The following is a 57,671-nucleotide window of genomic DNA, read 5'->3' on the forward strand; positions in this document are numbered from 1 at the left end:
CCGCATGAAACCATCGTCATAACGACGCCTGCGATTCCCGGACATGAGAAACCGCACCTCCAATCATCGAATCCGAATTACTTCAGTCCAACAATCAGGGTGCGGTTCAGTCAGAGGGGGCCAAGGATGGACGGACTGCCTACGGCCCCACACCAGAGAGGGCCAAGAGTCCTAAAACAAAGGCCTGCGTGATGGATGTCCATCACGCAGGCCTCCTCGTATGCACGTCGCCCTTTACTTCGGCCAGCCCTTCGGGGTGTGCTCCAAAGACCAGACGCCGAGCTTGTGGGAGAAGCTGTTCTGCCACTTCGCTTCGAGCTGTTCGGCGGTGAGGCGGTTCTCGGCGGACTTGAGGCGGTTCATCGCGTTCGTGTGCGTGTCGTCGAGCAGCCACTTGCGGATGAGGAAGTTCCACACCATCACGACGGCGGTGGCGATCAGCTTGCCGACGTTCGTGCGCAGCAGGTATTCCGCGTGCTGCGTGACGTAGGCGTCGTGGTTCATGCCGTAGGTGGAGATCCAGATGATCGCGTCGTTCATGAACAGGCCGATCACCGCGCCCACGACGAAGATGACGATCTCCATCCAGCGGGCCATGTCGTCACGATGCTTGAACACGAACTTCATGCTCGCCAGATAGTTGAAGATCAGCGAGATGATGAACGAGATGGTGGCAGCGATCACGTTGTGCATGTGGAACACGCCGACCAGGATGTTGAGGATGCCCCAGTCGATGATGAAGGCGATCACGCCGACGATGCCGAATTTCATAAGCTGTGCGATCAGTTTTCTCACAAGGGGCCATTCAACACCATCCATCTGACCGGAAGGCCGCTCCCCCGCCAGTCAGCCAACAATCTCCCCATTCGGGAACCGCCCGCCAACGCGCCTATCATGGCTATGACACCGGCTATGACGCATGGGGTGTCATGCGAAAGCGAACAGCGAAAGGCGGAGGACGGCATGGACCACATCAGGATGTATATCGATGGACGGTGGATCGATTCCCCGTCCGGAAGGACGGCGCAGATCATCAACCCCGCCGACGGCCGCCCGGCGGCGACGATGACGCTCGGTACCGCCGAGGATGCGGACAGGGCCGTCGCCGCCGCCGAACGGGCGTTCAGGCCCGGCTCGTCATGGCGGGAACTCGCCACGGACGAACGCGCGGAACTGATGCTCAAGGCCGCCGACCTGATCGAGGAGCGTGCGGACGAACTGGCCACGGCCGAGACCAACAGCGTGGGACGCGTATACCGGGAGACCAGATACGACGACGTGTATGCGGCCAGCGGCGCGTTCCGCTATTACGCCGGACTCGTCCACGAACTGCAGGGCAGGTCCTCCACCGCGAACGGCGACATGATGACCGTGACCGTCCGCGAGCCGCTGGGCGTGTGCGCAGTGCTGGCGCCATGGAACTATTCGATGGGCACCACGGCCGCCGGGATGGCCCCCGCGCTGGCGGCCGGCAATACGGTGGTGGTCAAACCGTCGTCGCTCTCCCCCGTCGCCACGGCGATGATGGTCCAGGCCATGGCCGATGCCGGATTCCCCGCAGGCAGCGTCAACCTGGTGCTCGGCTCCGGCTCCGAGGTCGGCACCGCCATCGCCCGTAACGAGCACGTGGCCAAGATCACCTTCACCGGCGGCACCGAGACCGGCAGGGACATCATCGCGAAGTCCGCGACCAGCGTCAAACGCTATGCGATGGAGCTGGGAGGCAAATCACCGTTCATCATCTTCGACGACGCGGATCTGGACGTCGCCGTCGACCGGCTCATGTTCGGCGTCTTCCTCAGCCAGGGGCAGGTGTGCGTCGCGGGTTCGAGACTGCTGGTCCAGGACACCGCCTACCGACGGGTGATGGACCTGCTTGAGGAACACGTTCCCGCAATCCGCATCGGCATGCCGATGGATCCGGACACCGAGTTCGGTCCGATGGTCTCCAAGCGGCACATGGAACGGGTGCTGGACTACATCCGCATCGGCCGGGAGGAAGGCGCCAAGGTACTCATCGGCGGCCACCGGATCACCGAGGGCGAGTTCGCGCAGGGATATTTCGTCGAACCGACCGTGTTCGTGGACTGCACTCCGGACATGCGCATCGTGCAGGAGGAGATCTTCGGCCCGGTGCTCACCGTGCAGACCTTCACGGATGAGGCCGAAGCCATCCGACTCGCCAACGACACCCGCTACGGTCTCGCCGGCGGCGTGTTCACCTCGGACATGGGCCGGGCGCTGCGCGTGTGCACCGGCGTGGACACGGGCATCATGTGGGTCAACACGTATATGGACGACACCCAAGGCATGTCGGTCAGCCCCCACGGGCAGAGCGGCACGACCGTGGACGGCGGTCTCGACGGGTTGAAGGAGTACACCGTGCTCAAGCAGATCAATCTGAAGTTCACCCCGTCCAAGGCGGGCTGGTTCAGCGGCGTATCCGGGAACTAGACTGGGGCCGTACATCGTACCATATTCCGTCAAGGAGGAATCATGCCCGTCATCCATACCCATGTGTCCGTGAAGACCACGAAGGAGCAGCGCGAGGCGCTGAAGGCCGCGTACGGCAAGGCGATCACCGCCGTGCCGGGCAAGTCCGAAGGCTGGCTCATGTGCCCGTTCGAGGATGATATGCCGATCTACTTCGGCGGCTCCGACGACCAGCCGGCCGCCTACGTGGAGGTCAACGTGTTCGGCCGCGGCGCCATCCCCGGCTCCGCGTGGGAGAAGCTCACCAAGAGCATCATGGCCGCGCTGAACGGCGAGCTCGGCATCCCCGAGGACCGCACGTACATCCGCTACACCGCCACCTCCGACTGGGGCTGGAACGGCGGCAACTTCTGAGCCGCTAGCGACAGAAGACGGAAAACCCCGCCATTGTGGCGGGGTTTCGTTATTGTCCTGCGACGCTCGCGACGCTATCGCTGCTCGCTGCTACGAACAGTCCACCGGACTGTTCGTCAGACGATCTTCGGCATCGGGGTGGTGAGCGACGTGGTGAGGTTCACGTGGACCAGGCCGGCGCCGGCGTGCACTTCGACCTTCTTCAGGGTCACGGTGCGCTCGTCCTCCGGGGCGCGGTCGTTGTCGGTCATCGTCGCCGGGGACTTGACCGCGACCAGCGCGAGATCGGCGAGGGAGAAGCCGGCGGACTCGCACAGCTTCACGGCCTCGTCGCGGGAGGCGAGGAAGCCGTCCTTGAACTTGACGCGGTCAGCCGGAACGCCGTACGCGTGCTCGGCGACCCACTTCACGTTCTCGATGACGGACATGCCCTTGTGGCTGTGCGGACGGGCCGGCATCGAGCCGTTGGTGAGCACGTCGACGAACGCGTCGAGCTGCGGGGCGAGCGCCTCGCCGCCGTCGCGGTACAGGTTGCCGATGATCGGATCGCGGAACTCGAGCTTGGCGGCGGTCTCCTTGAGGGCCGGGATCTGGTCGTCCTCGCCGTCCCACAGGTTGATGAGCGGGAACGTCGGGATGTCGAGGCCTTCGAGACGGTTCACGTGGAACGGGTAGCGCCAGGAGAGCTCCGGATCGTCGCGCCACGTGGACGCGCGGGTCACGACGATCGCGGCGGACGGCCACTGCGCGTCGAACTCGCGGCAGGCGATGTCGAGCCACTTCTGCGCGCCGGCGTCGGTGCCGTAGCCGGCTTCGACGATGACGACGTCGTGCAGCGCGCACGCCATCTCGACGGAGACGAGCGTCGGGATGCCGATGGACACGTTGGCGAACGGGCCGCCGTGCACGTAGACCGGGGAGCCGTTGACGGTCTCCGTCTTCGCGGGCTTGACCGCGTCGGCGAGGATGCCGGTGATGCGCCACAGGTCGACGAACTCGCCGAACGTGACGGCCTTGCCATCCTTCGTGCCGGCGATCATCTTCGCGACGCGCTGGCCGATCTCGTCCATCGAACGGGACAGCACGACGATCTGCATGAGCTCGCAGGTCGGGGTGAGCACGACCTTCTCCTTGACGTCGCCCTTGCCGTAGTCGACGGCGATGGAACGCAGGGAGCGGGACGGCACTTCGGAGACGCGCGGCACGAGGATCGCGTCGAGCTTGCCCTCGTCGACGGCCTTCTCGGCGAAGGAGACGAGCAGGTTCTGGGCCGCCTCGATGGCGCCCATCTCGCCGCACAGACCCCAGTCGATGAGCTCCGGGTGGGTCAGGGAGGCCTTGCCGCCGCCGGACGCGCCGCCCTTGGAACCGGCGGCGGTGATGCCCATGCTCGGCTGGCGCAGCACGGCGGCCGCGTCGATGCCGCGCTCGTTGAGCGCGTCGATCAGGGCGATGGTCGTCGTGGTCTTGCCTTCGCCGCGCGACGCCTTGAGCGGGGTGTCCGCCGTGACGAGCACGACCTTGCCGTGCTTGCGCGGGGCGTCGGGGTTCTTCTTCAGGTAGTCGAGGTAGCCGAACGCGTCGATCTTCTCGACCAGACCATACTGGCTGGTGAAGTCTTCGATGGTGGTCATTGTTCTCCTATGTCTCCTACTCGCATCCGAAGATGCCGGAATCAACGCGCACAATGATGCCACACCCATTGGCACGTATTGTTTCATAGCCTACAACCCGTGATTCCCGAGACTCGATTCCGCGGGCGAAGCGCCTACCTTACCCGAGACCGTATGTCTCGTGACGCCGCCCACATGGCCAAGCCAGCATCCGAGCGGGATGGTGAGCACGCCGCCGATGATGAAGATGAGCCGCACGTCGATCATGTCGGACAGCGGCCCGAAGACCATCATGCCCAGCGGGGTACCGAAGGTGGAGAACGCGTTCAACAGTCCGAACACGCGGCCCTGCATGTCCTCCGACGATTCCTGTTGGAGCATCGTGAACGCCGGCGATGCGGCCAACGGCGTGGCCAGTCCGGTCAGGAAGTCGATGATCAGGAACACGAGCAGCGTCGGCGCAAGGCCCAATCCGGCCGTGGTGATGCCAATCAGCACGAATCCCACGGCCACCGCGCGCAGGCAGTCATGGATGCGTTTGGCGCCGATGGACGACATCAGCAGCCCGCCGAGAATCATGCCGATGCTCCACGCCAGCTCGTTGGCGGCCAGTTTGTCCGACGTGCTGGAGAGCACGGCGAACCCGAGGTTCAGGTCATCGTGCCGGTATTCGCGGTTGATCAGTAGCAACGTGAGGTTCATCGGCGCCACGTTGATGAAGCAGACCAGCGCGTTGCCGAGGATGACGCTTCTGATGCGCCGGGACCGCCACGCGTACGCGAAGCCCTCCCGCAGGTCTCGGATGACGCGCGCAGTGGTGCCGGGGGTCGCAACGGTTTCTCCAGCCGTCTCGCCGCCGGTCTCCTGCACGTCGGCCGATTCGGGGACGCGTATGCACGCCGTGAATCCGATGCCGATGACAGCCGTGGTCACGTCGACGAACAGGATTGCCCACAACGGCAGGACATTGACCAATACGGCGGCCAGCGCGGGCGCGGCAATCTGATTGGCGGACTGCAGGGTCCCGTTGACGGAGTTGACCCGCATCAGCTTGGATTCCGGTGTGATCTGCGGAATGAACGACTGCACGGCCGGAGTCTGCACGCCACCTCCCGCCGACCGTAGGGCGAGCACCAGCATGATCAGCAGAAGATCCGCCCAGCCGGTCGCGAACGCCGCGGCCAGCAGGACGGTGAGACCCGCGATCACGGCATCGGGCAGGATGATGAGCAGTTTACGGTTCCACCGGTCGGCCCAGACGCCGCCGAACATGGACACCACGGCCTGCGGCAGGCACGTGGCGATCATCGCCGCAGCCATGACCGAACCGGAATCCGACCGCATGACCAGATGCCAGAAGATAGCGTATTGCACGACCGACGACCCCAGCAATGAAAGCGTCTGCCCGGTCAGCAGCAATGTAACCCGCCGTTTCCAGGTCGTGCCGCGCGATGGGGCCGCCGGCTGGCGGTCAGTTGGGCTGAGGGAGCCCGATGATGGCGTATTGGATGACGTATGAAGTGAAGTATTGTCCGAGGTATTGGTTGACATGACGATCCTTGGGTATCCGTCTCCCGCATGCCGATGAACGGGAGGTCCGATGATGACGACGGACGGCGCACGGATACAGCTCGAACATGGTCGCCGAAAACCGCTGAATCGATGGCATGCCGACGGCCACGCGTCGGCGTGGGAAAGGCATACGAAGGGCCATAGGGAAAAGGCCATAGGGCCGCAACAGCGGTGAAACGGGAGACGACGAGCCGCGTTACGCGCGCCCGCCGGTCACGCGCGGGCGGAACTGGATCCTCGCCATCACGCATGACATGATCATCATGCAACATCTCATGCGCGTCACGATACCAATCCGCCGAACCGCTCGCGCACGGCATCCGGAATCCGGACGAACCCCAGGAGTCTCCCCCACCCCCATACACCAGCGGCCGGAAGAGGAGCGTCGCCTCTTCCGGCCGCTGTCCGGCGTATCGGGCATCTCACGCGCAGCACCTGATCACGCAGGCGGCTGCGCCGGGCGTATCCGGACGAACCTAGAAGTCGGACATGTGGAAGCCGTTCTTCATGGCCATGGAGCGCGTGTACAGCACGGAGTCGAGCAGCTTGTCGGTCTCGACGCGCAACTGGTCGGCCATGGTCTGGTTGGCGGCGGCCAGAATCCCGCGCACCTCGCCGTTGCGCACGGCGTCGATGATTGCGTCCGGCTCGAGCGGCTGCACGTCGCCGTCCACGTTGTCCGCCTCGAACTCCTCTTCGGCGGCGGATTCCGCGGCGGCCTCCGCGTCCGTGAGACCCAGCCGCGCGACCTGTTCGTCGGTGGCGGCGACGAGACGATGCCCGGCGGCGAGCGTCTTCTGCTGGTAGCGTTCGACGGCGTTCGCGGTGTCGGCGAACGCGCCGTCGCACAGGGCGGCGATCACGCGGTTCGCCCAGTAGAAGTTCTCGGTGGTGACGCGCGTCGTCGTGTCGGCGAGGTAGGAGGGGGTCGCGTCCACGTTCGGGTAGAACGGGACGAGCGTGTTGAACGGGTTGGAGCCGTACGCCATCCACTGGATCGCGCGGTTCGCCTGCGGACGGTACGGGCGGATCTGCAGCACGGCGAGCTGGCTCTGGCGGTTGATGCCGATCGGACGGTACATGTGGCGCGTGTGCTCGTCGCCGCGCTTGCCGTACGGATCGTACGGGGTGCCCTGGTAGTGACCGGACAGCACGTACTTGACGTCCTCGATCGTGATCTTACGCTCGGGCTGGCGGGCCCACGGGATGTCGTTGTTCTCCGGGCCGTGGTCAGCGTCCGCGCCGTCCCACACCTCGTCGTACGGGTTGAGGAAGCGCTGCATCCACCAGGCGCGCGGCGTGTTGTACACGTGGTCGGAGTCGGAGTGGGAGCCGAACGCGTCGCGCGGGTTGAACGGCGTCGTGTTCTCGACGGCGAGGTCGAGATGGTTCTCCTCGATGAACTCGGCGAGGTCGGCGGAACACATGTGGTCCTCCTGGTCACCGAGAGCGTCGTCGAGGTCGAACTCGTCGATGCCGAGCTGGTTCGGCATCGTCACGTACGCCTCGTCCGGCACGCGCTTGGCGATCCAATGATGGCCGCCGACGGTCTCCATCCACCAGATCTCGTTCGCGTCGGAGAACGCGGTGCCGTTCATCTCGTACGTGCCGTACTCCTCGAGCAGCGCGCCGAGGCGGGCGACGCCCTCGCGCGCGGTCTTCACGTACGGCAGGACGATGGTGAGGAAGTCCTCCTCGCCGATGCCGCCGGGGATCTCCGGCTCGTAGTCGGCGTCGCCGGGCGTGCCGTGCGCCGGGACGCGCTCGACGAACGGGTCGGCGCCGAGCACGCGCTCGTTCGTGGTAAGCGTTTCGGTGGCGCTCATCGCGACGTTCGCCTCGTTGACGCCCGCCTCGCCCCAGATGCCTTCCTTGCGGTCCGCGTTCGGCACGGACGTGTACTGCAGCGGATCGTCCGGCAGGTCGATCTCGACGTGCGAGATGACGGACTTGTAGCGGCGCGGCTGGTCCTCGGGCTTGATGACGAGGAACTGCTTCGGATTGAACTCGCCGTTCGCGGAATCCTCGTTGCGGGCGATGATGGTCGAGCCATCGTAGCTCGCGTCCTTGCCGACCAGAATCGTGGTGCAGGCCATAGGTATGTGTTGTCCTTTCTGTAGTGCGTTTTTCCGTAGACGTTCCGTAGGTGCGGTGTCGCCTCCCTCTGACGAGGGAGGTGTCATGCGAAGCATGACGGAGGGAGAGACGGGAGCGGCCCGCGGGCCGCGGGAAACGGCATCGCGCAACGCGCGATTCATGCCGTTGCGGACCGGCGTCCGTGGTCTCTCCCCCACCCGGCTTCGCCGGGAGCCCCCTCGTCAGAGGGGGCCGAGGAAAGCGCCATGCGCCGTGGGGCGCGTGTCCGAGGCGGCCCGGGCGCGCGATCAGGCCTTGCCGGTGAGGAAGATGCCGGCCTGGTCGGGGGTCTCGCCGGCCTCGCGCAGCTTGTGGAGCAGCTCGTTCATCCAGAAGCCCTGATTAAGTCCGGGCAGCGGGTTTTTGGTGGCGTAGACGTGCAGGTAGTAGTCGTGGTTCTTGTCCGGCGGCTGCGGGCCGTTGTACCGCATGGTGACGGCCGGGTCGTTCTCGCGGCCCACAAACTTGGAGGCGGACGAGTTGCGGCCCTGCACGGCCTCGGGGATCATCGAGGCCATCTGGCGGGAGAAGTCCGGCGGGATGGCGAGCGCGTGCGCATCGTTGAAATCGAACATCAGCGCGTCGATGGGCAGGTTCGCGACGGTCCAGTGGATCCATTCGAATCCGCACACGGGAATCGAGTCGGGGTCGGTGAACGTCCAGTGCAGGTACTGGGCGTCCGGCGAGACCTCGTCGATGTAGAAGGGGAAGGAGATGACGGGCACGCCGCCCGTGCGGTATTCGGGCGCCGCCGCCTTGGCGAAATCGTCCGGAACCACGGTGAAATCAGCTGAGATCTTCATGTCTCCCAGTGTATCGCGCGGGAACGCGGCGAACGCGACGGGAGACGCGCGCGGTCGGCGGGATGACGGAACGACGGAACGACGACGCGCCCGTCCGCTGCGAACGTGCGGACGGGCGGGAACGCCGGATACGGTGGGGAGGACCGCCGTCGGACGGTCCTCCCCACCATGACGTGATATCACAAACAATGTCACGTGATGTCGGTCACGTCACGTCGGTCACGTCACGTCACGTCGCGCGTGACGGTGACGACGTGACGCGCCGCCGTTCACCGCCTCGCGCGATCGACCATGAAGGCGGCGCCGCCGGCGATCAGGCACAGCAGCATGAGCGCGATCGGCACGACGATCGAGGTGCCGGTGTTCGCCGTCGTCCCGGCGGACTTTGCCGCGCCGTCGGCCTTGGCGGCCGGCTTCTTCGCGGAGCCGTCGGACGGCTTCTCCGACGGTCCCGCCGGCTGGTCCGGTTCGGACGGGTTGCCCGGTTCGGACGGTTCCGTCGTCGCCTTCTTCAGCGTGCCGGAGAGCGCCGTGATGGCGTTCTCGATGGACTGGGCGTCGGAGGTCCTGGCGTCGTACTTGAGGTAGGCGGCGTCCGCGAGGTTCGCGGCGAGCGTCTTGGCGTCCGCGATGGCCTTCTCGAACGCCTTGCGGCTGGCTTCGGTGTAGGTCGTCTCGTAGCTGTCGGCCTTGGTCGTCGCCTCGGCGTCAGCAATCTTCCCGTTGAGGTCCGGCAGCTTCGACAGGTCGACGTCGTCGCCCAGCTGACGCACCTTCTCATCGGTGGTGACGCCGATGAACTTGCCGAACTTGGCGGTGTTGTCGTTGCCGTCCGCGTCGGTGTTCGTCAGGCCGGGATCGTTGCCGTAGACGGCGGTGCCGTAGGTGGCACCGGTCGTGCTGTCGGGATCCGGGGTGCCGTTGCCCTGGTAACGCAGGAGGAACTTGCGCGACCAGCTCGTGATGTTCGGACCGCTGCCCACCGGCGCGCCCACACCGTTGATGATGGTGTTGAACGTGCGGACGGCCTTGGCGTTGTCGTCCGCGTTCTTCAGATCGGCGAACGACTGGGTGGCGACGTTCTCGATGATCACGCCCTTGGAGTTCGGCACTTCGACGGCGTTGTCCATCTCCATGGCCGTGGTGCCGGCGCCGGTGTGCTGGTCGGGATCGGTGGGATCGCCGTCATCCTGGGTGCCGGCGTCCTTCGCCTTCTCGGGACCGGTGTAGATGAACACGTTGTAGATGCCGAGGCCCACGGCGTAGTGCTTCTTCACGGTGTTGGCGACCTTGTAGGCGGCGTAGCCCTTCACGGTGCCGTTGTGGCTCATCCAGCCGGCCTGATCGACCGGGTCGTAGCACTTCTCGTTCTGGTAGAAGAACGTCTTGCCGTTCTCGCCGTTCCAGAGCGTATCGTACTCCTCGTGGTGCTCGTTGAACAGGGCGTACGCCGTCACGTCGTCGCCGTTCACGACGAGGCCGTTCTTGGAGTAGTTCCACTGCTTGCCCCAGCCGACGCCGGCGCCGTGGTCGGCGCGCCAGATCCAGAAGTGGTCGGCGATCGTGTTGCCGGTGTTGATCTCGATGCCGGTGTCGGCCGAGGTCGTGCCGTCGGTGGTGCCGCCGATGCGGAAGAAGATGTCCTGCAACTCGATCGGGTTCTTGGCGTCGCCGGCGGTCTTCGTGGTGCCCACCTGCAGCAGGTACTTGGAGTGCTTGCCGGCGTCGAGGATGAGCCCGGCGAGGCGGACGCCCTTCTGGGCCTTGTCGGAGACGCGGATGGCCGTATCCTCGTTGTCCGAGATGATGGTCGCCATGCCGGTGCCGAGGACGACGACGCCGCTGCGGTCGATGTCGATCGGGGTCTCGGCATGGTAGATGCCGGGCGTGAGGTAGATGTTCTTGCCGACAGCGATCTGCTTGTTGATCTCGGCGGCGGTGTCGGTCGGCTTGGCGATGTAGAACTCGGAGAGCGGGATGCTCGTGCCCTTGCCCATGCCGTCGTTCGCCTTGCCCTTGCCCCAGCTGACGCCCTTGGCGTTCTCGCGGTAGCCGGGCACGAACACCTGGTATTCGCCGTTGTCGTCAAGGTAGAGGAACGGCTTCTCGGCGATTTTCTCGGTGGAGTCGATGGCGGTCGTGACCTGCTGGTTGTTCCCGTCGCCGGCGATGCCCCAGTTGCTGGTGCCCTTGGTGCCGACGAGTTCGGTGCCGGTCTTGCCGTCGGAGCCGGGCACATTGCTCGCGGTCACGCCCTGCAGGAAGTTGTTGAGCGTGGTGCCGTACGCCGCGCCCTTGAGCTCGGAGTTGCGGGTGTAGAACTGCTGGCCGGATGCGGTGCCGGCGGTGTTGCCGCCGTCATCGCCCTCGAGCTTGGAGTCGGCGGTGTAGCCGCCGGACGCCCAGCCGTAGTTCCAGTCGTAGGCGACGGCGCGGTCGGTCCACACGCGGCGCATCGGCGCGGCCTGGGCGACGCCCCAGTTCATGTAGTCGGGGCGCCAGGACTGGTTCAGCTCGGCGGGTCGCGAATCGCCCGGCGCGAACGTGGCGTTGCCGGACTTGCCGTTCTCGGTGTGGGTGTTCTTCACGCCGAGGTTCTCGATGGAACGCCAGAAGTTGCAGGTGGCGTTGCCCTGCTGGGCCGAGGCGCCGGCGTTCGCGGCGAGGTAGGAGGACGTGGAGATGTTGTTGAGCATCGTGTCGGTCGGAATCTTGCCGAGGCCATTCAACGAGGTGTAGAAGCCCACGTTGATGTTGGAGATCACGTTGCCGTCCTTGACGTAGCTGCCGGGCTTGAAGTAGACCTGCCAGTGGTCGCTCCTGAACTGGGCGTCGGCGGCGATGTCGTTCTGCTTGGTGAACAGGTCGGCGAGGACCTTGTCGACCTTGACCATGTCATCGGTGGGGGCGAACACGAGCGTGTGGTCGCCGAAGAGCTCACGGTCGAGGGAGGCGGCGGTCTCGGGCAGGTCGGAGGCGTCGCCGTCCTCGTTCACGGTGACGACCTTGTAGTAGTTGGCGTATTTGCCGCCCTCGTTGAGCTTCTCGTCGGTGTAGGTGGTGCCGGTCACGGGCTTGTCGCCGGTGACGCTCACGAAGTCCTCGTCCGCGGCGTAGGCGGACTTGGCGCGCAGCACCTTGTAGCCCTTGGCGCCCTCGACCTTGTCCCAGGTGAGCGTGATGGCCTTGCCGTTCTTGGCTTCCGCGGCCTTCACGTTCGTCGGCGCGGCCAGACGCACGCCCTTGGCGGTCGTCAGCGCGACGGCGTCGGTCGCGGCGGAGGCCGCGGCCGTGCCGTTGAGGCTCTTGACGGTGACGTCGTACGAGGTGCCGGCGGCGAGGTCGCCGAGCGTCGCCTGGGTGGCGGTCGTCTTGAGCGTGACGGCCTGCTTGCCGGCGTCGGTCGGCGTGGCGTCGATCTCGTAGTCCGTGACGAAGGAGTCCCTGGCAGCGGTGAAGCTCACGTCGGCCGTGGCGTTGGTGACGTTGGACACGGTCACGCCGGTCGGCGCGGCGGGCGTCTTGTCCGTGTGGACGATGAAGTGCCCCGCGGCGGCGTCCACGGTGTCGGTGGAGTCGGTCACGACCAGATTCGTGCCGTCGGACTTGAAGAGCTCGTTGGTGTCGGTGTCCTGGAAGGCGACGGTGCCGTCGCCGGCGGGCACGAGTTTGATGGATTCCCAGCCGCCGTAGCCGCCGTCATCCTTCACGCAGACCTTGCCGTTGTTCTCCGCGGCGATGCTGGTCCAATCGGTGTTGTTGCGGACGTGGCCGCCCTTGAGGCGGGCGTTGCTCTTCTTGCCTTTGACCGTGACCGTGCGGGCGCCGTTCTGGTCGCCCCAGCCGACGATGCTCCACAGCGTGGAGTCGTCGGACGCGGCGGTGAACGTGACGGGCGAGTTCACCGTTCCGGGATCGGTGACGTACTCGCCTGAACCGACGTAGGCGTCGCCGTCCTTCTTCGCGAGCTCGATCCTGATGTCGTTGCCGAGACCGGCATCGGCGGTGGCATCGGCGGCCTGGGCCGTGGAGGCGGCCGTCAGACCGCACAGCAGCGTGGCGCACGCGACGAGCGCGCCGACCGCGGCGCGCCATCGGGTCGAAGCCCCTCCTTCATTGGAGTTCCCCATGAGATTCCTTTCTTCCATCCTCACCCGTCCTCCGTGGCCGGGTGCATGAGTACATGAATGCATGCAGTGCATAAGGCGCATAACGCGCATAAGCGCGTGAACGACATCGCGCGTGAACGACATGAAGAAGGCCCGCCGCATGACTCGGCGGGCCTTCAGGAGCCTTCCCGCGGATGTTGCGACCGCGAGAACGCGCGGCGATCGGACTACAGCTTCTCGCCGTTGCTGGCGATCACGTCGCGGTACCAGTAGAACGACTTCTTGCGGCTGCGCTGGTAGCTGCCGTTGCCGTTGTCGTCCGCGTCGACGTAGATCATGCCGTAGCGCTTCTTCATCTCGCCGGTACCGAAGGAGATGACGTCGATGCATCCCCACACGGTGTAGCCGATAACGGGAACGCCGTCGTAGTCGATGGCCTTCCTCACCTGCTCGATGTGCGAGCGCAGGTAGTCGATGCGCGCGTCGTCGGCGATGTAGCCGTCCGAATCGGGCGTCTCGTACATGCCGATGCCGTTCTCCACGATGAAGATCGGCTTGCCGTAGCGTTCGAACAGCGAGCACAGCACGTAGCGCAGGCCCACCGGGTCGATCTGCCAGCCCCAATCGGTGGCCTTGATGTACGGGTTCTTCACCTGGCCGGGCAGGCCATGGCCGTCGAACTCGGGCACCTTCTCGGCGGAGACGGCCGCGCTCATGTAGTAGCTGATCGAGATGAAGTCCACGGTGCCGGCCGCGATGATGTCGGTGTCGCCCGGCTCCATCTCGATGTCGAAGCCCTCGCGGTCCCAGCGGTTGAGCAGGTAGCACGGGTATTCGCCGTTCACGTACACGTCGCCGAACAGGTAGCGGTCGCGCATGAGCACTTCCGCGAGCATGACGTCCTCGGGCTTGCAGGTGGCCGGGTAGATCGGCACCATGGCGAGCATGCAGCCGATCTGGAAGTCCGGGTTGATCTGGTGGCCGCGCTGCACGACGAGCGCCGAGGCGACGAACTCGTTGTGGATGGCCTGCCAGATCTTCTGCTCCACCTCATGCGGGGTGTCGTTCGGATCCGGAATGATGCCCGAATTCGTGTACGGGAAGATCTCGGTGTGCATCTCCATCTGGTTGTTGACCTCGTTGAAGGTCAGCCAGTACTTGACCAGATCCTTGTAGCGCTCCATCACTGTGGAGGCGAACTTGAAGTAGTAGTCGACGACCTCGCGGTTGGCGAAGCCGCCCATCTTCGCCAGATGCAGCGGCATCTCGAAGTGCGAGAGCGTGACGACCGGCTCCATGCCCTTGGCGCGATAGTCCTCGAAGAGCCTCTCGTAGAACTTCAGGCCCTCCTCGTTCGGCTCCTCCTCGTCGCCGTTGGGGAAGATGCGCGACCAGGAGATCGAGGTGCGGAAGCACTTGAAGCCCATCTCCTGGAAGAGCGCGTCGTCCTCGCGGAACGTGTGGTAGTAATCGATGCCGCGCTGGTTCGGATAGTTCTCGCCCGGGACCACGCCGTCGGTGATCCTGCGCGCCACGCCGTGGGCACCGCCGGTGAGCACGTCGCAGATGCTCGGTCCGCGGCCGTCCTCGTTCCAGGCGCCTTCGAGCTGGTGCGCGGCGACCGCGCCGCCCCAGAGGAAGTTGTCGGGGAATCCCATCTTCGGTCCTTCGCTCACTCGGCGGTCTTGCCGTCGAGGCGCTTGTACAGGTCGATAATCTCGACGACCATCGCGCGGAACACCTCGGCGGCCATCATCTGGTCCTCGACGTGGGTGAGCAGCAGGCCCATCTTCACCGGGTTGCCGGCGGCCTCGCGCTGCACGAGGCCCGCATGCACGGCGTGGCCCTCGCGGTAGCTTGCGTCGCCTTCGTCGATGGACGCCTTGGCGCCTTCGAAGTCGCCTTCCTTGGCCTTGCTGAGGGCCTCCATGTAGTCGGACTTGGCGGTGCCGGCCGCGGTGATCAGCTGGAAGCAGGTGGTCTCCAGATCGAATTCTTCGTCTGCCATGTTGGTACGCTTTCTCGTTTTGTCGCTGTTTTGTCGCTGTATGTGTGTGGTTCGGATGGGCGGCGATCACTTGCCGGCGAGCTTGAAGGCGAAGTCGAGGACCTTGTCGCCACGGGCCATGCCGTAGTCCTGCGGGGCGATGACCTCGACCGGCTTGGTCTCGAACTCCTTCTTGACGTCCTTGAGCATGTAGCGCACCTGCGGGCCGAGCAGGATCACGTCGGCGTCCTGCGCGTTGGTTTCGAGGGTGGAGACCGGCATGGCGGAGACGTCGACGTCCTCGAGGCCACGCTTGGCGGCCGCGGCCTGCATCTTCTTGACCAGGATGCTGGTGGACATGCCATCGCTGCAGCACAGTACGATCTTCATGATGTTTCTCCTTTGAATGGTGAATGGTTGAAGTTGGATGTGAAGTTGGATGTGAAGAGAGTGAGGCCGGCCTCACCGCGGGATGTGAGGAGGTTCGCGCGGGCCGGCCTGGATTGAGAGGTTGTTGTTCGTGGTAAGTGTCGGTGTCAGGCCGTCCGGCCGGTCTCACGGCCGGACGGCCTGCGGTCCGCCGATCACTCGGCTTCGGCCGCGCCCTGCTCTTCCTTGAGGAAGACCTTGTCCTGCATCTTCACGAACGGGGTGTAGATGAGAACGGAGATCACGCCGATGATGACCTGCAGCAGCGCGCACTTCCAGCCGCCGAGGATGAAGCCGGAGATGATCGGCGGGGTGGTCCACGGCACCTGGACGGCGCCGAACGGGGCGATGAGGCCGAGCGAGACCGAGCCGTACATGATGATCATGGCGACCATAGGCGTCAGGATGAACGGGATCAGCATGATCGGGTTGAACACGATCGGCAGGCCGAAGATGACCGGCTCGTTGATGCCGAAGACGCCCGGGACGATGGAGAGCTTGGCGACGGTGCGCATCTGCTCGGACTTGGCGAAGATCAGGGCCGCGATCAGCAGGCCGACGGTCAGGCCGACGCCGGAGTACTTGCAGAAGCAGTCGATCATCTGCGGGGTCAGGTAGTGGAAGCCGTTGGCCTTGGTGTACGGCGCGGTGCCGGCATCGAAGAGCTTCTGGTTGCTCAGCGTGTTGGCGAGCAGCAGCGGGGTGACGACGCCGGAGACGACGTTGGCGCCGTGGATGCCGCACCAGAACAGCAGCGACATGAGGACGATGATGATGATGGCGCCGGCCCAGGTATCGGTCAGGGACTGCAGCGGGATCTGGAGGATCTTGAAGATGAGCTCGGTCAGGGACAGGCCGCCGAAGACCTTGCACAGGTGGTACAGGATGGCGGAGCCGGTGACGACGAACAGGCCCGGGATGAGGGCGGAGAAGGCGTTGGTCACGCCGGCCGGAACCGCGTCGGGCATCTTGATCTTCAGGTCGTGCTTGATGCACAGGGTGTAGACCCAGCCGACGAGCAGGCCCATGATGATGGCGGAGATGATGCCGTTGGAGCCGGTCCAGGTCTGGTTGAAGATGCCGGAGAGCTCCGCGGTCTTCTTGCCCAGCTCGGGAACGTTGTCCTTGGTCAGGCTCATCGAGGACGGGGAGACGATGAAGAACGCGACCAGCGACAGCAGGCCGGAGGAGATGCCGTCGCACTTCTCGTTGCGGGCGTAGGCGTAGCCGATGCCGACGGCCACGATGATGGCCAGGATGTTGAACGTCGCGGCGTTCACCTGGTTGATGCCGGCGTTCCACTCATCGCCGAAGATGCCGGCCATGAAATCGCTGTAGCCGTCGAACGGCAGGTTGCCGATCAGCAGGAACAGGGAGCCGATCAGCGTGGCCGGCATGGTCAGGACGAAGCCGTCCTTCAGGGCCACCAGCGCCTTGAGGCTGGCGAACTTCATGAAGCCATTGAGCATAGCGTCGCCTATGGCTTGCATTTTCTCCTTCATCGTTTTTCCTTTCCTTGGATGGACTACGGCATCCATCCCATGTCCCTTATCCCGTCATTCAATGCCGAAAGACATCCACAACTTGCATTGTTGTCTATATCTTTTTGGGTTGTTTAAATAACGATGACTTAAGTATATACCCAGCGCACACGGTGTCAAATCAGGGCGAATGCCGCACCCGAAGCCGAAAAACGCCGTCGTTCCGCCATTGTTAGCGCATACAAAAAGGCCCGGCGACACGCCGGGCCTTAACTTACGTAAATCGCTTTTAAAAAGCGTACCAGAATTTCTCCGGGCACGCGCCTCGCGTCATTTCATCGAGGCCATCGCGTAGAACTTCGCGTTCCTGTAGTGGTAGAGGTTCTTCGAGGCGTTGAACAGCTTGCCGTTCGTCAGGAACGCGTCGTCCTCGATGCAGATGGCGGGATCGCCCTCGTTGAGCTCGAGCAGGTGGGCCGCCTCGCCGCCCAGCCAGTCCATATGGATCACCTTGTCGACGAAGCCGAAGTTCAGGCCGAGATCGTCATGCACGTAGGAGTACAGGGACCCCTTCGCGATGTCCTCGTTGAGGAAGGGCACGTATTCCTTGAGATACCAAGCGGTCTCATAGCACAGCGGCTTGTCTTCCACGCGGCGCAGACGCACGACGCGCCACACCGGCGAGCCGACGGCGCAGCGCATGCGCTTCGACAGCGCCTCGTCGGTCTTCTCCAGCGCCACCTCGCACACCACCGATGTGACGCGGTTGCCGCCGAAATCGGCCGAGATGCCGTACGAGGTGCCGATCGGCATGTAGCCGCTGTCGCGCCCCTCACGCACGAACACGCCGTTGCCGCGCACGGGAAACACCTCCCCCGCCTCGGCGAGCACCGCGATGGCGCCGCGCACGAAATACCGGGAGAGCCCGTACTCCGCCATCAGCTGGTCCTCCGTGGGCAGTTTGCCCGTCTGCGAAAACTCCCCATCCGCGATGCGCTTCTGGATCTTCAACGCCAGTTCCCGCTGCTTGGAAGCCATAACCACCCTTTCCGTCCGGACGCGCGCGGCCGCCCATCGGCCGCCCGGGCAAGCGGATGCGCCGAGGACCGGCATACGGTGCCGATCGCCGACTATTACACATCACCGACTTGTCCACATAACCCGAGCACTATAGTACGCCCACGCCGCCGACGGGCCGAACGAGAAAAAGGCCCGGCCGGTCCCGCGGGGAGTGCTCATCCCACGGGACCGGCCGGGCCGGAAGGAGGTGACCCGGGTGAAGGGGAAGACCGGGTCACGGATGAATGGCGCGGCGGGCGATCCGGACGAAGGGGAATCCGGACGTTCCCGCCGCGCCAAGTGTGGTGGTGTATCGGCCACCCGTAGGCGATTGGATCAGTCGCCCCAAGCGGGCTTGTAGAAGTCGCCGTTGAGGGCGGCCTCGGCCTTGGCCTTGGCCTCCTCGAAGGTGACCTCGGCCAGCTGGGCGCGCACGTCGTCGAGGGCGACCGGCGTCATCGACAGGGAGTTGACGCCGATGCCGGTGAGGATCACCGCCAGATCCGGATCGGCCGCGGCCTCGCCGCACACGCCGACCGGCATGCCGTACTTGTTGCCGGCGTCCGCGATGAGCTTGATCATGCGCAGCACCGCCGGGTGCCATGCGGTCTGGTAGTTGGAGACGGAGCCGAGCGTACGGTCGGCGGCCATCGTGTACTGGGTCAGGTCGTTGGTGCCGATGGAGACGAAGTCCGCCACCTGGGCGACCTTGTCGGCCATCACGGCGATGGACGGCACCTCGGCCATCACGCCGACCTTCTTCAGGCCGAAGCTCTTGCCGAGCTTGACGAAGTAGGCGGCCTCATGCTCGTCGGCGACCATCGGGGCCATGACCCACAGGTCGGCGTCGGTCTGGGCGTCGGCGGCGGCGAGGGCCTTGAGCTGGCCTTCCAGGACCTCCTTGTGCACGCGCAGCGTACGCAGGCCACGCAGGCCGAGGGCCGGGTTCGGCTCGTCCTCCGGGGTGAGGAACGGCAGCGGCTTGTCGGCGCCCGCGTCGAGCATGCGGATGACGACCTTCTTGCCCGGGAACTGGGCGAGCAGCTCGGCGTACGCCTTGGTCTGCTCCTCGACGCTCGGCGGCTCGGAGTTGCCAATGAACAGGAACTCGGAGCGGAACAGGCCCACGCCCTCCGCGCCGTACTCCAGGGCAGTCTTGCCGTCGGCCGGCTTGCCGAGGTTGGCGAGCAGCGGCACGTGGTGGCCGTCCTTGGTGCCGCCGGCCTGGCCGCGCAGCTCCTTGGCGCGGGCGGCCTTCGCCTTGGCGTGCTCGGCCTCCTGGATCTCGGCCTCGGTCGGCTCGGTGACGACCTCGCCCTTGGCGGCGTTCACGATGATGGTCTCGCCGGTCTTGAGGTCCTCGGCGCCGGCCGCGGAGACGACCGCGACGATGCCGCGGGCGCGGGCCAGAATCGCGGTGTGCGAGGTCGGGCCGCCCTGCGAGGTGACGATGGCGAGGGTCTTGGTGAGGTCCAGGCTGGAGGTGTCGGCGGGGGAGAGATCCTCGGCGACGAGCACGAACGGCTCATCGGACTCCGGCACGCCGGGGGCGGGCACGCCACGCAGCTCGGCGATGACGCGCTGGCCGACGTCGTGCAGGTCGGCCGCGCGCTCGGCCTGGTAGCCGCCGATCATCCTGAACATCTCCTCGACCTGGGCGAAGCCTTCGAGCACGGCGCGCTCGCCGGTCTTGCCGCCGTTGACGAGGTTCTGGATGGAGGTGGCGAGGGCCGGGTCGGAGGCGAACATGGCGATGGCCTCGAGAATCGGGGCGGCCTTCTTGGCGCCCTCATCACCGTTCTTGGCCTCTTCGGCGCGGTGGTTCAGCTCGGCGTTGACGGTGGCCAGGGCCTTGGTGACGCGCTCGTTCTCGACGACGGCGCTGATCGACGCGTCACGACGCACGTCGGCCGGCTCCTCCAGCGGCGGGGCCATGCGGATGACCTTGCCCACAGCGACGCCACGTCCGATTCCACTTCCGGTGATAACCATGTTGAGCACTCCTTTATGACTTTCGTTTCACCGCCGGCATGCCTGCGGCTCATCCCGCAGCAACCACCCTCTTGCTTCGCAAGCGGGTAATCCATTTACCGACATGTGTCAGTATACACAGAAAAACCATTGTGGCAACGCCGGTAATCGTTTTCTGCGTGTCGCGGAAAAACGTGCTATAGTGCTTACCAGCGCACATCAGTGACTGACGCGCGTGAAGGAATCCAGTAAGACCAAAGGAGTGCTCCATGGCAACCGCCACCCGTTCCACCGTCATCAACGACCCCGTCGGCATCCACGCCCGTCCGGCCGCCGAATTCGCTCAGGCCGCCACCGCCTCCGGCTGCACGGTCACCATCGCCAAGGGCGACGGCGCCGCCGTCCCGGCCGGCTCCATCCTGTCCGTCATGGGTCTGGGCGTCAAGCAGGGCGACACCGTCACCCTGACCGTCGAAGGCGACAACGCCGAAGCCGTGGTCGACTCCCTGGTCGAGACCCTGACCAAGGCCTGATTCGATGCTTCCGCCCGGCCGCAAGGCCGGGCCACGGGAACCCGCATCCGACGCGATTGCGCATACGCGTCGGGCCGATTCCTCTCCTATTGCAAGGCGAATTCGCCGTCCGCGCGGTATCATGCTGTGGCGGGCGGCGATTTTGTTTTTCCGCACATATGCGCACATAACAGGAAAGGGCACAGCACCATGGCCAACCGGGCGGCGAAATCCCCCAGTTCCATCCTCGAGGTCGCCACGCTGGCGCAGGTCTCGACGGCGACGGTGTCACGCGTGCTCTCCGGCCGCCGCGCCAAGGACGACGACATCGCGCACCGCGTGCGCAAGGCGGCCGCCGAACTCAACTACTCCGTCAACTACGCGGCCAGCGCGCTGCGCAGCGACGTGACGAACACGATCGGCCTGGTCATCCCCTCCGCGACCGACAGCTTCAGCGCCGGTCTGCTCGACGCGCTCGAACCGGTCGTCGACTCGGACAGCCGCCAGCTGCTGCTCGGCATCGGCGCGAGCGAGGCCATGCAGGCGGACCGCATTGAGGCGCTCTGCTCGCGCAAGGTGGACGGTCTGATCGCCGTCACCTCCGCCGGCAACGACCTGTCCCGCGTGTTCGACCGCTATGCGGACACGATTCCGATCGTCCAGGTGGGCGGCGACCAGCGCTCGTTCCGCACGAACATGGTCTCCATCGACGAGAACACGGCGATGGAGTCGATCATCCGCCATCTCGCCGAGCAAGGCGTGAGATACGTGGCCTACCTCGCCGGCAAGGAGGTCTCGTTCGAGTCGGCGGAACTGTTCGCCATGTTCCACACGCAGCTGCGCGCCGCCGGCCTCGACACCGTCAGCGCGTGGAACCGTTTCGGCGATTCGACGGTGCAGCGCGGCTTCGACTGCACGATCCGCCTGTTCGGCGAACACGGCCACCCGGATGCGATCGTCTGCGCGGACGACACGATCGCGTTCGGCGTGATGATGGCCCTGCACGCACTCGGCATGAGCGTTCCGGAGGACATCAAGGTGGTCGGCTACAACGACTCCCCCATCGCCTCCGCCACCCTGCCGACGATGACCTCGGTACGCCCGCCCTACGACCGCATCGTCGCCGAGTCGCTGCGCCTCATCGAGGCAGGCCCCGGGCACCCGAGCCACGTCGCCCTGCCGCCGCAGCTCATCGTCCGCGTCTCCAGCACGAAGCGCTGACGCGTCGCCTCGCGACGACGCGTCCCGCGCCCGCGGGCACCGGATGGAGTCACGGGATCAGCGCGCAGAACAACGCTTCGAAGACGAGCGTCGGATTGCCGTTGCCCATGAGCCGTTTGCGGGCGCGCGCCACCTCGTCGAGCCGTTCCAGCGTCGCCTCGCGCGACAGTCGCGCCGCCAGCTCGGTGATCGCCGCACGGTTCTCCAGATTAATGATCCCAACCGCGTCCTCCGCATCGTTCTGCAGGACGGCGATGTCGCGGTAGACGGACGCGATCGAGTTCAGCGCGCGGTCGAGCACGTCGCGGCTGCGACGCGTCGCCCGCCGCTTCATCTCGTCCTTCTTCGCGATCGCGTTGTACGCGCCGCGCAGTTTCGGCGGGATGCGGTCGTCCGGCCCCAGTCCGTTGACGCGGCGAAAATCCGCCTCGGCCTTCGCCGCCTGTCCGGCCACGTCCACTTCGGCCTGCGCCTTCGCGTTGTCGATGAGACGGCCGGCGAGCAGCACCGCGTCGGACGCCTTCGCGAGTTCCAGCACGCCGACGACGAGTTCGTCACGATCGGTCATGACGCGTTCGTCGGTCGCGTACAGTTTCGCGATGCCGATATGCCCTTCCGCGAGCCGCGCCGCGCGTTTCGCCACATGCGGGTCCGCGCCGGCGTTCGATTCCAGGTAGGCGGCGACCGCGTCGGCGGGCGGCACGGCGAGGTTCACGATGCGCGTGCGCGAACGAATCGTCGGCAGCACGTCCTGCGCGCTCGGCGCGCACAACAGCCAGATGCAATGCTCGGCCGGCTCCTCGATCTCCTTGAGCAGCACGTTCGTCGTGCGTTCGAGCATGCGGTCGACGTCCTCGATGATGATGATGCGCCACGGCGCGGTGCTCGGCATCTGCTCGGACACGCCGATCAGCTCGCGTACCTCGTCGATGCCGATCGTCACCTTGTCGGTGGCGAGCACGCTCACGTCCGGATGCGTGCCGGCGAGCACCTGCTTCGTGACCTTCGTCGGCTCGTCGTCCATGCCATGATCGGGGCTTTCAAGCGCGGCGGCGAACGCGCGCGCGAGGTTCGAGCGGCCCGATCCGGGAGGTCCGCAGATCAGCCACGACTGCGCGATCTGCTTCGGATCGCCGGCGGCGATCGCCTTCAGCCGTTCGACGACCGGCTGCTGCCCGATGATCGCCTCCCATACGCTCATCGCGTCTCACCGCCCGCCGTCAGCGCCGCGAGATCGCGTTCGATGCACGCCCACACCGCGTCGATCGGCTGCGACGCGTCGACGACGCGGAACCGGTCGGGCTCGGCGGCGGCGAGCGTGAGAAACGCCTCGCGCGTGCGGCGCTGGAAGTCGTCGCCCGCGGATTCCATGCGGTCCTCGTCGTGGGTGAGACGGGAGTGGGACAGCGACGGATCCATGTCGAGCAGGTAGGTGCGGTCCGGCAGGAGGCCGTTCGTCGCCCACATGCTCAATTCGCGGATTTCCGCGGCGGTGAGTTCGCGGCCGCCCGCCTGATAGGCGAGGGAGGAGTCGAGATACCGGTCGGTGATGACCACCGCGCCGCGTTCCAACGCCGGACGGATGACCTCGGCGACGTGCTGGGCGCGGTCGGCGGCGAAGAGCAGCGCCTCGGCGCGCGGGGCGATGTCGGCAGCCTCCGCGACGGGGACGCCGTGGAGGAGAAGGCTGCGGATGGCCTGTCCCAGCGGGGTGCCGCCGGGTTCCCGGGTGACGACGACCTCGCGGCCCGCGGCCTCCAATGCCGCGCGCAGCCGCTCGACCTGCGTGGTCTTGCCGACGCCGTCGACGCCTTCGAACGAGATGAACAGTCCGGTAGTCATGGTGATGATCCGCCGCTATTTCTTCTTCGCGGTTCTGGAGGTCTTGGGCTTGGCGGCGACGACCGGCGGGCGTTCGAAGCCTTCGTTCGCGGTGAGCCAGTCGATGTCGCCCTTCACGGTGGAGGCGGTGGAGCCGATCTTCTCCGCGATGCGCGTGTTGGCCCAGCCCTTCGCGGCGAGCTTCCTCACCTCGGCGCGGCGTTCGGCGCGCTTCGCCTCGACGGCGCTCACCTTCGGCGCGGCCTTGGAGCCCTTCGCCGCGGAGCCCTTGGCCCCGGAACGCCCGCGCGAGCCACCGCGCTTGGTGGCCGGTCCCATCGCGCGCTTCTCCGCGAGAATCCGGTACGCGTCCGCCGGCTCGATGGTCGCCGGATCGTACTGGCGCGGCAGCGTGCGGTTGGTCTCGCCGTCGGTCAGGTACAGGCCGAAACGGCCCTCCTTGATGACGACGGGCTTGCCGCTCTCCGGGTCGTTGCCGAGCGCGCGAATCGGCGGCTTGGCGGCGCCGCGCCCACGCCCGCGGTACTTGGGCTGCGCGAACAGGTCCTTCGCCTGGTCGATGGTGACGGTGAAGATCTCGTCCTCCGACCCCAGCGACCGGGTCTCGCTCGTCCCGTCCGCCTTCGTCTTGGTCAGGTACGGGCCGTAGCGGCCGTTGTTCGCGGCCACGGTCACGACGGCCGTCTCGCCGGTCTCCGCGTTCGTCTCCTCGTAGGAGCCGACCTCGCGCGGCAGACCGAGCAGCTTCAGCGCGTCCTCGAGCGTCACCGATTCGGGGCTCATCGTCTTGAACAGGCTCGCCATCTTCGGGCGCGGCGCATCCGACTTGCGCGAACGGCGCGGGGCCGGCTTGCCGGCCGCCTCCGCTTCCTTCGCGGCCTTGCGCGCCGCGGCCTCGGCCTCGGCCGCCTCGGGCGTGATCAGCGCGACGTACGGCCCGAACCGGCCGTTGCGCACCTCGACGGTGCCGCCGGTTGCCGGATCGGTGCCGAGCACGCGCGGACCGCCGGAATGGTTCTCGATCAGGTCGTGCGCGACCTCGACGGTCAGCTCGTCGGGTGCGAGCGTGTCGGGCAGGGAGGCGCGCTTCGGGTTGCCGTCGTCGTCGAGATGCTCCATGTCCTCGAGATACGGGCCGTAGCGGCCGACGCGCACGTGCAGGCCGTCGCCGATCTCGATGGTGTTGATGGCGCGCGCGTCGATCTCGCCGAGCTGCGCGACCTGCTGCTGCAGACCCTCATGCGCCTCGTCGGCGCTCTGCGCGGCGCCCTCGCCGGAGCCGAAGTAGAAGCGGGTGAGCCAGTCGCGGCCGGTCTCGCGCCCGTGCGCGATCTGGTCGAGGCCGTTCTCCATCTCCGCGGTGAACTGGTAGTCGACGAGCTTGGGGAACTTCGTCTCCAGCAGCTTGGTCACGGCGAACGCCAACCAAGAGGGGATGAGCGCGCGGCCGCGCTCGTACACGTAGCCGCGGTCGATGATCGTGGAGATGATCGACGCGTAGGTGGACGGGCGGCCGATCTCCTTGGCCTCCAGCGTCTTGACGAGCGAGGCTTCGGTATAGCGTGCCGGCGGCTGGGTCTCGTGGCCGTCCGCGTGCACGTCGGAGGCGGCGAGCGTCTGCCCTTCGCGCATCGGCGGCAGGGACGCGTTCTCGTCCTTACCCTTGCCGTCCTTGCCGTCTGCGGAGGCCTTGCCGTCGGCACCGGCCTTCGCGCCCGAGGCACCCGTACCGGAGGTCGCGTGACGCCCCTCCCCCGTCGCCTTCATGAAGCCGGGGAATTCGATCACGGTGCCGGACGCCTGGAACAGCGCGTCCTCGGCCACGCCGGCATCGTCGACGCCGGCGGGCGCGGAGAGCTTCACCGTGGCGGTGGAACCGGTCGCGTCGGCCATCTGCGAGGCGAGCGTGCGCTGCCAGATGAGCCGGTACAGCTTCAGCTGGTCGCCGGGCACCTTGCCCACGAGCTCGTCCGGATCGCGGAACCTCGCGCCGGCCGGGCGGATGCATTCATGCGCCTCCTGCGCGCCGGCGGTCTTCGTCGCGTACTGCTTCGGCGCGTCGGAGAGGAACTTCGAACCGAAATGGTATTCGACCGCGTCGCGCGCGGCGGCGATCGCCTCCTGCGAGAGCGTCACCGAATCGGTTCGCATATACGTGATGTAGCCGTTCTCGTACAGGCCCTGCGCGGCGCGCATCGTGGCGCGCGAGCTCATGCCGAGACGGTTGCCGGCGGTCTGCTGCAGCGTGGACGTGGTGAACGGCGGCAACGGGCGGCGGCGGTACGGCTTCGTCTCCATCGAGACGACGGTGAACGGCGCGTCCTGCAGGCGTTCGGCGAGCGCGCGCGCCGCCGTCTCGTCGAGCTGGCGCACGTTGCCGGCGAAGCCTTCCGGCGTGAGCTTGCCGTCCGCGCCGAAGTCCTTCGACGTGGCGAGACGTTTGCCGCCGAGCGCGACCATGCGCGCGTCGAACGCCGCCGTCTCGCCGGACGCGTCCGGCGCGGCGAGCGTCGCCGTCAGATCCCAGTAGGGCGCGCGGACGAACGCCATGCGCTCGCGCTCTCGCTCGACGATGAGGCGCGTCGCGACGGACTGCACGCGGCCGGCGGACAGTCCCGGCCCGACCTTGCGCCACAGCACGGGCGACAGTTCGTAGCCGTAGAGGCGATCGAGGATGCGTCGCGTCTCCTGCGCGTCGACCATGTCGGCGTCGACGTCGCGGGTCTGGTCGAGCGACTTCTTGATCGCGTTCTTGGTGATCTCGTGGAACACCATGCGCTTGACCGGCACCTTGGGCTTCAACGTCTCGACCAGATGCCACGCGATGGCCTCGCCTTCGCGGTCCTCATCGGTGGCGAGGTAGAGTTCGCTCGCGTTCTTCAACGCGGATTTCAGTTCGGAGACGGTGCGCTTCTTGTCGCCGTCGACGATGTAGTAGGGCTTGAACCCGTCGTTCACGTCGACGCCGAACTTGCCGTATTTCGCCTTGTCGGCGGCGGGCACCTGGCTGGGCTGGGCGAGGTCGCGGATGTGTCCCACCGACGCCATCACCGTGTAGCCGTCACCCAGGTATCCGCCGATCTTGCGGGCCTTGGTGGGAGACTCCACGATCACCAGCTTGGTGCCGTTCGCGGTGCGTGCTGCCATGACCTCTCCTTCACCTCTCCGTTATCATTCGTCACTGCTTGTTCGTCACTGCCGTCGCGGCGTCCGTGCGCGATGCCGACGCCGTACGGTGCCGTCGTGCTGTCATCATACTCACCAACGGTGGCCATCCGTGTGTCCGACGCCGACCGGACTGGCCGGGCGGCGCGCGGCGGCCGGCTCAGCGCCGTTTCGGCGGGGCCGGCGGCGCGCCGACGAGGCCGAGTCGCGTCAACGGCGCGGCGGTGAGCTGGCGCATCGCGAGCAGGAGGCCGGAGACGAGCGCCGTCGCGCCGCAGATCAGGATGATCGCGGCGGCGACCGCGCTGGAACGCGCCCATTCGGCGCTCATCAGCAGGCCGGGCACGACCTGCCAGACCACGTACGCGCCGTACAGGCAGGCGAACGCGCCGCCGGTGATCGCAATCGAGCCGACGATCTGCACGCCGGCGGAGGAACGGCGTTTGCCGGTCGCGTCCATGCCGGACGCGCGCGTGAACGCGAGCACGATCAGTGCGATGCCGGCGACCAGCAGCACGGACATGAGCGCGTCGGACGGGCGGTGCCATTGGCCGTTCACGACGGACAACGCGACGAACACGGTCCACAGCGCGCCGACGATCGCGGCGAGGAAACGCCATCCGCGGGAGACGGCGAACAGCAGGGCGACCGCGGCGGCGGCACCGAGGATCGTGTGGCCGCTGGGCGCGGAGTTGGCGGCGGCGATCTGCGTGTGGATGATGAACGGGCGCGGCAGCACGTCCTTGAGGAACGACGCGCCGAAGCACAGCAGGCCGAACGCGACGAGCTGGCCGAGCAGCCACCAGCGTTTGCGCACGATCGTGACGACGGCGGCGACGGCGGCGAGCAGGATGGAGCCGACGAGCACGGCCACGTGCGAGCCGGCGGCGAGGAGTCCCGCGAACCAGCCGGGCACGCTGTCGGCGAAGTAGACCTCGACCATGTCGTCGAACGACTGGCCGGTCTCCGTATGCACGCCGAGCCAGTAGACGCCCATCGCGGCGGCGACGAGCAGCAGGCCAAACACGACGCACAGCACGCGGCTCGACGTGCGCGGGCGGCGGGCGAGCACATCGTCGTCGGCGCGGCGACGGTCCGCGGCGAAGGCCGCGTCGTCGCCGACGGCGCGCAGGTCGACGCGCGCCGCGCCGGGCGCGACGGTCGGACCGTGGTCGACGGCGGTGCCGGAGATGTCGAGACCGTCCTGCGTGTCGGACACGGAGACATCGGCGACGTCGGACAGGGTACTAAACGCGGATGCCCGGTCGTCGGGGGACGCGGCGGAGGGGACGCCGGTCGCCAGCGCGGACAACGTAGGCGACGGGGACGGGACGCCGGACACGAACGGGGCGGACGGGCCGGCCGGACCAATCGGGCCGCCGGACGGGGATTGTGCGCCGACCGCGGGCCGCGCGCCGGTCGGGTCCGGCGGGGCGGGCAAATCGTCCAACGGTTCGAAATCGCGCAACAGGTTCACGGGCGCATGCGGATCACGGATCCGCGGGCTCTCGGGGGTCGTGGGTCGCTGTTCGTCACTCATGCCACCCACACTAGCCCACACACAGAGAAAACGGACCTCCGCGCCCCACATCTCATGCGCCCCGCTCCATCCCGCGCCCACCACCCATGCGCCCCCTTCAGGGGGAGCTGGCGCGCGAAGCGCGACTGAGGGGGCATCCAACGAACTATCCAACGAGCCCCCTCAGTCCGCCTATGGCGGACAGCTCCCCCACTTCCGTGGGGGCGCAAAGAAGAGAGCGGAGCGGGACGACTGCGACGGCGTCATCGCCGGCGGATGGGAACAAGTATGGAAAAACCTCCACACACCCGTCAGAGGCCGCTTACCCTTGCTGCATTCCTGCCCTGGGGGGTTTGGGCGACATAACGCCGTGCGGAGGCTCAGACCACTATACACCATCCCCGGACGAACGCACGGACGCGCGAGCGGACCGACCGGCGAACCAAGCCGAAACCACCCCAACGAACCACCCCGGCGACTTGTGAGGATTCCAAGGATAAACCCGCGTGGAGAACGGTCACACCGGGACTTCCGTCCCGCTTGTTCAGGGCGTGTGGCTACGGTGGTGCTCATGGTCTCACATTCTCGTAACGGCAAAGGACGTGTGCGCGGGCACGTCAGGAGCACGGCGGAACGCAAGCCCGCCGCCCGCCATTACCGGGGCGGCAATCATCGCGTCAAGGGCGGCAAAGGCCCGAAACTCAAGGGACGCAGCAGGCATCTCGTATTGAAATGGATCCTCGGGCTCATCGCGCTGGGACTCGCGGCGGGCATCGGCCTGTTCACCTACCTGTACGTCTCCACGCCGATCCCCTCGCCGGAGAAGATCGCGTTGGCGGAGAACACGACCGTCTACTTCAACGACGGCACCACGGAGATGGGCACGTTCTCCGAGCAGAACCGCGACATCATCGACTGCGCCGTGCTGCCCGACTACGTGGGCAACGCGGTCGTCGCATCGGAGAACCGCACGTTCTACACGGACAAAGGCATCGATCTGCGCGGCATCGGACGCGCGCTCGTCAACAACGTGACCAAGGGGACGCGCCAGGGCGGCTCGACCATCACCCAGCAGTACGCGGAACGCTACTATCTGGGCGAAACCACGTCGTACACCGGCAAGGTGCGCGAGGCGATCCTCGCGCTGAAGATCGCGCAGACGCAGGACAAAAGCAAGGTCCTGTGCAACTATCTGAACACCATCTACCTGGGCCGCGGCGCATACGGCATCCAAGCGGCGGCGAAGGCCTACTACAACAAGGACGCGAAGGACCTGACGCTCTCCGAGGCGGCCACGCTGGCCGGCATCATCCCCGCCCCCTCCACATGGGATCCGGTCGACAACCCGAAGATGGCGAAGCAGCGGTTCAACCGCGTCATCTCGATCATGCGCGAGGACGGCTACATCACCGCGAAGCAGGCGAAGGACGCGGCCATGCCGCAGACCGTGCAGACCAGCACCGACGACGTATATAAAGGTCCGAACGGCTACCTGCTGCAGATGGTGAGGGACGAGCTGGAAAGCCGCAAGGCGTTCACCAAGGACGAGCTCGACACGGGCGGCTACAAGATCGTCACCACGATCGACAAATCCAAGCAGGACCTCATGCAGCAGGTCGTCAGCCCCTCAAAGAACGGCATGCAGGGCACCGTGCCCGACGGCATGCAGTTCGGCGCGATGAGCGCGAACCCGAAGGACGGTTCGATCATCGCCCTGTACGCGGGCGACGACTATCTCGCCAAACAGCTCAACAACGCCACCCAGGCCCAATACGAGGTCGGCTCCACGATGAAGCCGTTCGCGCTGCTCGCCACCGTGCAGGCGGGCGTCAGCCTCGACACCACGTTCAACGGCAACTCGTACCGCACGTTCCCGGGCATCAGCAACACGGTGAGCAACTTCGCCAACGAGAACTACGGCTACATCAACCTGTACAAGGCGACCGCCTACTCGTCGAACACCGTCTACATGGATCTGCAGACCAAGCTCGGCGCGAAGAAGATCGCGCAGACCGCGCGCACGGCAGGAGTCTCGAACACGTCGCTCGACGGCTCCGAACCGTTCACCGTGCTCGGCAACAACGCGCTGAGCGTCGAGGACATGACCAACGCCTACGCGACCCTCGCCAACGAGGGCAAGAAGGCGACCCTGCACATCGTCGCCAGCGTGCAGAACAGCAAGGGCAAGGACCTCTACCAGGCGCCCACCGGCACCGAACAGGTGTTCACCGCGAACGACACGGACCTCGTCACCAAGGCGCTCACCGGCGTCGTCCAGTACGGCACCGCCACCGAGGCACGGCAGACCGGACACACCATCGCCGGCAAGTCCGGCACGTCGAACAACTCGTACGCGGCGAGCTTCATCGGCTACACGCCGTCCGTCGTCTCCACGTTCGCCATGTGGTACCCGGACGCGAACGGCAACCCGCAGGAGATCCCTTCGTTCGGCCAGTGGACCGGCGGCTCCGACTACCCGGTGCACCTGTTCACCGAATACATGACGCAGGCGCTCGCCGGCACCACGAACGAGACGTTCCCCACCGCGAAGGACGGGGGCAAGATCGGCGGCTCCGACGGCACGTGGGGCACCGGCTCCCGGTCCACGTCGAAGCGCTACTCGTACGGGTACTCCTACGGTTCCGGCGAATCCGGTTCGACCGGCACCGGCGAATCCGGTTCCAGCGGTTCCGCGGGCACCGGCACGGGCGGCGGCACCGGCACCGGCTCGGGTTCGGGTTCCGGCGAGAGTTCCGGTGATTCCGGTTCCAGCGGGTCCGGCTCCGGCACGAGCTCCGGTGATTCCGGCAACAGCGGCGGAAGCACGTCCGGCGGCGAATCCGGCGGTTCCGATACCGGTGGCGGCGAATCCGGCGGCGGCTCGGACAACGGCGGCACCGGCGGCACCTCCGGCGAGTGACGCCCCGCGCCCTCCCCTGAAGAGGACGCCACCCCTCCTGCTCCCCCTTTCAGGGGGAGCTGTCGGCCAAAGGCCGACTGAGGGGGTACATAATGGCCCCCTCTGACGAGGGGGCTGTCCGCGTGAGCGGACTGGGGGAGAGATACCGGGAACCGTCACGTTCCAGCTATCTCTCCCCCAGTCTCACTGCGTTCGACAGCCCCCTCGTCAGAGGGGGCCATTTCATGCGTCTCAGCGACGGCCGGCGTTGGCGCGGTTGATCGCGGAGATGATCGCCTTGAGCGAGCTGGTGATGATCGAGGAGTCGATGCCGACGCCCCAGATGATCTGCGCGTCCGCATCTTCGCCCACCTGGCATTCGACGTAGGAGGCGGCCATCGCGTCCGTACCGACGGACATGGTGTGCTCCACGTAGTCCATCACGGAGGCTTCGATGCCGAAGTTGGCGAGCGCGTTGAGGAACGCGGCGATCGGGCCGTTGCCGATGCCGGAGACCTCGCGCACCTGCTCCTCGTCCTTGCCGACGTTGATGCCGCGGTCGAGGACCTTCGCCTTGAGCACGGTGTCGGAGCCGTCCTCGCCGGAGGAGACGGACACCTTGAGCAGCTTGAGGCGGCCCCACGGGGCGAGCGTCTCGTCGTGCGTGTCGCCGACGACCACGCCGGCGGCGGTCATGCCCGACTGCTCGACCGGCAGGTACTCGTCCTTGAAGAGGCGCCAGATGTCCTCGTCCTTGACTTCCTTCTTCGTGTCGTCCGCGTACTTCTGCACGATCTTGTCGAACTCCACCTGCAGGCGCTTCGGCAGGTCGAGGTTGTGGTTCGTCTTGAGCAGGTACGCCATGCCGCCCTTGCCGGACTGCGAGTTGACGCGGATGATCGCCTCGTACGTGCGGCCGATGTCCTTCGGGTCGATCGGCAGGTACGGCACGAGCCAGACGAAGTCGTCGAGGTTCGCGCCGGCGCGGTCGGCGGCCACCTGACGGGCTTCGAGGCCCTTCTTGATGGCGTCCTGGTGCGAGCCGGAGAACGCGGTGAACACGAAGTTGCCTGCGTACGGGTGGCGCTCGGAGATCTTGATCTGGTTGCAGTATTCGACGGTCTTGCGGATCTCCGGCACGTTCGAGTAGTCGATCTGCGGGTCGACGCCCTGCGTGAGCAGGTTGAGGCCCAGCGTGACGAGGTCGACGTTGCCGGTGCGCTCGCCGTTGCCGAGCAGGCAGCCTTCGACGCGGTCGGCGCCGGCGAGCACGGCCAGCTCGGTGGCGGCCACGCCCATGCCCTCGTCGTTGTGCGGGTGGAGGGACAGCACGATGGAGTCGCGATCCTGCAGGTGGGTGGAGACGTACTCGACCTCGTCGGCGAACACGTTCGGCGTGGTCATCTCGACGGTGGCCGGCAGGTTGATGATCATCGGGTGCTCGGGCGTCGGCTTGATGACGTCGATGACCGCGTTGCACACCTCGACGGCGTACTCCGGCTCGGTGCCGGTGAACGATTCCGGCGAGTACTCGTAGTAGAGGTCGATGCCCTTGGCCTCGCCCTCAAGGCTCTTGCACAGCTCGGCCGCGTCGGTGGCGAGCTTCTTGATCTCCGCCTTGTTCTTGCGGAACACGACCTCGCGCTGCAGCACGGAGACGGAGTTGTAGAAGTGGACGACCGCGCGCTTGGCACCCTTGAGCGCCTCGTAGGTGCGGCGGATCAGGTGCTCGCGGCACTGGGTGAGCACGACGATGGTGACGTCGTCCGGGATCAGCTCACGCTCGATGAGCATGCGGATGAAGTCGAAGTCGGTTTCGGAGGCGGACGGGAAGCCCACCTCGATCTCCTTGAAGCCCATGGAGACGAGCAGGTTCCAGAAGCGCAGCTTGCGCTCGGAGTCCATCGGGTTGACGAGCGCCTGGTTGCCGTCGCGCAGGTCGACGGAGCACCAGCGGGGCGCGCGCTGGAGCTTCTTACCCGGCCAGGTGCGCTCCGGGTAGTCGAACGGCACCTGCTTGTCGTAGGCGACGTACTTGTTGTACGGCATCTTGCTCGGCTTCTGCGGGTCGCCGATGAAGCGCGCGGGAGGCAGCAGCGGGTCGTTGTTCCCTCCGTTGGACGCTGCGGCGACCGCCGCGAGATCGAATACCGATGATTGATCCTGACCCATCGTTCCTCCTTTGCTTGGTGCGTGGCCGTCTCCCGGCGGCCATTTCCGCCGGAATTCCCGGCGTATATCCGTTTACGCGCATGTAACATGCGCAATCCCCCATCCTACCTACGCCGCGTCCCAACGCCTCGCCGGTTCCAAAAACGACTAGCATGAGTGCCATGACACTGCGTTTTCGCAAGGATGGCACGTTCCGCGTGCTGCAGATGGCCGACATCCAGGACAAGCCGGAGGTCGACAAGGACACGATCCGTCTCATCGAGGAGGCGATCCACGTCGCCGACCCCGATCTCGTCGTCTTCACCGGCGACCAGATCCGCGGCTACGACCCCGCGTACATCGACACGTTCCTGCGCCGCCGAGGCGAGAACCCGGGCGCGCGCGTCCGCCTCATCACCGAGATCGAGGCGAAACTGCAGGGCGTGCGGCGGCGCATGGCGCAACGCCGCGACCCGAGCGTGCCGCCCGTCGACGACGTCGTCACGCTCGACGAGCTCATGGACGACACGCGACGCAAGGTGCGCGCCACGTTCGCCGCGTTCCTCGGCCCGGTGATGAACGCGGGCGTCCCGTTCGCCGCGACCTACGGCAACCATGACTTCCAATGCGGCGTGCTCACCGACGAGCAGGACGGCATCTACCGCGAATTCCCCGGATGCATGAACCCGGACGCCGCGGCGTCGGACGCTGACGGGCTCGCGTTCGGACCGGGCACGTTCGCGATGCCGATCGAGGCGTCCGACGGATCGGGGCGCATCGCGATGAGCGTCACGATGATCGATTCCGGTGATTACGCGGACCGGAACACGCCCGCCGAACGCGACGCGCAATACCCGCTGTACGCGGCGAACCCGCGCCGCCTCGACCTCGCCGACTCCGACGGCTACGGCACCCCCTCGCCCGAGGCGATCGCGTGGATAAAGTCCTCGCAGGCCGCGATGCGCGATCGCAACGGCGACGGCAGACCGGTGCCGACGATCGCGTTCCAGCACATCCCGCCGCAGGAGTTCTACGACGTGTTGAAGGAGGTGCCCGCCTGGACGCCGAACGCGGTGGAGGGCGCACGCACGCACGCGGGACGCTGCTACGTGCTCGACGAATCCAAGTGTCTACCCGGCTCGCGGCTCGGCGAGGCCATCGGATGCGCCGACGAGAACGTGGGCGAGGTCGACGCGATGCGCGAGGCCGGCGGCTATTTCGCGCTGTTCTGCGGCCATGACCACAAGAACGCGTTCGTCGGGCATGCGGACGGCATCGACCTCGGGTATGCGCCGACCTGCGGATTCGAATGCTACGGGCCGAAGTCACGCCACCGCGGCATCCGTCTGTTCGAATTCCACGAGGAGAATCCGGCCGACTACGTGACGCACATGCTCACGTGGGGCGACCTGGTCGGCCGCTACTCCGGCAACGAGCTGCGCGTGTGGTTCGAGGACCATTGCGTGACCGACAGCGCCACCGTGCGCAACGAGCTGCGTCGCCCCGAAGTATTCGCCACAATCGCCGCGCTCATCGGCGCCGGCGTCTACTGGCTGACGAAAACCGCCTTCCGCAATCGCGGCAGGCGATAAAAAGGGGGCTTGCTCCCCCTTCAGGGGGAGCTGTCAGTCTCCGGCCGACTGAGGGGGTCCTCCCTCAGATGAACAGGCTCACGCCTCGCCGGGCGATGCAGTAGGCGTTGCCGAGCCAGGTGTGGCGGGAGTTCGGCCAGACCGCGCCCAGGCGCGGCGCGTTCTGGCTCATCCAGATGCTCGGCACGCGGCCGTCGGCGGAACGCGATCCGAGCAGGTTGAAGCCGTTCTTCTCGAGCAGCCATTCCGGGTGCTGCGTGGCGATCGCGAGGCCCTCCTCCAACGTGAGCGGCAGACGCTCGTCCGAGTCGATGAGCTTGCGCGCCACGTCCGGCTCGCGGTTCACATAGCAGGTGCCGGTATGCGGGTCGACGACCAGGTAGAACGGGCCTTCCGGCGGCTCGAAGCCGTCCTGCGGCAGGAAGCTGGCGATGTCGCGCGGCGGCATCGTCGTGAAGCCGGCCATGCGGTAGATGGAGGTTCGCGCGATCAGCGACTCCGGCGAGACGAGCTCGCGCGTCGGCACCAGCAGGATGTTCGTACCGAGATCGGAATGTTCCAACGCCTCGATGAGCGGGTTCGCGAGCGCGCGGAACGCCGCGGCGCTCATATCCGCCACATCCGGGTACCCCAACGCCACGATCCGGTCAAGCTGTTTGCGCGCTTCCTGAGATGCAATCGACATGCCTCCTAGCGTACCGCGCGCCACGGCGTACCGCACCACCGTACCGCGCGCAGGCCATCATGCGGAAACGCGTATGCCGCGCCCCGGGCAGTTCCGTAGAATGGAGATTCACGTGTGTAATCGCCCATCCATCTCACCCAAGGGGTTTGCTATGTCCGAAAAACTGAAGGTCGGCGTGCTCGGCGCGACCGGCATGGTCGGCCAGCGTTTCATCACGCTGCTGGAGAACCATCCGTGGTTCGAGGTGACGACGCTCGCCGCGTCCGCGCATTCCGCCGGCAAGACGTATGAGGAGGCGGTCGGCGACCGTTGGAAGATGGAAGCGCCGATGCCGGAATACGTCAAGCACATGACGGTGGTCGACGGCGACGAGGCCGAGAAGGTCGCCGAGGGCGTCGATTTCATGTTCTCCGCGGTGAACATGCCGAAGGACCAGATCCGCGCGATCGAGGAGCGGTACGCGAAGACGGAGACGCCGGTCGTCTCGAACAACAGCGCGCATCGCTGGACTCCGGACGTGCCGATGGTCGTGCCGGAGATCAACCCGGAGCATTTCGCGGTGATCGAGCATCAGCGCAAGCGTCTCGGCACGACGCACGGCTTCATCGCCGTCAAGCCGAACTGCTCGATCCAGGCGTACACGCCGGCACTGGCCGCGTGGAAGGAATTCGAGCCGCGCGAGGTGGTCGTGAGCACCTACCAGGCGATCTCCGGCGCGGGCAAGACGTTCAAGGACTGGCCCGAGATGGTGGGCAACATCATCCCGTTCATCTCCGGCGAGGAGGCGAAGAGCGAGAAGGAGCCGCTCAAGGTGTTCGGCCACGTGGACGACGCGAAGGGCGAGATTGTCCCGTTCGACGGTCCGCTGCGCATCACGTCGCAGTGCATCCGCGTGCCCGTGCTCGACGGCCACACCGCGACCGTGTTCATCAACTTCGGCAAGAAGGCGACGAAGGAGGAGCTCGTCGACCGTCTCGTCAACTACACGTCGGAGGCGGCCCGTCTCGGCCTGCCGCACGCGCCGAAGCACTTCATCCAGTACCTGACCGAGGACGACCGCCCGCAGGTCAAGCTGGACGTGGACTACGAGGGCGGCATGGGCGTCTCGATCGGCCGCCTGCGCGAGGATTCGATCTTCGACTGGAAGTTCGTCGGCCTCGCCCACAACACGCTGCGTGGCGCCGCCGGCGGCGCGCTCGAATGCGCCGAGATGCTCAAGGCCCTCGGCTACATCACGAAGAAGTAGTCACGAAGCAGTAGCGGCGGCAGCGGGAGCAGACGCATTCGTCTCCCCCGCGCCCTCAACCCCGCGAAGACCCGTCAAGGCGCGCGCCATCGGCTCCGTCCGAGGCGCGGGCCTTCGCGTCCGGGTCCAGCGGCAGGCACGACCACGTGTAGGCGATCCGATAATCGTAGTCGGCGGCGTTCCGCTTCTCGCTGAGTTTCTCGTAACGCTCCCACACCGCCCAGATCTCCCGCTGCACCTGCAGCAGTTCGTCCCGGTCGAGAATGAGGTTGCCGGTGCTCAGCGGCGTGTACGGGTAGCGTTCGCGCCGCTCCTCGATCGGCACGGCGGCGCTGGCGTCCATGACCGCGCCGATGCGCATGCGCAACGCACGCAGGATGCCGTCCATCAACCGCATGCGCACCATCGGATCGGGTTGCGCGCTCACAGCGAAACTGAAGCTCTTCGCGGCCGCGCGCCACGGCATCTCGCGCCGGCGCACGCCGTCGTCGTCGGCGCGGCGGATCAGTCCGGCCTTGCCGAGCAGGCGCAGATGGTAGCTCATCGAACTGGGCGAGACGCCGGCCAGCTGCGACAGCTGCGTGGCCGTGCGCGGTTCCTGGCGGTCGTACAGTTCCTCGAGCACGAGCAGTCGTGTGGGGTTCGACAGCATCGAGATGACGTCGGGATCGGTGATCTTCAATTCGGCGGGGAAATCCATGGGAACGCTGGTATCGGTGGGAACGTGGGTATCAGTGGAAACGCTGGTATCGGTGGAATCGCCGGCATCGGATGCGCCGGATCGCGTGGTGTCGGGTGACGTCGCGTCGTCGTGTGCGGCGTCGTGTCGTATCGCTTCCATGAAGAACCGCCTATCTGTCCGCGTCCATTGTAGCGGTGCGCGCGTGATGCGCGACCGGAACGCCGGAACGCGGCGGATAGGCGGTTTTCGGGAATTCCCGGTTCACGCGTGGCGTGCTTCGCACGCGTCACGCGTGAACGCGGGATGGCGGGACGCCGGGAGCGTCACTTGGCACCGTGACGTGCGGTGCCGTTGCCGGAATGCGATTTCGCGACGCTCGCACCGGCGATCGCGAGCATCGTCGCGATGATGATGAGGGCGGCGATGCCGGCGCCCGTGATCGGGAGCCTGCCTGCCGTATCCGCGTCACCGCCGGTGACGATGCCTTCGCCGCCGTGCTGGTCGCCGGGACCGGCCTTGCGCAGACCGTCGATCGCAGCGAGCAGCGCGGCCGTCGCGTCGTCGATCTGGTTCTGCCGGGCGTTCGCGTCGGCGTTCACGCGCTTCGCGGATTCGAGCGCGGCGGTCAGCGCGTTCCACGAGGCGGACTCGTAGTCGGCGGCGTTCAGCTTCTCGGCCTTGGCGATGGCGTCCTCGAGCTTCGACTTGTCGGTCGTGGCGGGCTTCTGGCCGCCATCGTTCACGGCGGGCGTGTCGATGGTCGGGGCGGAGCCGGTGGTGTCCGGGACGGCGCCGCGCAGGTGCAGGACGAGCGCCTTGGCGTCCTTGGCGGTCGCGGATTCGCCACGATGCGCGGCGATCGTGCCGGCCTTGTCCTCCTGCAGGAACGTGCCGTTCGCCTGGCCGTCGGCCTCGCCGAACCACAGGTCCGGGTGGTACACGTCGAACGTGGCCTGGGATGCGGTGTCGGCGACGTAGTCCTTGCGGTAGTTCGCGTCGGCGTCGTCATGCGCGGCGTAGATCGACTGCATCGAGACCTGGTAGCGGATCGTCGTGGCCGTGGTGGTCGCCGTGTAGCCGAGGTTGGCGAGCTTGACGGGCAGCACCAGCGTGTTCGAGTCGGAGATCGACGCGTCGTCGATGGGCTCGATGTCCGCGAGGCTGTTCGACGCCACGTCGGAGGTGACCGCATACACGGTGTCCGCGCTGGAACCGTACGGGCTGGTGCTCACGGTGGTCACGAAGTCGGGGCGGCCGTCGCCGCTCACGTCGAAGTAGACGACCGGGAACACGGTGGTGCCGAGGCGGGACCAGCTCTGCTGGGTCTGGATGCCGAACGCGAGGTATCCCTGCGACGGATCGTCGAGCTGCGGGGCGGTCGTGGCGGCGCCCACCGCGCGGATGTCGGCCGCACTGATGCTGCGCTTGGCGGTGAGGTCCTGCTCGTTGCCGTACACGTCGACCGGGTCGGTCGCGCCCAGCTGGAACGCGCCCAGACGGCCCACGTAGGCTTCGGAGCCGTCGCCTTGGTTCACGCCGTGGCCGGAGACCTTGAGCTCGCCCTGCTTGGCGTCCGCGTCGGCGAAGGCGATCTCGGTGGTCGTCTCGGTGACGGGCTTCGGCGCGGCCACGACGGACACGCGCAGCGGGAACGCGCCGTTCTGTTCGGCGGTGCCGTCGCTCTGGTCGCCGTCGCTCACCGGGGTGAACGTCACGACGCCGGTCACGTCGGTCACGTAGGAGCGGTCGAGGCCGCCGACCTTCGCGTCCATCGTCTTGTCGAGCGTATGGCGCAGCTTCGCGGCGTCCGGGATGTTCAGCGTCACGATGACGTCGGCCGTACCGTGGGCGGCCACGGTGACCTCCGACTTGTCGAGCGTGTAGGTCACGCCCGGCGTCTCGGTGCGGGCCGCGTAGGCGACCTTGTAGGTGCGCGCGACGTCGGAATCGTTGGTGACGGTCAGCTTCTTCGACTGCGTGACGCCGGCCTTGCCGACTTGGACGATGCCGAAGGACGCGGTCACGCCTTCGATGTCGTCGGCGGCGGCGACGCGCACGTCGTTGTTCACGGCGGCGTAGGCGTCGATGCGGCCGGAGCCGACGCGCAGCGGTCCGTAGGCGGTCTTGCCCTTGCCGGTGGCGTCGCCGGCGGTGGTCACGTCGTGCGCGGCGGTGTTGATCAGCTGCGCCTTGAGGTTCGTGGCCTTGGACGGGCCGGACCAATCGGAGTGCGCCTCGAGGACGAGCGCCGCGACGCCGGAGGTGAGCGGCGTGGCCATCGACGTGCCGGACATGATCGCCAGTTCGGTGCCGGTGCCGTTGCCCGCGGAGACGACGCCCACGCCGGGCGCGGCCACGTCGGGCTTGGCGGTGCCGTCATACGAGCCGTGCACGCCGCGCGACGTGAACGAGGCGATGGTATCCGCGGAGGACGGGTAGTTGGCCTTGACCGTGTGCGCGTAGTCGGAGGAGAGGGTGATCTCCAGCGTGCCCGCGTCGAGCGCCGGCTTGAGCTTGTCGGCCGTGGTCTTGGTCATCTGGAAGCCGGGGATGGAGTAGTTGCCGGCGATGCCGCTTTCCAGCACGTCGCCCTGCGAGGCGAAGACGATGCCGGCCGCGCCTGCGTTGTACGCGTTGTCGAAACGCGTGCCGGAACCGCACAGCACGTTGCTGTCGTCCCATTCGACGTAGGCGATGTTGCCCTTGACGCGGGCGGCGTCCTCATCGGAGTAGGGCGAGCAGCCGGTCAGGTTGTCCGGATCGGCGACCTTGACGACCTTGCCGGTGACGGAGTAGATCGGCGTGACCTGCGGGAAGTACTGCGAGTACTGGCCCGCGTACTGGCCGGCGAGGTCGTTCGGGGCGTCCACCTTGATGGCGTCCTGGCGGGAGCCGCCGGACTGGCTGGCGGCCACGGCGAGCGCGCTCGGCGTGGAGGCCGGGCTGCCGCCGATGTCGGTGATGTCGCCGTCGTTGCCGGCGGCCGCGATGGACAGGGTGCCGTAGGAGGCGATCTTCTCGATTTTGGCGCTGTCTGGGTCGTCGATCGCGCCGTACGCGGTGCCGAGCGACATGGACACGACGTCGATGTCGACGTTGTTGGCCAGCTTCTCGGCCACCCAGTCGAGGGCGGCGCCGGTCACGTCGGTCGCGCCGCCGTTGTCGCCGAAGACCTTGAGCATGTAGATGCCGGCTTCGGGGGCCGCGCCCGGTCCGATCTCCATCTTCTGCAGATCGTCGTCGGTGAGCTTCGTGTAGTCGCCCTTGAACGTGGTCTTGTCGGCGTTCTCGCCGTAGCCCGCGGCCGTGCCGGCCACGTGGGTGCCGTGGCCGCCGCCGGGGCCGTCGATCGGGTTGGCGTCCGGGGTCGGGAACGGGTTGTAGACGGTGTCGGCGGCCGACGAGTTGGCGTTGTACGTGGCACCGGCGAAGTCGTAGCCGCCCTTGTACTTGGCCGGGTCGATCAGCGTCTTCAGGTACGGGTCGGTGAGCGGGTCGGTGGTGTACGACTGCGCCGTGCGGTAGGCGATCGGATTGCCGGTGCCGCCGAAGTCCACGTGCGTGTAGTCGATGCCGGTGTCGATGATCGCGATGTTCACGTTCTTGCCGGTCTTGCCGGTCTTCACCCACGTCTTGCGCGCGTTGACGATCGTGTCGTTGTTCGCGTTGGCGGGTTCGGCGGCGGAGGCGGTGGTGGACTGGGTGGTCGTGGTCGTCTGGGTATCGGCGGTGGTCGCGAAACGCTGGACGATCGGCGACACCTTGACGATGTCGTTCGACTGGCCGGCCAGCGTGTTCAGCGCGGCGGCGTCGGCGCGGACGGCGACGCCGGGAACGCTGTAGGAGGCCGTGTACAGCCTGCTCGCGTTCGGGTCGAGCGCCTTGAGCTGGTCGAAGACGGCGTCGGAGGTCTTCTCGGCCTTGTCGGCCTGGCCGTTGGCGATGCCGGTGGATCGCTTCTCCTTGGCCTTGTCGGAGACGCGGGCGCGGCCGAGCTCGGATTCGGCGGCGAGCTTCTGGTCGAGCGCGCTGGCGCCCTTGATCTGGATGAACGCGGACATGGTGCCGGAGACCTTCACCATATCCTCGGAGACCTGGCCGCCCTGCTCGGGCTGGCCGGCGGTGTCGTCGTTGTTCGCGTCGGCGCCGTCGCCGGTGCCGTCAGTCTTCGGGTCGCCGACGGTGATGTCGCGCTCGTAATGGCCGCCGCCCGTGATGGTAATCTGGATGTTGTACACATCGTCGACCGGTTCGGCGGCGAGCTTCGCGGCATACGTGATGGTGCCGTCGTCCTTGCGGTTGACGAAGACCATGAAGTTGCCGGAACCGTCCTCGACGCTCGGATCGGCCAGACGCTGCAGGTTCATCTTCGAGTTGAGCACGGTGATGGTGCCGTTGTAGTTCTCCGGCACGTTCTTCATCGAGACGGTCACGCCCTTGCCTTCGGGGCCGAAGTCCTCCTTGGAGACCTTGTCGGGGGTGATGCTCGCCTCGATGGGCTGCGGGTAATTGCCGGAATCATCGGTCACGATGAAGGTCTTCTGTGCATAGTCGCCGGTGGTGCGGGAGCGCGCGGTGACCGTGTACTCGCCCAGAATGGCGGAATTGACGGTCAGGACGTTCGTATATTCGCCGTTGCCGTTCGCGCGGGCGGTGCCGACGAGACCTTCCTGGAGGTTCGGCAGCTTCATGTAGACGTCGAACGCGTCGAAGGCGCCGAAGTCCTTCATGGTCATCGTCATGCCGTTCTTGGTGAGGTCGTCGGCCGTGAGCTTCGTGGAGCGCAGTTCGACCGTCTTGCTCTGGTGGCGTTCCTTACCGGGCTTGATGGTGAACGAGGTCATCGCGTAGATGCCGGTGCCGGACAGGTCCTGGATGGACAGGTACCAGGTGCCGGCCGGATAGTTCACGCTGTTGGACTGCAGGGCGTCGGTGTACACGCCATCCGCATCGGTGCGGATGTGGGCGGTGTCGGCGAGGTTCATGATCGAACCGTCCGGGCCTTCCAGCAGGACCGACAGACGGGTGTTGGGCGAATAGCCTTCGGCGCGGATGCGGATCTTCTGGTCGATGAACTGGTCCTGGGTCAGGTCGCCGTTCTCGATGGTGATCTTCGCGGTCTCGCGCGCGTTGGCGGTGACCTGCAGGGTGGCGTCGGCGATGGTCTTGCTGGTGCGGCCGACGGCCTTGATGGCGTGCGCGCCGATTTCGGTGTCCTGCGAACCGGCGCACAGCTTGCCGGTGACCTTGCCGTTGTCGTCGGCGGCGAACGGACCATAGCCCTGGGTCTTGCCGGTCGGCGAGATGTCGGTGAAGTCCACCTGCTCGCCGGCGGCGAAGCCGGTGCCGGTGGCGGTGACGCAGCTGTTCCAGTAGGCGTAGCGTTCGATGGACGACGGGTCGAGGGTCAGCTGGTTGTCGGATGCCTTCTGCGCGTCGTAGACGATGTCGGCGTCGCCGCCCTTGTCGGACTTGATGATGGAGTCGGGCGCGTTGAGGTCGTTTTTCCAGCCGAACTGGTCGGCGAACGAGCCCGCATCTGCGCTGGCGGTTGCGCTGGGTTTCGCGCCCGCGGCGGTCCGCTCGGCGGCGAGCGCCGTGGTCGCGGTCAGGGACATCGACGCGAGCGTCGCCACCGCGGCGACGATCGCGAGCGCCCTGGCCCGGATGGTGTTCTTCATGGTTCTCCTCACGTATGTCGAGCGACGGCTGATGCCGTGCGCTCTCCGGGTGCGGACGTCGATACTCCCTGCCGCTCCCGAATGCGCCACATCCTACTTGAAAATTTTTTCAAGTCGATAACGCATCCACTACGTGGACAGCGTCCCAGAGTGGCGGAACTCGCGTGGCACACCCCGCGCGCCACGCAACACCACCTGCACTCTCGTGTGGTACAAACGCCTCAATCTTGGCCAGAATTCTTCGAGCGTAAAGCCGTATGTATAAAAACACAACAATCGCTCCCTCAAAAAAGGAATTTCAGCACAGAAAACAGCCAACAACAGCTTCTTCGCCAAGCCATTGAAAAACATCGCATACCTATTAGATATATGGCTTATCCACCAGCGCAATTGCCATACATTTCCAATATGCCGACAAGTTTTCAAAGAAGATTGAGTTTCCAATGAATACTTGTCGACTTTGGTTGCGATAAGTCTAGTGAGAAGGTGATGCTAATTCCCGACTCATATGCATTATGACTCACACGCATCTACCATACTACCGGATGGCATTGAGAATTAGCATTCAGCCCTCTTGGTAGACTTGTGAGACCACCCCGGTATCACCGGTGATAGTTGGGAATTAGCATTCAGCCCTCTTGGTAGACTTGCGCAGCAGTCCGACAAACACGAACGCGGGTTGGGAATTAGCATTCAGCCCTCTTGGTAGACTTGCCAACTGGAAGAGATGCTTCTCCTCATCGTTGGGAATTAGCATTCAGCCCTCTTGGTAGACTTGCGTCCAGTCCGACGCCCGCCCACGTGCCGTTGGGAATTAGCATTCAGCCCTCTTGGTAGACTTGCATTGGCATTTGCGGAACAATATAAGAAGTTGGGAATTAGCATTCAGCCCTCTTGGTAGACTTGTCTCGTACGCGTCGGAATCCGCCTTATGGTTGGGAATTAGCATTCAGCCCTCTTGGTAGACTTGGTCGCCCCGAACCTGATCCAGGTCGCCGGTTGGGAATTAGCATTCAGCCCTCTTGGTAGACTTGGTCCCGTATGCACCGTGTACGCATCTGTGTTGGGAATTAGCATTCAGCCCTCTTGGTAGACTTGTGCTGATGAGTTCGGCCCGCAACTCCATGTTGGGAATTAGCATTCAGCCCTCTTGGTAGACTTGCGGGAAACACGTCCAAGGGCGGCGCGCAGTTGGGAATTAGCATTCAGCCCTCTTGGTAGACTTGACGAGACGCGCGCCCTGCTGGAGGAGATGTTGGGAATTAGCATTCAGCCCTCTTGGTAGACTTGAACATGTACCTGTACAGGTGCGGCGACTGTTGGGAATTAGCATTCAGCCCTCTTGGTAGACTTGAGGGGACGGGGCGGACGTCGATCATGTCGTTGGGAATTAGCATTCAGCCCTCTTGGTAGACTTGAATGGAGGGCTGTTTCCTGCTGACACGTGTTGGGAATTAGCATTCAGCCCTCTTGGTAGACTTGATAGCCTGCCGAGAGGGGCCATTTTCTGCGGGTTTGGGCGTTTTTTGCGTTTAGAAAAGCGTGAAGAGATCCGGCGTTTCCGGTTCGTCTTCCGGCTCGAGGTTGGCGAACCGCAGGGCGGAGGACCATTGGTGATCGCTGATGTGCAGGACGCGCACATACCCATGTGCGGGCAACGCCGCTTTGATCGCCTTCACCGTCGCACGGTTTCCCGCCTGAGTGGGCGTGTACCTGGCGTAGACCGAGTACTGCACCATGCTGTAGCCCATATCCACCAGCAGGTTCCTGAACTCCGTGGCCACTCTGCGCTGTTGTTTGGTCTTGACCGGCAGATCGAACATCACCAGGCACCACATGCCACCACTGTCCTCGTCCTTTTTCATTCGGCACCTACGTATTCCGGTACAGGCAGCCTGTCGATTTTCCCCTCGCAATACAGACCGTACTGTTGCGCGAAATCATTCAGCGAACTGGGGATGGTCAAGCCGGTGCCGTTCAGCTGCTGGTTGGTCGCCTCTACAAGCCGGCGTTTGACACTTCTGTCTGATAAGGAGTCCTCGGCGCTCAATTCCGCGACCTTGCGGTCAATCGCCGGACGATACGGCTCCAGAATGTCATCCGCCAAACAGAAGTAGTTACCACGATTCCGGTGGTGCATGCCAAGCGAAGGAATCAGCCCGGCCGATATCACCGCTTTGACGGCGAACCCTCGCAACACCATATAGGCGTAATCCAATTGCGCGTTACGTCCGATTCCCTCACCGGGCACACGCCGGAATTCCTCTTCCGCAGGAAACACACGCCGCCAATATTCTCTCGCCGCGTGGCCTTCGCAGTTGGAGGGGTCTCCGGAACGCACGGAGGCGGCGATGCCACGCAGCAAACCGCCTCCATCGCGGCCAAGGGAGTCCAGACAAGCGGCCTGCCCACGTATCTTCGCCTGCACGATCCTGCCCCACGCGTTCTTTCGACGTGGCAACGTCATGTCGACCTGTGCCAGCTGCCGTTGCGTGACCGTGGTCGGCGTGTCCGTCCAGGCGTGGAGCGCCGCATCCGGCACTCCACGCCAATCGCACAACATGACGGACACACCGTACCGGGCCATCTCATGCAGTACCGCGGCGGAACACGCCACCTTCAACCCGAGCAGTACCACGGCCGTCTGAGCCAGTGGCACGTCCACAGGCGCATCGGCATCATCGCGTTGCACGCGCATATTGCCGCGCGTGTACGAGATGCGCCCCGCCATCTCGGTACAATCAACGACCCGCCACTGGCTCTGCATGATGACCGCCTTACTCAGACCAACGCCACGAGCACGGAAGACCGGTCTTCGAATGCCAGCGCGGCTCGCCCAAGGCGTTGCGGCGAATCACCGAAGGAGCGAACGAGCTGAAGACATCCGGGGATGGCAGCCAGCCGTTTCCCGCGACTATCTTCTGAACCGCGTCCGGCACCTCCTTGGTTTTCCCGACGTTTTTCAACCCTTCGGAAGCCAGCAGTCTCGGGTGGAGACGCAACTGTTTGTTCGTCATGAATCCGTCCACCACCCATGTGCAGCACGCGGTATCGGCGGAATACGGATATTCGCCGCACCACTCGGCGAATTCGCCGATCTGCCCTTTGAGTTTGCCGCGGGAAAGATCCACGTGAATCTCGTCGCCGACGACCAGCCAGCCGAGATATTCGGCGCTGCCGGACTGCACCGCCTGCACGGTACGTGGTTCGCCCCAACGCATCGACACCGACTGCGGCGGCAATGGCGCGGAGAACAGGTCATCGCCGCGGAACTTCAATAGATCCGTTTGGAACACGCGAATCATGCCGTACCAGTATTTGCGAGCACCTTTGGCATTCTGCTTCCAACACCGGTACACGCGCGCATGATGAATCGCCGAACCGACGTCGGCGGAACCACCGCGGACGGCGACCTGCGCCGACTGCCCGGCGAAGAATCCCACTTCATCATCGGCCGTGTATGAGGTGCCATGCACGGTGATCCGGCGCATGTCGTTCACCGGCAGACCGGTCTTCTCGTCAAAGTCGGGATGACGGGTGAGCGCGCACCACAATGCAGGTGTGGAGGCCCTGCGAATCAGGTCGGCATCCATGGCATCGCCGAGACGGACCCGCTTCAACGGCTTGACTGTTGCATCATGCGCTATCGAATTATCCAGCTGCAATCGCAATGGCTGGCGCACCGTTACTCGATTATGGTCGAACGCGTCATTAAGCAGTTCGGTCAGTTGGCTCATGCCAATACGCCATTGTCGGAAGATACGGTAGTCCGCATAGGTTTCCTCAGAGTCCTTATACGGATAATCCTTCCAGGAACGCTCCCCTTCGTCCAGCTGTCCTTTGCGCACAATCATCTGCGACACGCGTATCGAATCACGCACCACCAGTGTTTTCGCCACAGAAGGCTGCAACATCGCAATCACAGCGGCATCCACCGCATGATGACGGCGATCGAGACGCGTCTTGCCCTTGGGACCGAAGAAATGAATCCGGTTTTCCAACCCGCTCGCTTTACGCGCAAAGTTCGTAATCTGCCCACGGAAAACCCTCACGTCCACTACGGGCGCTTCGGCTCGTTCCTTATCGGACTCGGCACGATAGTGTTCCGCGTTGAAATACCAGTTGATGCGGCGATGAAGTTCATTGGCCATCCACGCAACCGATTCGATGGAGCGATTATCGATTGGATCGTCCTTTTCGGTCTGCCTGAGCCGCATCTTGACTTCCTGCTGGAAACGGCGCCAAGCCTTCGCATCGCAATCGCGCAGCATATTGTCGACCCGCTGAAGGGTGGCTTTCAGGCTGACGCCGTGTTCCTGCGCCCACTTGGTTTTCACCCACACTGAGAAAAGCCCACCCTGCTTATCCCCATTGCAATCTTTACACACTGCCATTAGATTCGCACGGGTGTTGGTAGAACCCGCACCCGAACGAGGTACGATATGATCCATATCGCAGGTTTCGAATGTAATCATACGTCCGCAGTACAGGCATTGGCTGTGCTGGCGTTGCAGCGCCTCTAACCTACGAATACTGTCGTTATGGTCACCATACCCGCTTGCCCGCAGCTCCTTTGCGAGATTGGCTCGACGGACGCTCCGCTTCTCGTTGTCACGTTCATATTCCCGTGCCGTCTTCGCCGACTTGAACCCGGAACGCACGTGCTCGATCTGCACGGACACGGGATCACCCCAACGATTGCGGCAATTCGTCAGCCACTGGTTGACGATCTTCACGACCCTGTCCGCCGAAGGATTGCCCAACGGCGCGCCGATGGGGTCCGCCGCCGGCCTCCAGTAATCGGAGACGTGGAACAGCACCTTGCGTGCGGCCTGCAGATCGTCATCGGTGGTCAGCATGCGTTCGGTGAGCTTGCGCAACGTCTCCTCGCCGTATGCGGCACGGCCGGCAGGCAGGTCGATCGAATCCAGTTTGACCATCGCCTCGTCGTCCAACTCGTCGATGAACGCGATGGCGTCGGCATATGCCAGATCATCATGGACCTTATCGAAGTCCACGGTATTGGACAGCAATCGGATCATCGCCTCCCGCGCCGTATCCGATGCGCCCTTCCACCACTTCAGCAGCGGCTTGGCGATTTTCCTGTCAGCCTCACGAATGCGCTGCAGGGATGTCAACCGCTGCGGAGTGCTGGAGATACGCTCCTCACCGTCTTTGGTCATACTGCCGATGCCTTTGAGCTGGCTCCTCGCATACCCGAGACGATTTGCGACATCGATCCATGTGATGTCGTCCTTCGCATCGGAGGCGAGCAACTCATATGCCGATTGCTTCTCGGCCACCGTCAAGGGCCGCTCGTACCCGTCTTCCTCCCGGATACGCAGGTTCGTCAGCACATTGACGATGCGATACCGCTGGAACGCCAGCGACGCCTTCAGCGCGCGCGGCTGCGAAGGATCGAACGGGTCACGACCTACCCTCTTCTCCCCGGACCCCTTGGGCGATTTAGCCTGGAACACCTCACGGAGCAACGGCTCCCATTCACTGCGTGGAACGCGCTGCACGTCGAAGATGCGCTTCAACTCGTTCGCGTTATCCTCCTGCATAAGCCGCTGAGGCAGCAACCCCGCGCCATGCTTGGTGCTGGTGCGCAGGCGCGGCGGCTCCGCATAGCCGAGCAGCAGCACAACCACGACAAGCTGCGCCGGTGTGGGATTCCCCGTTACGGTACGGCCGGCGAGTTCCTCCGCACGTTTCTTCAGTTCCTCGTATTGCTCCGAATACGGGTTGTCCACCAGCAACGATTCCACGCGATGGTACGGGTTGCGCCATCCCCTGTGCCGCGCGATATGGCGCAGGGCGATGGACAGTTCCTCGCGCCGCGTGGCCTCGTCCTCGATGAAGGATTCGGCCAGTCGGGCGCGCACATGCCATTCCTCGAACGGCGCGGTCAATGACTCCGATTCGACAGTCGGATATCCGGCATTCTTGAGTGCCTCGTCGAGGCTGTCAAGGCGCTGACGACGGTTATGCACCATGCGCCGTGCCCGTCGGCTGACACCGGCGATGTTCTTCCGGCTGATCGCCTCCTTCTGCTTGGTCGGGTCGACGCCGCCGTCATGGATGACCGACTGCGCATTGAGAATGCGCACCGGCATGTCATCATCATCGACTTCAATCGCGGCCAATCCCACCGAGTTCAGGCCGACGTCGATGCCGATCCTGTATCGCATGTCTTTCATGGTCCATTCCTCCACTCCGAGAATCCGCTGATACCGGCATACTACTGGAACAAAAAACGGGGCGGGTCATATGACCCGCCCCTGGCAGAAACTGCCGAGCAATCGAAGCGGCTAACGAGGCCAACTTCTTATTGGGAATTAGCACCGCCTACTATACCCGCATCCTTACAGGACACGCAACGCGCGGACTACGCCCGGCCTGCCCGGCACCTACAGCCGCCCGTCAATCACCTACCGGTGCCGCCGTAGACCACGGCTTCCACCTTGTCGGCGTCGAGGCCGTAGGCGGTGTGGAGGGCCTTGACGGCCTCGTTGAGCTGGTCGAGCGGCACGAGCGCGGCGATGCGGATCTCGGAGGTGGAGATCATCAGCACGTTGATGCCCTTGTCGCTCAGCGCCTGGAAGAACTTGGCGGCGAGGCCCGAGTGGGTCTTCATGCCGACGCCGACGACCGCGACCTTGCCGACGTTCGGATCGACATCGAAGGACTTGTAGTCGAGCGCCTCATGCGCGTCGAGCAGCGCGCTTTCGACGGCCTTGACGGAGGCCTCCGGCACGGTGAAGGAGATGTCGGCGGTGCCGGCGGAGGAGCCGGCCTGCACGATCATGTCCACATTGATGCCGGCGGCGGCCAGCTCGGTGAACACCTTCGCGGCCATGCCCGGCTCGTTCGGCACGCCGCGCACGGTGGCGAGCGCCTCGCTGCGGTCGTGCGCGATGCCGGAGATGACCGGAGCCTCCGGTCCGAGGTCGGGGAACAGGTCGCCCATCGATTTGTTGTCGTTGTTCTCGCTCATGGTGATGATGTCGCTTTCGGTTTCGTTACGTTTCGTTGCGTTACTGTTCGATCGTGATGTCGCGTCGCGTCAGTCGATGTTCGGCAGGCTGCGCGGGTCGACGCCCTCGGGCACGACGAGCGTGCCGGGACGGTGCGAGAAGGAGGAGCGCACGTGCAGCGGCATGTTGAATCGTTGCGCGTATTCGACGCAGCGCAGCGCAAGCACCTTCGAGCCGCACGACGCCATTTCGAGGATCGCGTCGTAGCCGGCGTACGGGATACGTCGCGCGGTGGGCACGATGCGCGGATCGGCGGTGAAGATGCCGTCCACGTCGGTGTAGATCTCGCAGATGTCGGCGCCGAGCGCGACGGCGAGCGCGACTGCGGACGTGTCGGAGCCGCCGCGGCCGAGCGTGGTCGCGTCGCCCTTCGCGTTGATGCCCTGGAAGCCGGCGACGATGGCGACGTCGCCGAGGGAGAGCGCGTTCTTCACGCGGTCCGGCTTGACGGCTTTGATGTGGGCGGCACCGTAGCGGGCGTCGGTGAAGAAGCCGGCCTGCTGTCCGGTGAATGAGTGGGCGCGGCTGCCTTCCGCGTGGATGGCCATGGCGAGCAGGCTCATGGAGATGCGTTCGCCGGCGGTCATCAGCATGTCCATCTCGCGCTCCGGCGGGTTGGAGTCGATGCTCAGCGCCTGGTCGATGAGATCGTCGGTGGTGTCGCCCATCGCGGAGACGACCACGGCGACCTTGTTGCCTTTTTTCTTCGTTTCGACGACGCGCTTGGCCACACGTTTGATCGAATCGGTATCGGCGACCGACGAGCCGCCGTACTTCTGCACGATGAGAGCCACTGCTATCCAATCTTCTTCCGCTGCCTCCCGCCCTCTCGTGGGACGGGAGCGTTTGCCGCATATGCTACGTAAACGCAATGATTATAAGGAGCGGCGTGAACCGCCCGCGAACCCACGCCACCATGCGGACACGCGGGGATTGCCGGCATTCCGGGCCGCGCGCCGGCCTCCGAGAGCCCCGACACGGGCGTCGTCGGCGTATCCCATGGGGATTGCCATGGTGTTCCAAGGTTTTCGCATCATTGCGTTGAGGTTCGCGCGGTTATATGTAATCACCGGCGAACGGAAGCCCGAACCGATGAAGTCCATCATCGGAGGCTGGCGGAAGCGGACCGGCGAGGACGTTTCCCTTCTTCCCGTCCCCATAACGATAACTGAACACCTTCTTTCTTCTTCCTCTCTCCTTCGCGAAAGGCCCGGCCCCCATCGGCCGGGCCTTTCGTTTTGTGTGGGGTCCGTGTTGGCCGCTTTTCGAACACCCCCTCAGTCGCGCTTTGCGCGACAGCTCCCCCTGGAGGGGGAGCAGGGAATACTTGACCGCGATGCCGCGTTCTCCTTCTCGCAGCTCCCCCTGAAGGGGGAGCAGGGAAGGTGCGGCCCCATTGTGGTTATCCACCATAGATATGGAGCATGAGGGGGTTGTCCACAACTAGATGTGGGAGAACGGGTGGTTATCCACCGGGTTGCCCACAATCAGCCACCGTCATGCCGCGACACGCCGAATGGCACTGTGGATAAGAAAAAGTTATCCACATTTTCGGCCCGTTTTGGCGGTGGAAATCCACTGAGTTATCCACACTATGGGGATAACTTGGTGGATAACTTGGGGATAACGTGTGGATTACTTTCCCACCCATGGACACCGACTTGCGCGACACGTAACACCGTGGTAACAGCGTCGGAATCGCGTATGAACGGAGGGTGAACGGGGCTGCGCCACGCCGGCGAAGCCGGCTACTACCCCTCAGTCGGCTACGCCGACAGCTCCCCTGACAAGGGGAGCCGAGGCAGAGGCCATCGCCACCAACGACAACCCGAACACCCCGGTCACGTCCCGGGACTACCCCTCAGTCGGCTACGCCGACAGCTCCCCTGACAAGGGGAGCCAGAGTAGGGAGGGGACGCCGCTCCCCGGCCTTATGAGACAGATCCCCCTAGCCGAGGCAGAGGGCCGCGCCGCCAACGGCGGACCAAGACAGCCGGGATTTCACATACCCGGCTACTACCCCTCAGTCGGCTACGCCGACAGCTCCCCTGACAAGGGGAGCCGGGAGGCTGGAATCCCCTCGACTACAGTGGACGGGCGGAAACGACCGACGACGAGCAGGAGCACGAGATGACCACCGACACCGGCAACTCCGACCGCCGCAGCGCCGACACCGGCGACTCCGAAACCTCCCCGCTCCCGGACACCCGCCGTACTACTGCGCGGATTGCGGCGCTGGCGATTCCGACGTTTGGGCAGCTCATCGCCGAACCCGCGTTCATCCTCATCGACACGGCCATCGTCGGCCATCTCGGCGAAGCCTCGCTCGCGGGCCTGTCCATCGGATCGACGATTGTCCTCACCACCGTCGGACTGTGCGTGTTCCTCGCCTACGGCACCACTTCGCAGGTGGCGCGGCTCATCGGCGCGGGCCGCCGGCGCGAAGGCCTCGAAGCCGGCATCGACGGCATGTGGCTGGCGCTCGGTATCGGCGTCGTCGTGTCCGTCATCCTGTTCCTCGCCGGACGGCCGCTGTGCGCCGCACTCGGCGCGGAAGGCCCCGTCCTCGACGAGGCGGAACGCTACCTCGACGCGATCGTCTTCGGCCTGCCGGGCATGCTGCTCGTCTACGCGGCGAACGGCATCTTCCGCGGGCTTCAGAAGGTGCGCATCACCCTGATCGCCGCCATCGCCGGCGCGATCGTCAACACGCTCCTGGACATCCTGTTCGTCATCGCGCTCGGCTGGGGCATCGCCGGTTCCGGCGCGGCCACGCTCATCGCGCAATGGTTCATGGGAATCTTCCTTACCGTACCCGCGATCCTGTGGTCGCGCGCGGAAGGCGCGTCCGTGCGCCCGCGGCTCGCCGGCATCGCGCACAGCGCGGGAGACGGCGTGCCGCTGTTCCTGCGCACGCTCGCCCTGCGCGCATGCCTCGTCGCGACCGTCATGCTCGCCGCGCGCATGGGCGTGACCGTGCTCGCCGCATACCAGGCGGTCAACGCGACGTGGAATTTCGTACTCAACATGCTTGACGCGATCGGCATCGCCGGCCAAGCGCTCGTCGCCGCGGAACTCGGCGCGCGGCGTCGCGCCGGTGCGCGCGCGACGACCGCCGCGGCCGCGCGCGCCGGCGCCGTCGCGGGCGCGGCGATCGGCGCCGGCATGATCGCGGTCGGCTTCGCCGCCGCTCCCCTGTTCTCGCCGGACGCGGCCGTCCAGTCGCTGATCGTCGTCGGCATGGTCACGCAGGGCGTGTTCCTGCCGTTGTGCGGATGGATGTGGGCGCTCGACGGCATCCTCATCGGCGCCGGCGACTACCGCTATCTGGCCGCGACGTGCGGCGCGACCGCCGTCGCGTACCTGCTCGCGCTCGCCTGCGTCGGCGCGCTCGCCGGCACGGCGGCGTTCGACGCGCCGGCCGCGCGCATGGTCGCGTTGTGGGCGGTGCTGAACGTCGTGTTCATCGGATTGCGCGCGACGTTCAACGGGATTCGCGCGCACGGCGACGCGTGGATGGGTGATTGAGCGGGCCGCCGCAAGATAAAGACGAGTTCACGTCCTTGATTGTCACGGTCCCATCCACGACCGTCACGACTCGCTCCTTGGTTCTCCACGGTATTCCGTGGCAAAACATGGAAGGAACCGTGACGGACGGGGATTGAAAGGTGACGGAGGCGGAGGGAACCGGGACAAACGGGACTACAGGTGATAGCGGGTGGCGGCGACCATCTGCTTGACCAAGGTCTCGCGCCACGTGCTCCAGCCGTATTTCTTCGTGATGGCCTCCTCGGAGGTCGCGCCGAGCGAGGAGCCGTCGGCACGCGTCAGATCGTAGAGCATGTCGAGCAGCATCGGGTCGTGGCGCAGACGGTTCGCGAGGTCGGAGCCGGTGTTCGGATCGTTCGGATTGCGGCCGGTCGCGAACTCGCTCAACGTGAGATGCTCGCGCACCAGCAGCGTCACCATGCGTATCGTGTCCGCGTCGTAGCCCATGCGCCTGAGGATCACCGGCGCGTGGCGCGCGCCTTCCGCCGCGTGGTCGGCGACGCCGGAACGCTTGCCGATGTCATGCAGGATGCCGGCGAGCAGCAGCGCGGTGTAGTGCACGTCATCGTATTGCGGCGCACCGGAGCCCGCGCCGCCGGTCACGACGCCCTCGGACCTGCCTTCGCGGTCCGCGGGCGACGGGAATCCGATGTCGCGCGTGAGACGCGAGACGACCTCCACCGAGTGACGGTCGATCGTGTAACGGTGCGCCGCCGACACCGACGGACGATTGCGGATACCCAGCCATTCCGGCATCCACTTGCCCGGGATGTCGGCGAAATCGATCTCCTCCCACACGCGGATCAGCTCCGGACCGGACGCGAGCAATTGCACGAACAGGTCACGCGTCGTCGCATCCCACTGATTGCTGTGGATCGGGCATCGACGCAGATTCTCCAACGTGCCCGGATTGATCGGCAGCTTGCGGCGCGCCGAAGCGAGCGCGACGCGCAGCGCGAGCGAGGCGTCGCGCGACGAATCGGCACCGGGCGCAAGCACGATCTCATGCTCGTGGACGGCGACGCCGGGCGCGACGTTCTCGAACTTCGGCGCCTCGCGGTGGCCACCCGCACGCTGCGACATCATCTGGAAGAACGCGAAACGGGGCTTCTCGTGCGTGAGCGAATGCTCGGCGCGGGAGGCGGTCGAGTCGAGCGAGAACGCGATGCGCCGGCCGATGCGCGCGAGCAGCGTCTGCATGTCGTCAATCGACTTCGCCTCGCGCTCGCCGCCCGCGGGCAGGGTCGGGTCGGCGAGGCCGAGCATCGCGGCGACCTTGTCCTGATACGGGGTGAGCAGCAGGTTCGTGTCCTTGTTCGCGACCAGGTGAATGCAGTCGCGCACGTCGAGCAGCCGGTCGACCGCGTCGTCGTAGGCGCCGTGCGGGCGGTCGGCGAGCCAGGAGACGGCGAGCGCGGAGACGAGCACCGAGTCGCGCAGGCCGCCGCGCGCCTCCTTGATGTCCGGCTGGTTGATGTACTGGAGGCGGCCGAACTCGTCGAGCCGGCTCGTGGCGGAGGCGAGCAGTTCGGGCAGGCGCTTTCGCGCGGCCTTGCGCCAGCGTTCGAGAATCGAATCGGCGGTGGTCTTGATGAGGTCGATGTCACCGGCGACGGGCTCCACGTCGAGCCATCCCATCGCGGCGGGCAGATCATGGTCGGTCACGGATTCGCATTGCTGGCGGGTGCGCACCGAATGGTCGAGGTCGAGGCCGGAATCCCACAGCGGGTACCAGAGCTTGTTGGCGAGTTCGTTGAGTTTCTGGTCGTTCAGGGCGTGGGAGTCGTAGATGAGGACGAGGTCGAGGTCGGAGCTGGGGCCGATCTGGCCGCGGGCGAGCGAGCCGACGGCGGCGAGGCCGATGCCGTGGTCCGGCACGTCGAAGTCGACGTTCGCCTTCGCCTCGTCCCACAGGCGCGTGAGGCAGTCCATCGCCAGTTCGGTGCGGGCCCTGCGTTTCGCCGCGCCGTCGCGGTAGACGCCGTCCGCGTCCGGCTGGCTCATCGCCATGAATCGTTGCTTCAAACCATCGACCGCCGATGCCATTTCGCGTGTGCTCCTTGTTTGTTCTTCTTGTCCCCCGACGAAGAAGGTGGCCGCCGAAGACGGACGGAGGGAGGTCTCTCCCCCACCCGCTGCGCGGGAGCCCCCTCGTCAGAGGGGGCCGATGAGGTAAGAAAAGGTCCCCGCACGGCTTGGGGGCTGCGTGCGGGGACCTCTTGTCTCTTTGATGGCCCGACCCATCCCGGCGATCGGTGAACGATATGCGCCGGGCGGGAGGGACGTCTGCTATCAGATCGCGGCGGAGCCGGACTCGCCGGTGCGCACGCGCGTCACCGAGTCGAGCGGGGCGACCCAGACCTTGCCGTCGCCGATCGTGCCGGTGCCGGCGGCCTTGACGATCACGCCGACGAGCGTCTCCGCATCGGCGTCGTCGGACAGGACCTCGACGCGGATCTTCGGAATCAGGTCGACGGTGTATTCGGCACCACGGTAGACCTCGGTGTGTCCGCGCTGACGGCCGTAGCCGTTCGCTTCGGAGACGGTCAGACCGTGCACGCCGGCGGCCGCGAGGGCCTCCTTGACGTCGTCGAGCTTATGGGGCTGAATGATTGCGGTGATGAGCTTCATCTCACCTCACCTCCTTGAGGACGGAGCTGGCGGTACCAGCAAAATCGTAGGCACGTTCACCCTGGTCGGCAAGGTCGATGCCGCCGACTTCCTGGGCTTCGGTGACGCGCCAGCCGACGGTCTTCTCCAGCGCGAAGGCGATGATGCCGGTGATCACGGCGGAGTAGACGATGGCGCACAGCGCGATGAGGATCTGGACGACGAGCTGCTTCCAGTCGCCGCCGGCGAACAGGCCCGTGCCCTCGCCGAAGAAGCCGATGAGGACGGTGCCGGTGAAGCCGCCCACGCCGTGGACGCCGACGACATCGAGGGAATCATCGTAGCCGAGCTTGAACTTGAGACCGCAGGCGAGGCAGGTGAGCACGCCGGCGATCGCGCCGAGGACGATGGCCCACAGCGGGGAGACGACATCGGCGGCCGGAGTGATGGCGACCAGGCCGGCGACCATACCGGAGGCGGCGCCCATCGCGGTGTAGTGGCCGGAGCGGATCTTCTCGGTGAAGCCCCAGGAGAGCATGGCGGCTGCGGTCGCGGCGGAGGTGGACACCCAGGCGTAGCCGGCGGTGCCGTTCGCGGCGAACGCGGAACCGGCGTTGAAACCGAACCAGCCGAACCACAGCAGGAAGGCGCCGAGCATCACGAACGGGACGTTGTGCGGACGGAACGGCTGCACGGCGAAGCCCTTGCGCTTGCCGATGATGAGGACGATCACCAAGGCGGCGACTGCGGCGTTGATGTGGACGACGGTACCACCTGCGAAATCGTGGGCGGCGGCGCCGATGGCGGTGGAGATCGCGCCGGAGCCGGACAGCAGACCGCCGTTCCAGACCATGTGGGCCATCGGGGCGTAGTCGAACGTGACCCACAGCGCGACGAAGATCATCCACGTGCTGTACTTGACGCGTTCGGCGATGGCGCCGCAGATCAGGCCGACGGTGATCATCGCGAACGCGACCTGGAAGGCGACGTCCACGGACACCGGATAGTTGTTGGAGTTCAGGCCGGTCGTGGTGAACACGCCGTCCTTGGCGACCATCGAATCCTTCAGCAGGAAGCCGGAGGCCGGATCGCCGAAGATGCCGGCGACGTCGGTGCCGGCGTAGGCGATGGACCAGCCCCACAGGGTCCAGATGATCATCGTGACCGACAGCGCGGCCGCCTCAAGCATGAACATGTTCAGCACGGCCTTCGCGCGGACCATGCCACCGTAGAAGAACGCCACGCCCGGCGTCATGAGGAAAACCAGGGA

The 57,671-nt window shown here is 65.5% G+C and carries 36 protein-coding genes, 1 other RNA gene, 1 pseudogene and 1 CRISPR repeat array (1 of these 39 running past the window's edge); of the genes and pseudogenes, 8 read left to right on the forward strand and 30 right to left on the reverse strand.

Annotated elements, in window-relative coordinates; all coding sequences use genetic code 11:
• Nucleotides 1–234: 234 nt before the first annotated feature.
• Nucleotides 235–771 carry a GtrA family protein gene (locus AC1AYD_RS08285; protein ID WP_476544974.1) on the reverse strand — a complete coding sequence of 179 codons (537 nt, stop codon included), beginning with the start codon at nt 769–771 and terminating at the stop codon, nt 235–237.
• Between the two features lie 207 nt (nt 772–978).
• Here AC1AYD_RS08285 and AC1AYD_RS08290 point away from each other — a divergent pair, with 207 nt between their 5' ends.
• Together AC1AYD_RS08290 and AC1AYD_RS08295 are read left to right on the forward strand one after the other, a co-directional pair.
• Nucleotides 979–2,454, forward strand: coding sequence for an aldehyde dehydrogenase family protein (locus tag AC1AYD_RS08290; RefSeq protein ID WP_476544976.1), 1,476 nt, complete (start codon nt 979–981; stop codon nt 2,452–2,454).
• Between the two features lie 42 nt (nt 2,455–2,496).
• On the forward strand, nt 2,497–2,847 hold the full coding sequence (locus tag AC1AYD_RS08295; RefSeq protein ID WP_476502953.1) for a phenylpyruvate tautomerase MIF-related protein: 351 nt from the start codon (nt 2,497–2,499) through the stop codon (nt 2,845–2,847).
• 116 nt (nt 2,848–2,963) lie between these two features.
• On the opposite strand, the gene AC1AYD_RS08300 is transcribed toward AC1AYD_RS08295, so the two are convergent.
• From AC1AYD_RS08300 to ptsP, 11 genes are all read right to left on the reverse strand, one after another.
• Entirely contained in the window at nt 2,964–4,481 is a 1,518-nt protein-coding gene (locus AC1AYD_RS08300; RefSeq protein ID WP_476544977.1) for a formate--tetrahydrofolate ligase, read from the reverse strand.
• A gap of 90 nt (nt 4,482–4,571) precedes the next feature.
• Entirely contained in the window at nt 4,572–6,011 is a 1,440-nt protein-coding gene (locus AC1AYD_RS08305) for an MFS transporter (protein ID WP_476544978.1), read from the reverse strand.
• Between the two features lie 497 nt (nt 6,012–6,508).
• Nucleotides 6,509–8,128, reverse strand: coding sequence for a C69 family dipeptidase (locus AC1AYD_RS08310; RefSeq protein ID WP_476544979.1), 1,620 nt, complete (start codon nt 8,126–8,128; stop codon nt 6,509–6,511).
• Between the two features lie 288 nt (nt 8,129–8,416).
• Complete coding sequence (locus tag AC1AYD_RS08315) at nt 8,417–8,971, reverse strand: YbhB/YbcL family Raf kinase inhibitor-like protein (protein WP_476544981.1); 555 nt, start codon at nt 8,969–8,971, stop codon at nt 8,417–8,419.
• A gap of 269 nt (nt 8,972–9,240) precedes the next feature.
• Nucleotides 9,241–13,101: a fibronectin type III domain-containing protein gene (locus AC1AYD_RS08320; RefSeq protein WP_476544982.1), complete on the reverse strand. Its 3,861-nt coding sequence runs from the start codon at nt 13,099–13,101 to the stop codon at nt 9,241–9,243.
• Between the two features lie 206 nt (nt 13,102–13,307).
• The gene (locus AC1AYD_RS08325) at nt 13,308–14,738 is read right to left on the reverse strand and encodes a 6-phospho-beta-glucosidase (RefSeq protein WP_476532394.1); all 1,431 of its coding nucleotides are present in this window, start codon (nt 14,736–14,738) and stop codon (nt 13,308–13,310) included.
• Nucleotides 14,739–14,752: 14 nt separating this feature from the next.
• Nucleotides 14,753–15,088 carry a PTS sugar transporter subunit IIA gene (locus tag AC1AYD_RS08330; RefSeq protein ID WP_476502960.1) on the reverse strand — a complete coding sequence of 112 codons (336 nt, stop codon included), beginning with the start codon at nt 15,086–15,088 and terminating at the stop codon, nt 14,753–14,755.
• A gap of 66 nt (nt 15,089–15,154) precedes the next feature.
• Entirely contained in the window at nt 15,155–15,457 is a 303-nt protein-coding gene (locus AC1AYD_RS08335; RefSeq protein WP_476502961.1) for a PTS sugar transporter subunit IIB, read from the reverse strand.
• 194 nt (nt 15,458–15,651) lie between these two features.
• On the reverse strand, nt 15,652–16,998 hold the full coding sequence (locus tag AC1AYD_RS08340) for a PTS sugar transporter subunit IIC (RefSeq protein ID WP_476502962.1): 1,347 nt from the start codon (nt 16,996–16,998) through the stop codon (nt 15,652–15,654).
• A 309-nt stretch (nt 16,999–17,307) separates the two neighbouring features.
• On the reverse strand, nt 17,308–18,015 hold the full coding sequence (locus AC1AYD_RS08345; RefSeq protein WP_476502963.1) for a GntR family transcriptional regulator: 708 nt from the start codon (nt 18,013–18,015) through the stop codon (nt 17,308–17,310).
• 357 nt (nt 18,016–18,372) lie between these two features.
• A complete protein-coding gene (ptsP, locus tag AC1AYD_RS08350) occupies nt 18,373–20,028 on the reverse strand; it encodes a phosphoenolpyruvate--protein phosphotransferase (RefSeq protein ID WP_476502964.1) in 1,656 nt (551 codons plus the stop codon).
• A gap of 248 nt (nt 20,029–20,276) precedes the next feature.
• On the opposite strand from ptsP, the gene AC1AYD_RS08355 reads away from it, so the two are divergent.
• Together AC1AYD_RS08355 and AC1AYD_RS08360 are read left to right on the forward strand one after the other, a co-directional pair.
• Nucleotides 20,277–20,540, forward strand: coding sequence for an HPr family phosphocarrier protein (locus AC1AYD_RS08355; RefSeq protein WP_101623155.1), 264 nt, complete (start codon nt 20,277–20,279; stop codon nt 20,538–20,540).
• A 189-nt stretch (nt 20,541–20,729) separates the two neighbouring features.
• On the forward strand, nt 20,730–21,740 hold the full coding sequence (locus AC1AYD_RS08360) for a LacI family DNA-binding transcriptional regulator (RefSeq protein WP_476502965.1): 1,011 nt from the start codon (nt 20,730–20,732) through the stop codon (nt 21,738–21,740).
• 49 nt (nt 21,741–21,789) lie between these two features.
• Here AC1AYD_RS08360 and AC1AYD_RS08365 read toward each other — a convergent pair whose 3' ends face one another.
• The 6 genes and pseudogenes from AC1AYD_RS08365 to ffs form a co-directional block, all read right to left on the reverse strand.
• Nucleotides 21,790–22,941 (reverse strand): DNA polymerase III subunit delta', encoded by a 1,152-nt coding sequence (locus AC1AYD_RS08365; protein WP_476502966.1) that lies wholly within the window; start codon nt 22,939–22,941, stop codon nt 21,790–21,792.
• Entirely contained in the window at nt 22,938–23,582 is a 645-nt protein-coding gene (tmk, locus tag AC1AYD_RS08370) for a dTMP kinase (protein ID WP_476502967.1), read from the reverse strand. Before tmk ends, AC1AYD_RS08365 begins: the two co-directional genes overlap by 4 nt.
• A 15-nt stretch (nt 23,583–23,597) precedes the next feature.
• The gene (locus tag AC1AYD_RS08375) at nt 23,598–24,386 is read right to left on the reverse strand and encodes a topoisomerase C-terminal repeat-containing protein (RefSeq protein ID WP_476503006.1); all 789 of its coding nucleotides are present in this window, start codon (nt 24,384–24,386) and stop codon (nt 23,598–23,600) included.
• Between the two features lie 114 nt (nt 24,387–24,500).
• Nucleotides 24,501–26,729, reverse strand: a pseudogene (topA, locus tag AC1AYD_RS08380) (type I DNA topoisomerase); the annotation flags it as partial.
• A 178-nt stretch (nt 26,730–26,907) separates the two neighbouring features.
• Nucleotides 26,908–28,287 carry a phosphatase PAP2 family protein gene (locus AC1AYD_RS08385; RefSeq protein WP_476502968.1) on the reverse strand — a complete coding sequence of 460 codons (1,380 nt, stop codon included), beginning with the start codon at nt 28,285–28,287 and terminating at the stop codon, nt 26,908–26,910.
• A 267-nt stretch (nt 28,288–28,554) separates the two neighbouring features.
• Nucleotides 28,555–28,651, reverse strand: an RNA gene (gene ffs, locus AC1AYD_RS08390) — signal recognition particle sRNA small type.
• Between the two features lie 186 nt (nt 28,652–28,837).
• Between ffs and AC1AYD_RS08395 the strand changes: the two genes are divergently transcribed.
• Nucleotides 28,838–31,186, forward strand: coding sequence for a transglycosylase domain-containing protein (locus AC1AYD_RS08395; protein WP_476502969.1), 2,349 nt, complete (start codon nt 28,838–28,840; stop codon nt 31,184–31,186).
• A gap of 231 nt (nt 31,187–31,417) precedes the next feature.
• Here the strand turns inward: AC1AYD_RS08395 and leuA are convergent, their stop codons facing one another.
• Nucleotides 31,418–33,337 carry a 2-isopropylmalate synthase gene (leuA, locus tag AC1AYD_RS08400; RefSeq protein WP_476502970.1) on the reverse strand — a complete coding sequence of 640 codons (1,920 nt, stop codon included), beginning with the start codon at nt 33,335–33,337 and terminating at the stop codon, nt 31,418–31,420.
• Nucleotides 33,338–33,498: 161 nt separating this feature from the next.
• On the opposite strand from leuA, the gene AC1AYD_RS08405 reads away from it, so the two are divergent.
• Nucleotides 33,499–34,908, forward strand: a complete 1,410-nt coding sequence (locus tag AC1AYD_RS08405; RefSeq protein ID WP_476544983.1) for a metallophosphoesterase family protein — start codon at nt 33,499–33,501, stop codon at nt 34,906–34,908.
• Nucleotides 34,909–34,972: 64 nt separating this feature from the next.
• On the opposite strand, the gene AC1AYD_RS08410 is transcribed toward AC1AYD_RS08405, so the two are convergent.
• Complete coding sequence (locus AC1AYD_RS08410; protein ID WP_034530326.1) at nt 34,973–35,593, reverse strand: DUF5701 family protein; 621 nt, start codon at nt 35,591–35,593, stop codon at nt 34,973–34,975.
• Between the two features lie 151 nt (nt 35,594–35,744).
• On the opposite strand from AC1AYD_RS08410, the gene asd reads away from it, so the two are divergent.
• The gene (gene asd / locus AC1AYD_RS08415) at nt 35,745–36,839 is read left to right on the forward strand and encodes an aspartate-semialdehyde dehydrogenase (protein ID WP_476544985.1); all 1,095 of its coding nucleotides are present in this window, start codon (nt 35,745–35,747) and stop codon (nt 36,837–36,839) included.
• Between the two features lie 55 nt (nt 36,840–36,894).
• Here asd and AC1AYD_RS08420 read toward each other — a convergent pair whose 3' ends face one another.
• From AC1AYD_RS08420 to AC1AYD_RS08450, 7 genes are all read right to left on the reverse strand, one after another.
• Nucleotides 36,895–37,680 carry an ArsR/SmtB family transcription factor gene (locus AC1AYD_RS08420; RefSeq protein ID WP_476544986.1) on the reverse strand — a complete coding sequence of 262 codons (786 nt, stop codon included), beginning with the start codon at nt 37,678–37,680 and terminating at the stop codon, nt 36,895–36,897.
• 164 nt (nt 37,681–37,844) lie between these two features.
• On the reverse strand, nt 37,845–43,202 hold the full coding sequence (locus AC1AYD_RS08425; RefSeq protein ID WP_476544987.1) for a S8 family peptidase: 5,358 nt from the start codon (nt 43,200–43,202) through the stop codon (nt 37,845–37,847).
• Between the two features lie 550 nt (nt 43,203–43,752).
• Nucleotides 43,753–44,684: a CRISPR direct-repeat array (repeat unit 36 nt; unit sequence GTTGGGAATTAGCATTCAGCCCTCTTGGTAGACTTG).
• 50 nt (nt 44,685–44,734) lie between these two features.
• Complete coding sequence (gene cas2 / locus AC1AYD_RS08430) at nt 44,735–45,067, reverse strand: CRISPR-associated endonuclease Cas2 (protein ID WP_476502975.1); 333 nt, start codon at nt 45,065–45,067, stop codon at nt 44,735–44,737.
• Nucleotides 45,064–45,969 (reverse strand): type II CRISPR-associated endonuclease Cas1, encoded by a 906-nt coding sequence (gene cas1, locus AC1AYD_RS08435; RefSeq protein WP_476502976.1) that lies wholly within the window; start codon nt 45,967–45,969, stop codon nt 45,064–45,066. The genes cas2 and cas1 overlap by 4 nt, the downstream gene beginning before the upstream one ends.
• Before the next feature lie 10 nt (nt 45,970–45,979).
• The gene (gene cas9, locus AC1AYD_RS08440) at nt 45,980–49,405 is read right to left on the reverse strand and encodes a type II CRISPR RNA-guided endonuclease Cas9 (RefSeq protein WP_476502977.1); all 3,426 of its coding nucleotides are present in this window, start codon (nt 49,403–49,405) and stop codon (nt 45,980–45,982) included.
• 227 nt (nt 49,406–49,632) lie between these two features.
• On the reverse strand, nt 49,633–50,202 hold the full coding sequence (locus AC1AYD_RS08445) for an ACT domain-containing protein (RefSeq protein WP_476502978.1): 570 nt from the start codon (nt 50,200–50,202) through the stop codon (nt 49,633–49,635).
• Between the two features lie 69 nt (nt 50,203–50,271).
• Nucleotides 50,272–51,036: an aspartate kinase gene (locus AC1AYD_RS08450; protein ID WP_163197055.1), complete on the reverse strand. Its 765-nt coding sequence runs from the start codon at nt 51,034–51,036 to the stop codon at nt 50,272–50,274.
• 1,336 nt (nt 51,037–52,372) lie between these two features.
• Between AC1AYD_RS08450 and AC1AYD_RS08455 the strand changes: the two genes are divergently transcribed.
• Nucleotides 52,373–53,770, forward strand: coding sequence for an MATE family efflux transporter (locus AC1AYD_RS08455; protein ID WP_476502979.1), 1,398 nt, complete (start codon nt 52,373–52,375; stop codon nt 53,768–53,770).
• Nucleotides 53,771–53,944: 174 nt separating this feature from the next.
• Here AC1AYD_RS08455 and AC1AYD_RS08460 read toward each other — a convergent pair whose 3' ends face one another.
• The 3 genes from AC1AYD_RS08460 to AC1AYD_RS08470 form a co-directional block, all read right to left on the reverse strand.
• Entirely contained in the window at nt 53,945–55,837 is a 1,893-nt protein-coding gene (locus tag AC1AYD_RS08460; RefSeq protein WP_476502980.1) for a [protein-PII] uridylyltransferase family protein, read from the reverse strand.
• Between the two features lie 246 nt (nt 55,838–56,083).
• Nucleotides 56,084–56,422 carry a P-II family nitrogen regulator gene (locus AC1AYD_RS08465; RefSeq protein ID WP_034529718.1) on the reverse strand — a complete coding sequence of 113 codons (339 nt, stop codon included), beginning with the start codon at nt 56,420–56,422 and terminating at the stop codon, nt 56,084–56,086.
• Nucleotide 56,423: 1 nt separating this feature from the next.
• A protein-coding gene (locus AC1AYD_RS08470; protein WP_476502981.1) for an ammonium transporter crosses the window boundary here: on the reverse strand, nt 56,424–57,671 show its 3' portion. The gene runs 39 nt beyond the window's last position; 1,248 of the gene's 1,287 nt are visible here — the last part of the coding sequence; its start codon lies beyond the right edge, outside the window; it ends in the stop codon at nt 56,424–56,426.

Source organism: Bifidobacterium sp. LH_426 (genome assembly GCF_056356875.1).

Coding starts and splice junctions, on each gene's coding strand:
- AC1AYD_RS08365 (WP_476502966.1), bottom strand. CDS start 22,941: ATGAGCGTATGGGAGGCGATCATCGGGCAGCAGCCGGTCGTCGAACGG.
- AC1AYD_RS08295 (WP_476502953.1), top strand. CDS start 2,497: ATGCCCGTCATCCATACCCATGTGTCCGTGAAGACCACGAAGGAGCAG.
- AC1AYD_RS08355 (WP_101623155.1), top strand. CDS start 20,277: ATGGCAACCGCCACCCGTTCCACCGTCATCAACGACCCCGTCGGCATC.
- cas2 (WP_476502975.1), bottom strand. CDS start 45,067: ATGAAAAAGGACGAGGACAGTGGTGGCATGTGGTGCCTGGTGATGTTC.
- AC1AYD_RS08405 (WP_476544983.1), top strand. CDS start 33,499: ATGACACTGCGTTTTCGCAAGGATGGCACGTTCCGCGTGCTGCAGATG.
- AC1AYD_RS08395 (WP_476502969.1), top strand. CDS start 28,838: ATGGTCTCACATTCTCGTAACGGCAAAGGACGTGTGCGCGGGCACGTC.
- AC1AYD_RS08410 (WP_034530326.1), bottom strand. CDS start 35,593: ATGTCGATTGCATCTCAGGAAGCGCGCAAACAGCTTGACCGGATCGTG.
- leuA (WP_476502970.1), bottom strand. CDS start 33,337: ATGGGTCAGGATCAATCATCGGTATTCGATCTCGCGGCGGTCGCCGCA.
- AC1AYD_RS08290 (WP_476544976.1), top strand. CDS start 979: ATGTATATCGATGGACGGTGGATCGATTCCCCGTCCGGAAGGACGGCG.
- AC1AYD_RS08455 (WP_476502979.1), top strand. CDS start 52,373: ATGACCACCGACACCGGCAACTCCGACCGCCGCAGCGCCGACACCGGC.
- AC1AYD_RS08460 (WP_476502980.1), bottom strand. CDS start 55,837: ATGGCATCGGCGGTCGATGGTTTGAAGCAACGATTCATGGCGATGAGC.
- AC1AYD_RS08285 (WP_476544974.1), bottom strand. CDS start 771: ATGAAATTCGGCATCGTCGGCGTGATCGCCTTCATCATCGACTGGGGC.
- AC1AYD_RS08315 (WP_476544981.1), bottom strand. CDS start 8,971: ATGAAGATCTCAGCTGATTTCACCGTGGTTCCGGACGATTTCGCCAAG.
- AC1AYD_RS08375 (WP_476503006.1), bottom strand. CDS start 24,386: ATGGCGAGCCTGTTCAAGACGATGAGCCCCGAATCGGTGACGCTCGAG.
- asd (WP_476544985.1), top strand. CDS start 35,745: ATGTCCGAAAAACTGAAGGTCGGCGTGCTCGGCGCGACCGGCATGGTC.
- AC1AYD_RS08425 (WP_476544987.1), bottom strand. CDS start 43,202: ATGAAGAACACCATCCGGGCCAGGGCGCTCGCGATCGTCGCCGCGGTG.
- AC1AYD_RS08330 (WP_476502960.1), bottom strand. CDS start 15,088: ATGGCAGACGAAGAATTCGATCTGGAGACCACCTGCTTCCAGCTGATC.
- AC1AYD_RS08420 (WP_476544986.1), bottom strand. CDS start 37,680: ATGGAAGCGATACGACACGACGCCGCACACGACGACGCGACGTCACCC.
- cas9 (WP_476502977.1), bottom strand. CDS start 49,405: ATGAAAGACATGCGATACAGGATCGGCATCGACGTCGGCCTGAACTCG.
- tmk (WP_476502967.1), bottom strand. CDS start 23,582: ATGACTACCGGACTGTTCATCTCGTTCGAAGGCGTCGACGGCGTCGGC.
- AC1AYD_RS08340 (WP_476502962.1), bottom strand. CDS start 16,998: ATGAAGGAGAAAATGCAAGCCATAGGCGACGCTATGCTCAATGGCTTC.
- AC1AYD_RS08310 (WP_476544979.1), bottom strand. CDS start 8,128: ATGGCCTGCACCACGATTCTGGTCGGCAAGGACGCGAGCTACGATGGC.
- AC1AYD_RS08320 (WP_476544982.1), bottom strand. CDS start 13,101: ATGGGGAACTCCAATGAAGGAGGGGCTTCGACCCGATGGCGCGCCGCG.
- AC1AYD_RS08305 (WP_476544978.1), bottom strand. CDS start 6,011: ATGTCAACCAATACCTCGGACAATACTTCACTTCATACGTCATCCAAT.
- AC1AYD_RS08335 (WP_476502961.1), bottom strand. CDS start 15,457: ATGAAGATCGTACTGTGCTGCAGCGATGGCATGTCCACCAGCATCCTG.
- ptsP (WP_476502964.1), bottom strand. CDS start 20,028: ATGGTTATCACCGGAAGTGGAATCGGACGTGGCGTCGCTGTGGGCAAG.
- AC1AYD_RS08360 (WP_476502965.1), top strand. CDS start 20,730: ATGGCCAACCGGGCGGCGAAATCCCCCAGTTCCATCCTCGAGGTCGCC.
- AC1AYD_RS08465 (WP_034529718.1), bottom strand. CDS start 56,422: ATGAAGCTCATCACCGCAATCATTCAGCCCCATAAGCTCGACGACGTC.
- AC1AYD_RS08345 (WP_476502963.1), bottom strand. CDS start 18,015: ATGGCTTCCAAGCAGCGGGAACTGGCGTTGAAGATCCAGAAGCGCATC.
- AC1AYD_RS08300 (WP_476544977.1), bottom strand. CDS start 4,481: ATGACCACCATCGAAGACTTCACCAGCCAGTATGGTCTGGTCGAGAAG.
- AC1AYD_RS08445 (WP_476502978.1), bottom strand. CDS start 50,202: ATGAGCGAGAACAACGACAACAAATCGATGGGCGACCTGTTCCCCGAC.
- AC1AYD_RS08385 (WP_476502968.1), bottom strand. CDS start 28,287: ATGAGTGACGAACAGCGACCCACGACCCCCGAGAGCCCGCGGATCCGT.
- cas1 (WP_476502976.1), bottom strand. CDS start 45,969: ATGCAGAGCCAGTGGCGGGTCGTTGATTGTACCGAGATGGCGGGGCGC.
- AC1AYD_RS08325 (WP_476532394.1), bottom strand. CDS start 14,738: ATGGGATTCCCCGACAACTTCCTCTGGGGCGGCGCGGTCGCCGCGCAC.